Here is a 41038-nt window from a genome sequence, read left to right as displayed (position 1 = left end):
CCTCGAAGGAACCGGTGCAAAAGTAATCTGCGCATTCTGTAACATCTCAAACTCACACCTCTCAAACATCCCAGAAGAAATCGACTGCGACTGTTTGATTGCAGGTGACGACAAAGAAGCAAAAGAAACCGCAGCAGAAATAATCGACAAAATACCAGGAATCAAAACAATCGACACAGGTATCCTAGAAAAAGCAAGAATCATCGAAAAAATCACTCCACTATTAATCGGATTGAACATCAAATACAAATCCCATTACGGCGGTTTAAGAATTACAGGAATTCCTGCACTCGACAAAGACTAATTTGATTAATATGGATTCATTTGAGGCTTTAATAGGAAGAAACATTAATGATGTCGCCTTAAATGAATCTGAAAACTTTTTTTTAGCTCCTTTGGAGTATTCTTATAAGAATTGCGGCAGGCGCTATCCCGCAACCAAATTCAAACTTGCTGATTTGGATTACTTTAACATGATTTCTTTCAGTGATCTGTTCAAATACGAATCGATTTTGATAATCTGGTATGATGAAGACGGCTTAATCACTGATTTGGAGCTTTATTACCTGAGCAACGATTTTGATGTGCTGTTTGAAGATTACTATTACATTAAAAAGGCCATTGATGATGGGGAAGCCCACAAATTACGCGAAGGAGATACGAAATTTCTTGGAGCTTCACTTTTGGCTGAAAAGGTAACTCAACCTAATAGTGATAAACTGGCAAATAAGCGGGAACTTGTTTTAAAAAAGAGATATCTGCAAAAAATGATTAATGAAATGGGTTTAAAATGCCATTTCTAAAATTTGTCAAATTCTTTTTGAGCGTTTTGATAGAAATATCCTAATTCCCGACCATTGACAAAGATATGGCTGATGGTAATCGCAACACTCATTTCATATTTTTCATTGACTTTTCCCCAGGTTATTAACGGTTGTATTGCCGCACCATCAACAACGCAGTTTGTAAGTGTGTCAAAGTCAACCCATGGAATACATGAAAAGTTTGCTATATTTGTAAAATCTCTTTTTTCCATTTCAAGAATAAACCCTTCATGTTCACCATTTAAAATACCTGCTGAAAGATTTTTAACATAATCATGCCATTCATTAATGTCGCTAAATTCCTCAGGGACCTTTACTCTCATTTCCTTATAAATGTCATTGTCACTGCCCATAATTGGTGAAACACCCTCAAGATAATCATATTCAATTACTTTTCCATCAATTATCCTTCTTTTAAGCTCAGGCACAGAATTTACGGCATTCATTAAACATCCCAGACTCATTATGAAAAATGATTTGTCGTTTTCATGACACCAGTTCCATAAACTCTCAACATTTACTCTTGCACTTATGGCATATCTTGCTGATAGGAAATCATTAAAAGGATTTTCATTTAGACTAAATTCAATTTCTTTCATCATAAAACCTTAATCTTTTTATAGTATTTTTTATTATATATTCTATTGTATAAATTATAAACGGTTTTGTTATAATGAAAGTAGTTATTGTAGGCGGAGGAGCTGGAGGAATTTCCACAGCTTCAAATATTCGTAAACTTGATAAAGATATAGAAATTACAGTTCTCACAAGAGACAAAAAAGTTGCATACTCTCCATGCGCTATCCCTTATGTATTGGCTGGTGTAATCGAAACTTTTGATGATATTGTAATGAGAACTCCTGAGGATTATAAGGATAAAGACATTGAAGTTATCACTGAAGTAGAAGTGACTGCAGTTGATTCAGATAAAAAAACTGTTACTTACGAAAAAGGAGGTAATGAAACTGTCTTGGATTATGATAAGTTGGTTCTTGCTACTGGAGGCAATCCATTTGTACCTCCAATGCAGGGCGTGGAGTTAGATGGTGTTTTCAAAATAAGGAATATTGATGATGGTGTTAAAGTTCAACAAGCTATGAAAGATGCAAAAAGCGCTATTGTAACTGGTGCAGGTTTAATTGGTATTGAAATAGCTTTTGCACTTAAAAATCAAGGATTGGATGTTATTCTAAGTGAAATGATGCCTCAAATAGTTCCAAGATCAATCGATAAGGACATGTCAGATATTTTGGTTAAATACCTTGAAATGGAAGGCATCAAAGTTGTTTTGGGAAAACCAATTACAAAACTAATCGGTGAGGGCAAAGTGGAGAAAGCATGTTTCGGTGATGAAGAGGTTTATGATGCTGATATGGTTATTATGGCTACAGGCGTAAGGCCTGAACTTCAATTGGCCGAAATGGCAGGATGTAATACCGGAAGATGGGCCATTATTGTCAATGATAGAATGGAAACATCAGTAGAGGATGTTTATGCAGTTGGAGATTGTGTTGAATCAAGAGATTTGATTTTAGGTTCAAATACCATTTCTCACTTAGGAACTACTGCTGTAAGGCAATCCAAAACATTGGCTCGTACAATATGTGGCAAAAAATCCAAATTCAACCCGGTCTTAAATTCCATGGTGTCAAAAGTCGGCAAATTGGAGTTTGGTGCCGTTGGATATACTACAAGTTTTGCAATGCAAAACCAAATCAGGCCTGTTGTACAAAAAGTGCAGGCACTTACAAGGGCCAGATATTATCCTAATGCAAAACCAATGGATATCAAAGTTATCTGTGATGGAAACGGAACCATTATTGGCTGTCAAATCATAGCAGAAGAGAGGGTAGCTGAAAGAATAGATACAATGACATTGGCCATTACCGAAGGATTGACATGCTTTGATTTAAGCAACATGGAATTTGCTTATGCGCCTCCGGTATCAATGGTAACAGATCCGTTAATTCTTGCCGTTGAAGAGGTAAGCAAAAAATTTAATTAAATAATTGAGGGGAGATGAATAAATGGCACAACATGGACACGGTCATCACGGTCATGGGGGTCAAATGACTCCTGAACAACAAAGGCAGATGATTGAACAGGAATTAAGATTAGCAAAGAATTTAGGTCAAATCAAGCATAAGATAATTGTTATGAGCGGAAAAGGTGGAGTTGGAAAATCTACCGTAGCGGCCAATATTGCCGAAACATTACAGAAGCTAGGATATAAAACAGGTATCTTGGATGCGGACATTCATGGCCCTAACATTCCAAAAATGTTGGGAGTGGAAATGCTTGAGGAACAATTCAACCAATACCAGTTCGAAACCTTTAAGGAACTCACTGAAGGCGCAATGGCCAACGAAACATTCAACAGTCAGGAAGAAGAGGCGGAATTCATCAAAGCAAAGCAGGAAGAATACAGACACTCAATGTTTCCTGTAGTCTTGCCAAGCGGCTTAAAAGTAATGTCAATGGCATTTTTGATTGACAGCATCGACAGGCCTATAATCTGGAGAGGGCCTCAAAAGACAGGAGCTATCAAACAGTTAATCTCTGATGCTCATTGGGGAAGTCTTGATTATTTAATCATCGATAATCCTCCGGGAACCGGAGATGAACCGTTGACAGTCTTGCAGACCATTCCTGATGCGGATGCAGTCATTATGGTTACTACACCTAATGTCGTTTCTCAAGAGGATGTTTTAAAGTGTGTTAAGATGGTTGAATTGATGAATATTCATAATATTGGTCTTATTGAAAACATGGCATACTACATTTGTCCTCATTGCGATGAAAAACTCCACATTTTCGGTAAAGGCAATGGTGAGCTGTTTGCTGAAGAAATGGAAATCGAATATTTGGGCGATTTGCCTATTGAAGAAAAGGTCTCTGATGCACCAAATCAGGATGCGGTTATTTCCACACTTGATCCTGATGATGCGGTTTCAAAAAGGTTTGTTGAAATCGTAAGGGATATTCAGGACAAATTCATAAAAGACTGATATTGATTATATAGCTCACGCGAGCAATATTTACGATGTATCCTAAGAAATTAGGATCTTCTTTTAATTTTTTAAAGTTATCCAATTTTTCAATTACATACTCTTTATTTTCATCCATCACATTCAGTGAAAAGTATTGCATTCCGTTAATGTATTCGGCTTCGTCTGTAAAGATTGGAACCAAATATTCTCCATCATTTGCATATGGAATCTTTACGGGTTTTGAATCCTCAACAGATATTATGAATTCCTTATCTTTGATATACTCTCTGATTTCATTTTCGGTTTTATCGATTGCATCTTGGTTTTGGTTTTCACTGTGCATATAAATCATATTGATATGATTCTTTAATTCAGGATGTTTAATCTCTTCAATCTTCATCGTATCTACTTTTGTTTTTCATTGTTATTTAATTTTTTCAGATAGTCATCAACTTCATCTTTTGGAATGAATTTCAAGGCTGCCGAGTTGATGCAGTATCTTTTAGATTCTCCAGGACCGTCATGAAATAGATGGCCTAAATGAGAATTGGCTTTGGCACTTCTGACCTCAATTCTAGTTGTTCCGTGTGAAAAATCCCTGTTGTGAGTTATCGCATCATCGCTTATTGCCTTTGAAAATGCCGGCCAGCCGCACCCGGAGTCAAACTTGTCCTGCGAAGAGAATAGAATTTCACCATCTACAACATCTACATACACACCATCTTCATAAAAGTCATCATATTTGCCGCTATATGGTGCTTCTGTCATAGCAAGCTGTGTTATTTCGAACTCTTCCTTTGTCAAGTGGTCGAATTCTTCATCGTTTATTAAATCTAAATCAACATGACAATATCCTTGCGGATTTCTTTCAAGGTACTTTTGATGATGTACCTCAGCAGTATAGAATGAACTTATCGAATAGGCTTCAACGACTATCCTTTCGGCTGATTCCTTCTGCCTTTCCTTTATAAAATTCAGTACAATCTCCTTTTGAGATTCTTCCTGCCAGTAGATGCCTGTCCTGTATTGTGTTCCAATATCTGCACCCTGACGGTTTTTGGCATAAGGGTCAATTATTCTAAAGAAATTTTCCAGTATTTCTTCTAGTGTGATGATTTTAGGGTTATATGTAACTTTGACAGTTTCCGCATGCCCTGTCTTTCCGCTGCATACCTTTTCATAGGTAGGGGCCAAATCCCGTCCGTTAGCATATCCCACTTCAGTTTGGTTCACTCCCTTAAGTCTTGAGATGAATGCTTCAACACCCCAAAAGCACCCTCCCGCCAAATATATTACTTTTTGACTTGTAAACATAATATTTAATATCATTTTAAACTATTTAAATTAAATCGGCAATTATTTTTCCTACAAAAAATATTTTTATTAGGTAAATTATACCTTATACTATATACGGAGGAAATCTCATGTTTTACAGTACAATAATGAAAATTGATTCAATTGACAGATTAAGAGATATTAGGGACGCATTGCTTGTAGAACAAGGTATCAACCCTACTCGTCAAGGTGAACAAGCCATTAAAGTTGTAGTTGAAAGAATTGATGAAATTCAAGCTACATTGGATAAATCTGCTACAAAAAATAAAAACAGAAGATAAGTGATTTTTGTGATAAGACGCGTAACAAGCAGTAGACGTTTGCTTAGAAAGAGAATGTATAAAGCGCCTCATAATCGTCATAGGAATTCTACATACTATCGTGAAAATAAAAACTTGATAAAAGCCCACCAGGATCAGTTCAAAGACATGAATGGGCCAAATATAAGGCGTAAAAGAAGACCTAAACGTGAAGCTATAACCGGTTTTAAAATGTCTTATAGATATAAATATTATCAGAATGATATTGTAGAAGAAGACGAAACAGAAGAAGAATTAGATGAATAATTCTTCTTGTAACTCTTTTTTTGATATGACCTTATTTTTGGAATGGATATCTAAAACAATGCCTGAAAATTCATCATCATTTTTTGCAAGTTCTTTGAATAAGTCGATAGAAACTTCACAGGGCTCATAATCCCTTAATTTTAAATATTCAAAGCCTTTCTCATATTCTTCAAGGCTGGAAAAGACAATTATCCTAAAGTCTTCAGGGCTTCCTGTAACAAGAAAGTCCTTTTCATGGCCTTCACCGATTGCAGGACAAATGAACTTCATCTAAAAGCTCCCGTTTCTGTCCATATTGAAGTTCTGTGAGTGAGGATTAATCACAAAACCCTGGAAATATTCATCCTCATCGGCCATTTTTGCAATGTCTTCAGGTGTGACTACCTTCATTTCAAGCTTATCCAAAAACAGTTTTGAGATTTTAGCGCTCCCAACTGCATATTCCCTGATGTCTGTAAAAATGGGGATGATATACTCTTTGCTTGACTCGGTCAGGGTTAATTTGACAGGCCTTTCCAGCTCATCGACTAATGTAAAGTATATCTCATGGGGATATGTTTTTTTGATATTGACTTTTACGGCTTCAAGCTCAACTGCGCTTTCGCTTTTGAGTTTTTTAGCCATATCAGCATATATCTGAATATATTCCTTAAGCAGGCTTTTTGAAGCTTTGACATTATTTTTTTGATAATCTTCGTAGTCTTTAGGATCCATATCTATTCACTGCAGTCGTGCACATCTTCGCTGGCGATTACAAAGTCCCATTGAGGTGCGTTAATTGCAAGACCGATGAAATCTTCGTCTTCAGAGTGGTCAGCAATAATTTCTTCACCGGTTTTTTTGTCTAAAACGAATTCGTTATCTTCGAACTGCTCTTTGAACTCTTCGATGGCTATTTCTGCTTCTTCTTCATCAGTGAAAACAGGAATGACAAATTCTTCAACATCATCTTCTTCATCGCTGATGATTAATGCAACAACCTCTTTTTCTTCGCTGTTTGCATTGGATACAATAATCAGTTCTTCGTTGAATATCGCATGTTCGATTTCATGATAAATTTCATTCATCTCATTGATCTGCTCTTCGTTTTCCTTGTCGAATTCCTCATCAATGTCGTCTTTGGTTTCAAGGTATTTCTCGATTTTTTTGTCTAAGTCATCATCGAGTTCAATGAATCTTTCAATTAATTCTTTAAGTTCGCTCATAATATCACCATAATAATCATAAAAAAAGTTTTTAAAAACAAATGAACATTCTCTTCCTAAACACCACTAAAGGAATACAAACGAATGCTCATTTCAACCATCACCATTGTTCATATTATAAAAAAATAGTATATAACAATATGAACAATACTATTTATGACTTTTACATATATAAATGTTAAGGTTTTAATCAAATTCACTTTCAATAGCTTTTATCAAGTTGTAGATTATCTTATTAGTACTTACATCAATATTGTTTTTCTCACCTAGGTCAATAACTTTGCCGGTTAATGAATCGATTTCCGTTTTTATTTTTCTTTGTATATCCTGATGTGTTGAGGAATAATGGTTATAGGTATCAGGAACAAGCTTGGAGTAGAAAATTTTCCTGTATTCGTCCGGATTGTCCCATAGGGTTGAATATCCTGATGCATTTATGACGTTGAATATCTCGTCGATGATTCTGTTCATAAGCTCTATGGTATATTCATTTTCGGTGAGCTTTCCGTAGTTGACGTCCAATATTGCACCTAGAGGATTTAATGAGCAGTTGTATAGCATCTTTGCCCATAGGTACTTGTCGACTTCATCGGTCAGCTCACATTTTATTCCTGATGATGTTATGATGTCTGCAATTTCCTGCAGGTCTTTTGGATCTTCTCCCTGAAGAGACCCAAGCAAAATAGGTTCCGTATAGACTGTAACTTCACTGACATGCCTCTCGGGGCGTGTAAATCCGGTAATGACACGTGCAGAGAAGACTTCTTTTTTTGTAAAGTATCTTAGGTAGTAATCATCATTTCCAAATCCGTTCTGGAAGATTATTATTTTGGCATTTTCCTTTAGGATTCGTCTGTTTTCATTAAGCCTTTTGGATATGTCCTCGTTTGCAGTTGTCTTTGAGGCAATGAAAACATAATCGTATGTTTTCGAAGGTAGTTTTTCATATTCGTCATATACATCGAATTCATCAGGCGAAAATGAGTAATGTGTGAATAATCCTGTTCTTTTAATCCCGTTTTCGCGAATTGCCTTTGCAGTCTCTCCCCTTGCATAAATGCTGAGATTTGCATTCTGTGATAATGCTGATGCTGCAAGTCCGATTCCAACTGATCCGGCTCCGATAACTAAAATGTTCATACTATTAGATATATGTTCTTTCTTATAAATTTTTTTAGGTATTTCAAAAAAATGATTTGTAATTGCTTTTTTTAGGCAATACAAAAAGTATTACTCTTAGTTTTTCCTAAAAACCATTTAATTTAAATATAAGTTTAGCTTAATATTTACTTAATTGCATTTGGTGAATTAAATGAATGAAATCAATTTTGTAGTGCGTGATGATAACACCCAGAAGGTATATCTTAGTGAAGAGAACTTCGATGTCGTCGATGTCCTAAATGAGGATTATCCATATATCTGCGAATCGATTCAAAATGAGGGGTTTATTTTAAAGTATAGGCAATGCAACCTGTTTAAGGAATTGGTATGCGACAGGAAGGTCGTCGGCTTCTGCTCATATGACTTCTCAAGGGATTTTCTGACGGTCGCATTGAACAACATATATATCCTTCCTCAGTTCAGGGGAAACCGCATTTTTCTAAAGGAACTTGAAAATACGATGAGGGAGCACAATAAGCCGAGCATAATGGAGCCAACCCGTTTTGTCGTTGAATTATTGGTCAAGTATGGATTTGCCTGCAAAGTCAGCGAAAATATTGTTGCAAGCGCAATTGAGTTTGTTGTACCGGGCTATCATGTCCTGTCTAATGGGGACTATGAAAATGATGAATTGTCAACCCATTTTTATGATTTGGAAAAGTGCAGCTGCATCCACATCCTCAACATTGACGATGCCCATGTCGCCTATAGCGCTCCATTGAACTATGACATTATTCACTATGACTGCATTGAGAATCGCGAGAATATGAATGAGGACTATTTCATTGAAATTACAGCTTTATTTAAGGAAAGTGATGAAGATTTCATGGAGATATTGTCAGAACTTGAAAAAGAGCTTCCGGTTAAGAACTACACTCTTGAAGAGGTCATCGGTGATGAGGATACCTTTTCATCATATATCGAATCCTTAATTGATGATGCCCATATAACATATCAAAAGGCATTGGAAATCAAGCAGCAGATAAGGGATGAATATGAATCAGGCATGATTTTGAATGAATCTCTGCTGATCAGGCTGGCCTATCTGTTCGAAGACAATGGTGACGCCAAAATCAAGTCCCATGATGAGACATGTCCTGATTGCGGTATGCCGATTGACAGTCATGATAGGTTCTGCCATTTTTGCGGTATAAACTTAATTTATCTTAAAGAGTAATACTTTTTTTAAAATTGTAATTTATTTTTTACAAAATCTTCTGTTTTTGTTAAAATTCTTATTTTTCAATTATAACCTTTTTATATTAGTAAAAACAAAATATAATTATACATAATAAGTTAATCTTATCTATTTAGAATATCTTATTAGTATAGATTAATTAAATCAATTAATTTTAATAAATGTAAGGAAAATGGTGTGATAATAAATGGAAAGAAATATGAAAATAGGAGTAATTGCTGCTGTTTCAATTATAGCCCTTTTTGTCTTATCCCTATTGATTACTTCATCACCAGCCGATGCGGATAATTCCATCAGATTCGGAATATTAACATTATTACCGCCTCTTGTTGCTATTGCTTTGGCATTCATTACAAAAGAGACAGTATTATCATTGTTCATCGGTGTATTTGTTGGAGAATTCATGTTGGCTGTAAACGACTTGAACATTATTACCACCGCAATCAACGCATTCCTTCAATTAGGTTCAGACATCATCGGATGTATGGCGGACCCATGGAATGCAGGTATTGTACTTCAATGTTTGCTTATTGGAGGTATTATCCAATTAGTAACCAAAATGGGTGGTGCAAAAGCGCTTGCTGACGCATTCGCAAAAAGAGCAAACACTCCAAGAAAAGCTCAATTATTCACTTGGTTATTAGGATTATGTGTATTCTTCGACGACTACGCAAACTCCTTGATTGTCGGTCCTATCATGAGGCCGGTTATGGACAAATTACATGTATCTAGAGAAAAATTAGCATTTGTAGTAGACGCAACTGCAGCTCCTGTAGCTGGTATTGCAATCATCTCCACTTGGATTGGATTGGAAATAAGTCTGATTGCCGCTGGTTTCGAGTCTGTAGGCGTAACCAATGTAACAGGATTTGGAATATTCCTGCAAACCATTCCATACAGGTTCTATAACATATTTATTTTAATATTCATTGTGATTTCTGCTTTGACCCTTTACGAATTCGGTCCAATGAAAAAGGCAGAACAGGCTGCTCGTGCTAGAAAAGAAGATGAAGAAATTATTGTTCCTGAAGCTCCTGGATTTGATGAAATCAAACCTGTGGAAGGCGTAAAATTATCCGTTTGGAACGCTATTATTCCAATCGGTACCCTGATTATCGGTGCGCTCATTGCATTCTACTGGAGCGGATACACCACCATTTTAGGTGGAGAAGATCAGGCTCTCATTGCAATCATGCAAAGCTCACCTTTATCCTTCGAAGGTATCTACACCGCATTATCCCAGTCCGATGCTTCAGTAGCTCTGTTCCAGGCAGCACTTTTAGCTTCAATCGTAGCTATCGTAATGGCTGTCGGTGAGAGAATACTCACTATGGAAGAGGCTATCGGCGAATGGGTTGGCGGTATGAAAACAATCGTCATTACAGGTGTTATCCTGCTTCTCGCATGGTCATTAGGTACCGTTATCGGAAATGTCGGAACCGCAGATTACCTCGTAGGTGTATTAAGCGATACAATCCCTGCATTCATCGTTCCTACATTGATTTTCATTTTAGGTGCTTTGATTTCATTTGCGACAGGTACCTCATACGGTACAATGAGTATCCTCATGCCTTTGGCAATTCCTCTCGCATGGGCTATCAGTTCAGGTGACATGGGCTTTACAATCGTCTGTACAAGTGGTGTATTGACCGGAGCTATTTTCGGGGATCACTGTTCACCGATTTCAGATACAACAATCCTATCATCCATGGGAACAAGCTGTAACCACATAGACCACGTAAGGACACAGATCTACTATGCAATATTCGTTGCATGTGTGGCAATCTTCATCGGTTACATCCCAGCAGGTTTAGGAATCCCATGGTACGTTTCATTGCCAATCGGTATTGTCGTATTGTATGTCGGACTTAAAGTACTAGGTGAAAAAGTAGACTTTGAAGAAGTTGAGGCATAGCCCTCACTTCAACTATTTTTTTTTCAATGTATTTTTTATTTTACAACTTTAATCTGCTTTTTTTTAATCAATTTCCATAAATTTCTTCTTTTATTGAGAATATTTCTAATATCAAAACTAAATTTAAATATTGTTCTGAAGATAAATAATAATGATTAAATTAAATTGATTTAAATTACTTATTTTGTGTATTGACTGATTGTAGGGAGGTGAAAAAAACGAAAAGCAGAAGCTTAATTATTATATTATCAATTTTTATTCTAATACTAAATGTAAGTGTTATAAGCGCTGCCGATAATGGAACTCTTGAAATTGCTGTAGAAGAGTTTGAAGACAATACAATATTGGCAAACACTGAAAAGAATATTTTGGAAGCATCTCCACAATCTTTCGATGATTTGAATGATACAATTCAGATTCCTTCAATTCCTGTAGGAGGAACATTTGAATTAGAATCTTATTATTCAAATGAATCAGGGGATATGGCTTTTGGGAGTGATATTGATAAGGATTTGGATGTTGTTGATGCTCATTCTTTTTTGACAATTAATAATATTGCTAATGCCACTCATGTTGGAAACAATACATTGGTGGAATTCACCATAATCGTCAATAATACAGGTGCTGTTAATGCGACCGGTGTTTGGATTAGAGATGGATTGCCGGATGGATTTGACTTAGTGAATGCGACAGAAGGCTATGATAACTTATGGAATTGTTGGGTTGTTGACGATTTACCTGCCGGAAAATCCGCTGCATTTACTTTGATTGGAAGGTCAGTAGAAATAGGCAATTGGACAAATTATGCATATACGCTATGTGACGAGGACGATAATTTAATATCGGATTCATTTGATGTTGAAGTTGTCCCTGTTGTTTTGACTATCAATAAGACAGCTAATGTTACCCGTGTTGGAAATAATACCTTGGTGGAATTTACAATAATCGTGAATAATGCCTGCATTGTAAATGCGACTGATGTGCGTATTAAGGACGGACTGCCTTCCGTTTTTGACTTTGTCAATGCGACAGAAGGTTATGATTATTTATGGTCTGAGTGGAATATTGATGTTATACCTGCTGGAAAATCTGTTGCACTGACAATTGTTGGAAGGGCAAATGAAATTTTTAATTATACTAATTATGCATATGCGCTTTGTAACGAAAACGATACTTTAATCAGCGATACATTTAAAGGTGAAATTGTTCCGGCTAATCTGACCATTGTTAAATGTGCCAGTCAATCCAATGTAACTATCGGAGGGGATGTTACATTTGAAATAACAATAACCAATAACGGCCCAATAGATGTTACTGATGTCCACATTACTGACGAATTGGACAATGCATTCAAATTTGACAGTGCGGGTACTAGTATTCCATGCATAGTTTCTGGTCAAAAATTATTGTGGAATATCGGCAATTTAGCAAGTAAAGAAAGTAAAACAATTTCATTTAATGTCACTGCTCCAATAATCGGAAACTTCACTAATGTGGCTACAGTAACCTGCAGTCAAAACACTACAATTAAATCCAGCAAATCCAATATAACTGTTAATCCTGCTTCTTCCCTCGTTGAAGCGGATAATGTGGATGTTGATTATGGTGATTCCATTGTTGTACTTGTCACTTGCCAAAATGCTACGTCAATAGATTATGTTATTGCTGATAAGGACGGCAAGGCTGTAGATGAGGGTAATATTCATCCCGGTGAGGATATTGCTCCTCCAAGTTTGCCTGTGGGTAACTATACTGTTGAATTAACAACTGTTGTTGATGATAGTCACACTTCCTCAACATACACTTCAACAATTGAGGTTAAAAAGACTCTACCTCCAGTAAATGTCAACGCTCCAACAATTACTGTTGGTAATGATTGTATAATCATAGTCACTGTGCCGGAAAATGCAACTGGTAGCATAATTATTGAAGTTGAAGGTAAAACTTACACTGCACCTGTTAAAAAGGGTAAATCAGTATTCATTGTTCAAGGCTTAAAAGTTGGTTTGCATGATATCAAAGCTTACTATTCAGGTGATGATAATTATTTGCTTAACAATGCAACCGGTACTATCGAAGTCTTGGCTGTTGAGGACAATAATTTAACTCCCCAAAAAGATTTTAAACATCCGCTAAAAACTAGTTTGGCAGGTTATGAAACAGCAAATCCTATAGTAGCATTACTTGTTGTTTTAGCACTCTTAGGTATAATCACTAAAAGAAGAAAATAAAATTCAAACACTTTTTGGAGTTTTTTATAAACTCCTCTTTTTTTATTAAAACTATAAAAATTTAGGTATACCTAAAAATTTATATATTCTGATTTTATAAATTAATATATGAAAGAAAATAATCATCTGCCGGTTTTTGGAATTGGTCCCTACTTGATAGGATTGATAGCATTGATTTCAGTTATAGCAATAGCATTGTCTTTAAAGAAGATAATTCCGAGTTATTCAACAAACCAGATTTTAATGACTATAGTTGGAGCTATTTTAATTGTTTGTGGAGCTATATTTTGGATATCTGCAGTTTTAAAATCTAGAATTGATGATAACATCAAGAATAATCAGCTGGTAACGACTGGAATATATGGCATTGTAAGGCACCCGATTTATGCAGCCTTTTTATATGCGATTACAGGTTTTATTTTTATTGCAAACAATGTGCTTTTATTAATTTTGCCGGTAGCCTACTGGTTAATATTAACATTGGCTATGATAAAAACTGAAGAGAAATGGCTTGTTGATTTGCATGGTGATGATTATTTGGATTATTCAAAAAATGTAAACAGATTCATTCCGAAGGTGATATGATGGGATTTTTCGACAATATGAGAAAACCGAAAGGAAAACTAGGAAATATTCAATTAAAGTCAATGAACAAGGAGCACACTCCAGTTTCGCTATGGGGCCTGAAGCATTTGGATATTCAGGCTGACGATGTGATATTGGATGTCGGCTGTGGCGGTGGAATAAACCTGAACCGCATGGCCCAAAAGGCCAAGAAGGTCTATGGTGTTGATTATAGTGAGGAAAGCGTTAAGCTTTCACGTGAAGTAAATGATGATTTAATTAAAGAGGGCAGGGTTGAGGTTCTTGAGGGTAATGTCCAAAGCCTGCCTTTTGAAGATGATACATTTGACATTGTAACCGCTTTCGAAACCGTCTATTTCTGGCCGGACATTGAAAAGTGCTTCGGCGAAGTGAAAAGGGTTCTTAAACCTGGCGGAACATTCCTGATTGGAATGGAATCTAACGGATCTGATAATTTAATCATGAAATTCTGGCAGCACTTCATTGACATGAACCTTTATGATGATGCGGAGATAACACAATTTTTACAGAATAATGACTATTCGCAAATTACTGCCTATATTAAGGACGGTAGAAAGAAACAGGAAATAATTAAGGAAATCGGTGGGGAAACCCGAAGAATAAATGACGATTATGATCATATTTCGTTTTCGGATAAATTCGTAGAGTGGTTGACTGTCGTTGCAAGAAAGTGATTATATGAGCGATTATGAAGGGGTAGAGGATACATTATTTATTCCTCTAACGGCAAGGGTAAATGTTTCTAAAAAGTTTCCGGAATATTTTTATGATGAAAAAGCTTTGGAAATGGAAAATTTAATTAAAGGCAAAAGGATTGAGAAAAAATCTTCCGAATATACGATGGTGGCCAATGTCGCAAGAAGCTACAATCTGGATGAAATGGCACAAAAGTTCATAGATGGGCACGGCAAATGCAATATAGTTAATTTGGGCGTTGGTCTTGAAACGTCATATTACAGGATGGATAGAAAAGATTCGCTGTTTTATGAAGTTGACCTACCGGAAGTGATTGAGCTTAGGGAAAGATATTTTGAAGTCGGAGAAAATGAGAAGTTCATTAAAGGAGATTTGTTTAAGCTTGAATGGTGTGATGAATTAGACGCTGCTCTTCCAACATTAATGATAGTTTCAGGTGTGTTCCAATACTTCCATGAAGAGGATATTCTTGAATTTATTGGAAATGTGAAAAACATTTTTGAAGACTGCGAGCTGATATTTGATGCAACAAACAAATTCGGAATAAAATATTGCAATTTCTATGTAAAGAGAACTGGAAACAAATCAGCATTGATGCATTTCTATATTGAAGATGCAAATGAATTTGCTAGAAAAGCCGATTGCCAATTGATAGAATGCAGGGGTTTCTATAAGGATGCATTAAGAATATTAGATAAAAAAATCGGATTATATGCAAAGATTTCAATGAAAGTGGCTGATAAAAGGAATAATGCAATGATTCTGCATCTAAAGATATAACTTATTTTTTTGCTATCAAGCAGATCCATTCCTCCATTTTATCGGAAAAATCTGCTCTGATGGAAAAGGTGTCAGCGCTTTCTTTTTCTATTATGTTATTCACTTTTTTAATTTCTCTTTTGACTTTTGTATTCCTGATATATGAGGTTACTTCCCTAAATCCTGCATCTAATAGAATATATGTTGTTTCAATATCGTTTTTAGGATCCATTTCCAGCAGCCTTTCTGCAAATTCCATCATCTTTTTGCCGTTAGCGCCGTTGTAGTCCACAATGATTGCAAATATGCCATCCGGTTTCAAGACCCTTTTTACCTCTTTGAAGTCATTGACCAAATCAGGCCAGAAGAACACGGTTTTTATTGCAGTTATGACATCAAAGGTGTTATCTTCAAAGGGAAGATTGCTGACGCTGGATTCGATGATTTCAACATTTTTTATATCTTTGTTAAGTTCTTTTGCTCTTTCAACAGCTTTCGGACTATAATCGACGCCATAAACTTTAGCTGATTTTGAAGCCATTCTTTTAACGTTTGTCCCTCCGCCGCAGCCGATGTCTAAAATGATATCGGATTCATTAATGACAATGTGATTGATTCCCCATATGGCAACCTGGGCATTCTACTCGTTCATCTGGTCAATAATTTTATCCCCAAGTTTTCCTTGGGGATTTTTAAAATTATTTAAAAATTTCATTTTGTCACCTATTTTTCTAAAACGGCTATGTAATCCATTCGTTTCCTTAAGATTGGTAGCCAGGTAACAATTCTATAATGGGGTTTGTAAACGTTCACGCCGTCAAACAGGTTAACGTCCTTAATCCATTTTAGGTTATGGTTAAACTTAGTTAATTCATAACCTTTTTCAACGCCCCAAGTGAATTTAGCATCTGTATCCTCTATTGATACCTCTTTGGTGTTTTTAACTGAAATCGGCGGCATTATTTCCATAAATATGGTGCATCTGTCAAAATTTCTTTCTATTACATTGATGATGTCCACTACGTCCTTCTGATTCAGATACATTGTCAGGCCTTCAACAATGAAAAGGACATCATTTCTTATTTTAATCTCCTGAGCCCAAGCAGGATCCATTGCGGAATAAGCTAGGGTTTTTACTCTGTCGGTATCTTCAATATATTTCAATCTGTAATTGGCAGAGTTTTCCAAATCCACATTGTACCAGGTAATTCTGCCGTTGTCAAGCCTGTTAAAACGAGTATCCATTCCTGAGGCAATATTGACGATTGTGCAGTCCGGATGGTCATGTATATAATCGCTCACCATATCGTCCAATACGATTGTTCTTGCTATTGTTCCGAGCTGCATTTGTTTGTCTTTTTCAGCTTTGCTGAAATCATAATTGACCTTAGATATTACTTCTATCGCTTTTGAATCATAAAATTTATGATTCTTCTGTTGTGAATGCTTTGCTTTTGCAAACAATGTTAAAAGCATTGTTTTTTCTACGCCTTCTAAATTCATAAGTATGCCTCCATTTTTTAATGGTTTTTGATTAAAGATTGTTCAATGTCATATATAAATTTTTAGGCATGCCTAAATTTTTAGAAATAGTCATCGCAAATTTCTTTGTAAGTACAATATCTGCATAAAAACTGTTCTTTTGCAGGAAAATTACCTTTATTAATTTCATTTCTTACATGATGAAGGGTATCGACAGCATCTTCGATTTCACTTTTGCATAAATATTTGCGCTTATTGTCCTCATCGCAAACTTCAAGAAGTCTCAAACGGCCGTTTTTAGTAAAGAATATGCCGACGCTTGAAACGTTTTTGCCGAATACGTTCTCAACAAGCAGCTTATAATAGCATAGCTCCCGGCGATATTTTGAAAAGGAACTGGATTTGGAAGTTTTGTAGTCGATGACAACCAGGTCTCCGTTATCATCTTCCAATATTATATCGCAGATTCCTGAAAACCGGTTCTCCTCATCCAAGAGATATTCTTCCTGGCAGAATAGCTTATAGTCATTTTCAACAAAGACTTCCCTAAAAAAAGAGCTTAAATTATCAATGTGTTCGGCCACATCATATCCTATTTCTTCCTCATGAGCAATTTTCAAAAGTTCATTTTCGATATTTACATCATCCAGGTCATCTCCGAACTTTTCCGAGAACTTCTCGGCAATCAGATGAACATCACTTCCCAATGCCATATACTTGTTTTGAGGCACTTCAATTTCATCGATATATTGGAATTTGAACTCAAGAGGACATCTGAGATATGTGTTGACTTTCGATTTTGACAATTTCATGGTTATAGTTTTATTAGAACTTTTAAAAATAAATTATTATTATTTTAAATAGTTTAATTTTAATATTATATATTAGGTGAATCTATAATGAAAAAATTATATGCACTTCTTATTGTTCTAATTGTCATCTTTGTTGGAATAAACATAGGCAGTTTTGATTTCAATATGGATGACAGTTCTAATGATACGGTTGAAGATAATGTCACTGATGAAGTTAATGAAAGCATTGTCGCTTTTGGATCAAGCAGTTTTTCAAAAATCGATAACTTTACCGACATGGCAATTAACGATACTGCTGTAAGTTTATTTGATAAGAATAGGAATATGACAATCAATGTATCTGAAATCGATAATTCCCAAAGCATTGATGATATTGCAAATAATTATTATGCCAATAATGTCTATACGTCAAGTCAATTAATTGACCAAAATGGAGTTAGCACATACTTCCTGTATAATGAAGTAACCGGCCATTACAGCTCCGATATATTCTTTAACAAAAACGGCCAGAATTATTGCATTTCCGGGGAAAACATTCCATATTCAGACAGTGATTATTTCATAAATCATTGTAAAGGCATTATTGATACAATTAATATAAATTAAATTTATAATTTTTTGGAGAGTAGTTAAAATGAAAATTGTAGCACTTCAAGCAAGCCCGCGCAAAGGCGGAAACTGTGACGTATTGATGGATGAAATGATAAAAGGAATCGAAGAAAACGGCGGGGAAGTAGTCAAATACTACTTGGAAAAATGTGAAATCGCTCCATGCAAAGCATGCATGCACTGTGCAGAAAACCCTGAATGCGTACGTGCAGATGACGGAAACAAGATTCTGGATGAACTGGTTGCTGCCGATGGCGTGATATTTGCAACACCAATCTACTATGGACAAATGTCTGCTCAAGGTAAATTAATCATTGACCGTTTCTACAGCATCGGACAAAACCCTGATAAAAGCTTATCTGGAAAAGCCGCATTGATATTCACTGAAAACCAGCCGGAAGGAACCTATGCCAATTATATTGAAATGACCAAATTCTCACCGTTTACATTCATGGGATATGAGGTAATTGGCCATGTTGATGCTGGCAGTGCAGGTCCTGCAGGAATTGTGGCTGAAGAACAAGAAGATAAGTTAAAAGAAGCATATGAATTAGGTTTAAAATTCTAAACCTACTTTTTTTCTATTTTTTGGGGACTTGCGAATGGGTCTTGGTTCATTATTTAGAAGGAATAAAAACAAGAAAGAAGAGGAAACTGTGGACTGTCATATTGACATCAACGCACAAGATTGTGACGGATGTGAAAAATGCAGCATTGCATGTCCGAATAATGTTTTGATGATTGTTGATGATGTATCGACAGTAAGGGATCCTCAAGTTTGCAAAAGCTGTAAGGTGTGCATGGCAATCTGTCCAAATGACTGCATTACAGTCAACTAATTGATATTTTCTCGAATAGTGTCAATGAAACTCCTATCCTCAAGCTTTATTATTTTTGTATGGGTTTTTGACTTTTTAATTTTGATTATATCGCCATTGAACACTTCAATTGGATGACCGTCATATAATGCAAATGATGTGGTGTTGTCTCTAAGCTCTGTTATTTTTATCTCAACAGTCGAATCATCAGATAGTACAATGCTTCTATTGATTACTGTATGGGGAGCTATTGGTGTCAATGTTAAGATATGGGCTGTTGGATCTACAATCGGACCACCGCAGGATAGGTTATATGCTGTCGAACCTGTTGGTGTACAAAGTAGGATTCCATCAGCAGTATATGAGTTGATGAGCTTTCCGTTAATTATCGCATCAAATCTCACTACACCGAAGATATTTTTTGAAATTCCAATTTCGTTTAATGCGGGAGGTATTTCGATTGTTTCTCCGTTCTCTTTAATGATTTCGCCTTCAAGCATCATCCTTTCTTCTATATGGTAGTTGCCCTCTATAATGTCGGTTAGTGCATGTTTGATATTTTTGGGGTCTATTTCAGTTAAAAAGCCTAATGTTCCGGTATGTATTCCAATTATTGGTTTTCCACAGGATAATCTGGTGGATTCAAGGAATGTGCCGTCTCCGCCGATTGAGATTACTAAATCGCATTCTGCTATTTCATCACTGATTTCAATTTTTAGCTCTTGTGAAATCCTGATTAATTCCTCTTTTGTCTTTAAGGAATTGGAATTTCCGTTGTCGGCATTGATGAATATTTTCATAGATGTAATTATCTAACTCCTATTAAATAATTTTTTCCAAGATTTTTTCTTCACATTATATTGATAAGATGGCCTAATATTTTAATAGGTTTTGTAAAAATAGTTGATTTAATTAATTGAATTTTTAAAATAATTAAAAGAAATAAAAAAAGTAGAGTTTTTAATGCAGGTAATCTACATCAATTACTAAAATTTGATTTCAGTAGCATCAATAACTTGGATATCCATATTTTCAACGAATTCATCGCTTTCTTCTCCAAAGTTTATGAAGTGCGGTGAACCCATATGTCTTTTAAGTGCTTCAAGACTTTCCCATTTTTCAACAAAAGTCAATGTATCATCTTCATCTGATTTTAACAATCGATACTCGATGTTGCCTTCTTCCAGCAAGGTTTCATAAACCAGTTCGTTAGCAAGTTCCAGGATACTGTCTTGACAACCGCCTTTAGGTTGAATTTTCGCTAATACTAAAATGAAATCCATAACTACCACCTGTTTGATAATATAATTCTTATATTACTTAAATGATTTTAATTGATTTTTCCAAAAATACATTAATTAAAAAGCAGATATATAAATGTAGCAAAAAATTTTGGAGAAAAATGATGATATATTCAACAGAAATTGAAAATATGTGTCTTGTTCGCAAAGGTGCTAATCATGATCCCGCTCCAATTCCTGAAGAGGGCAAATGGGTTAAGGCAAAACATATCAGTGACATTTCTGGTTTTACCCATGGTATCGGATGGTGTGCACCGCAACAGGGATGCTGCAAATTGACATTAAACGTTAAAGAAGGAATCATTGAGGAGGCATTGGTTGAAACTTTAGGTTGTTCCGGCATGACTCACTCAGCAGCAATCGCTGGTGAAATACTGGTTGGAAAAACAATCCTTGAAGCATTGAACACAGATTTGGTCTGTGATGCAATCAATACTGCAATGCGCGAATTATTCTTACAGATTGTTTATGGAAGAACCCAATCCGCATTTTCAGAAGGGGGCCTTCAGATTGGTGCAGGCCTTGAAGATCTGGGAAAGGGCCACAGAAGCCAGATTGGAACAATCTATTCAACAAAGGAAAAGGGACCAAGGTATCTGGAGCTCACTGAAGGTTATATTACAGAAATCGGGCTTGATGAAGACAATGAAATAATTGGTTATAAGTACATTAACCTCGGCGTCATGTTAGACCAAATAAAAGATGGTGTTGACCCTCTGGAAGCAATTGAAAAGGCAACAGGTCAATATGGAAGGTTTGATGATGCCGTTAAAAAAATTGACCCAAGGAAGGAGTGATATTATGAGCTTATTTGAAAGTTATGAGAGAAGAATAGATCAAATCATTCCTGTTTTAGAGAAATATGGCATTAAAGACCTTGAAGAGGCAAAGCAAATTTGTCTTGATAAGGGTTTCGACCCATTTGATATTGTAAAAGGAGTTCAGCCAATCTGTTTTGAGAATGCATGCTGGGCATACACTCTTGGTGCTGCAATAGCCATAAAGCAAGGCTGCGTGAAAGCATCAGATGCCGCAAAGGCAATCGGTGAAGGCCTTCAGGCATTCTGCATTCCGGGAAGTGTTGCAGATGACAGACAGGTTGGATTAGGTCATGGTAATTTAGCATCAATGCTTTTAAGCGATGAAAGCGAATGCTTTGCATTTTTAGCAGGCCACGAAAGCTTTGCGGCAGCTGAAGGGGCAATCGGTATTGCAAACTCTGCAAATGAAGTTCGTGAAAAACCATTGAGAGTAATATTGAACGGTCTTGGAAAGGATGCAGCGTTAATCATTTCAAGAATCAACGGATTCACCCATGTTGAAACAGAATTCGATTACTTTACAGGAGAAGTGAAAGTAGTCAAGGAAAAAGCATATTCAGATGGAGAAAGGGCGAAGGTAAGATGCTACGGTGCAGATGATGTGCGTGAAGGTGTGGCAATCATGCATTTGGAAGGTGTTGACGTATCAATTACAGGCAACTCAACAAACCCTACACGTTTCCAGCATCCTGTGGCCGGAACATACAAAAAGGAATGCATATTGCAAGGCAAAAAGTACTTCTCAGTCGCTTCAGGCGGGGGAACAGGAAGAACCCTGCACCCTGACAACATGGCGGCAGGTCCTGCTTCATATGGTATGACAGACACATTGGGCAGAATGCACTCCGATGCACAATTTGCCGGTTCCTCATCAGTTCCTGCCCATGTGGAAATGATGGGACTAATTGGTATGGGTAACAACCCGATGGTCGGAGCATCCGTTGCAGTTGCAGTGGCTGTTGAAAAGGCAATGAAACAATAGGGGAATCTTTCCCTTTAACTTATTTTTTTTAGGTGTTTGACATGGCTACATTATGGGGATTGACAGCAAGAGGGATTTGTGAATTTGATGGCAAATTTTTACTTTTGAAAATTAGATCAAAATCTGCTCATGATGCGGGCAGATGGGAAATTCCAGGTGGTAAGGTTAAGAAATGCGAATTTTTCGATGAAGGTCTGAAAAGGGAATTTCTTGAAGAGACAGGTCTTGAGGTGGATGTTGATTCACTTTATAATGTTGTCAGAAAAGACTTTACTGCTTGCAAAACTTCTGAAGAGGTAAAATCAATTCAATTGATTATGAAAGTTACTTGCAAGAATGATGATGTCACTATTAGTGAAGAGCATGATGATTACGGTTGGTTTAGTCTTGATGAAATAGATGAAATGATTTCTGAAGGTTTATTAACGCCGCCTGCTGCTGATGCGTTTAATAAAAAAGAATTCAGATAATTTTTTTTTGAAAGCGTGACAAAATGTCACACTTTGGTTCTATTCTAGTTTTAGTAGTTTGGCAGCATTCTCATAAAGTATTTTGGAGCGCTCCTCTTCTGTCAAATTGATTTTATTGAAGTATTCCATTTCGCTGACAGATTCCCACATCGGATAGTCGGTGCCCCACAGTACCTTATCGGCACTGTATGCATGAATCAGTTCTAGTGCGGTTTCAGGTGTCAGGGCATATAGGCTTGAGCTCAAGTCAACATATAGGTTTTCAAAATGGGACAGTTGGCGGGTTGCCTCTTCCCACATGCTCCATCCTGCAAAGTGGGCTCCAATGAATGTAATGTCTGGGAATCTTTCCAGAAATGCTTTAATATGCTTTGGATTTGAATAGTTGTATCTGAAGTCGCCGCAGTGAACAAGCATCGGGACATTGCCTTTGCTTACGACTTCACCTATTTTAAATGCACGCTCTTCATCCATTGCAAACTGCTGGAAGTCCGGGTGCAGCTTAACACCCTTAAGGCCAAGTTCAATCAGGTAATCGAAGTCTCCCTGTATATCCTCGCTGTCGGGGTGCAAGGTTCCGAATCCTGTAAATAAGTCGGGATTGGAATTTACGGCATCAGCTATGAATTCATTTATTGATTTAACCTGCTTAGGTGTTGTTGCAACTGAATGAATCAGGTAATGTGTTACTCCAACTTTATCACCGTCCCTTATCAAATCATCTAATTTGCCGTTCAAGGACATGTCCAAATCGTAGAAATCCCTAATTCCAAGTACTGCTTTTTCTGCTATTTTTTCTGGATAAATATGACAATGTGCATTTATAATTTTTTGCATATAATTAAACCACCTGTTATCTAAATAATAAATTTGATTTTTATATTATAAAACATTTAATTTAATGGACAACATAATATTAGACATGCCAGTCCAAAGATGCCCCAAATGTAACAAGATATTAAGTCCGCAGGAATCAGTTTGCGCAAATTGTGGAACAAAATTAAATAATCATGATATTGGAAGAATTAATTCCATATATCACTCCAGTAATGTTGCAACATTAATCTATATAGCAATATTATTCATTGGAGCCCTGTTATATGGATTTGTTAATTGGATTGTCGCCATAGCTGTTGTTGTTTTATTATTTTCAGCTGTTTTATATTTGAAATTTAAAAGGTGATCAATATGAAATTCTGTCGTGAATGCGGTTGTGAAAATCTGGATGAGGCGCAGTTTTGCAAAAATTGCGGTTTGGAGTTTAAGTCATTGCCTGTAAATGAAAATAAACCGGATAATGAAGTTAAAGTTAGGGTAAATAAAAATCAGGATTCTATTATATCCAAGCTATTCTATAAAACCGATAAATACACCGGAGAGCTCAGATTTGCCAAATCAAAATCCATTAGTATTTTGGTCTTTGTTGCAATGTTTCTTCTCGCAATGTTTGTAAACCTTGGCCAGTTTCCATTGATATCAGTATTCTTGGCCGCAATAATTGTCGGATTGGTGTTTGCGATTCCAACATTTCTCATCGGATATGCTTTAGGATGGGCAATCGACAGGTTAAATAATTAAAAAAAGAGGGTGAAATTAATATAGCTTTTCACCGGTATACAAGTTCTCTTCGCTGTAGATTCTAATCAGTCTGTCAATCAAATCGTCATACATTAGCCTATGGCCTACAGCTCCACCCTGCTTTGTTTTGACATTGTTCAGTGATTTGTCTGAAAACTCTCCTGAGTTGTTGATGATATACCACATGCCGTGTGGAGTGTAGATAAACAGTTCCCCTTCACCTTTGTCTGCACCCTTTTTGAAGCCGTCCTGTGGATCATAGATTTTTGTAGAGTGCACTGCAAGTCTTGACAGGTCCTGTTCCGGCCGGGTTCCTCCCTTTTCAAATAGCATTTTCAGCCATTCATAGGATTTGTCAATGAGATTGGCCTTTTTAATCGGGTCTGCAAACGCTTCCTTTACCTTGTTCTGCCTCTTTTCTAAAGTGTTTGTGATTCCTAAAATCTCTTCGACTTTTGCAACATCCTTTTCAAGGCACCTATATCCTTCAGGCCTTCCTGTTACCTGAACGTTCCCCTCTACGAAATCCATTCTTTTGAAATTTCTGAAATATGGCTTGACCTTTTCGAATTCTTCATCAGGAATCCTTTTGTTCAAGCCGTACAGGTATCCATATTCGTTAGCGTCATAGCATTTTGTTTCCAATTTCAGTTCTTCATCTGCCATGGTATCACCGATATTTAATATAAGTTAGAATATTCAATCCATATAAAACTATTGTTAACATTTACAGAATGTACAATTTTGATTATTTTTATATATTCTGTTTAGATTTATTAAATTTTCTTATAAATCATACAGCATTTTTTTTGTTTAGTAAAATACTTTTATATTAAAATCCAAATATAACATCATGGTAAAGGTAAGTATTTTCGGATCAACTGGAACAATAGGCAAGAATGTAGCGTTTACCCTGGCAAGGGAAGATACAGTTGATGAAATCGTTATGGTTGCAAGGCCCGAAAGCCTTGAAAAGGTTAAAGGAGAAACTTACGATATGTATGATGCTCTGGCTGCAAGGGATATTGATTGCAGGTTGACTCCGACTTGTGATTTTCATGATATCGAGGGCTCTGCCATTGTATTGATTGCCGCCGGAATTCATCGCCAAAAAGGTATGAAAAGATTGGATTTGGCAGTTCCCAATGCGAAAATTGTTGCCTACTATTCAAAACAGGTAGCGAAATACGCTCCTGATGCAATAATATTGGTGGCTACAAATCCTGTGGATGTAATGACAACCATCGCTCTTGATGCTTCCAAATTTGATAAGATGAAGGTTATCGGTGTCGGAAACCACCTGGATTCATTAAGACTGAAAAATTATTTCTCAAGGCAAATCAACATTAACAGTTCTGAAGTTCACACAAGGGTTGTAGGCGAGCATGGGGATAACATGGTTCCTCTTTTAAGTTCTACAACAATTGGGGGTATTCCTTTAAAATATTTCGTGGAATATGTGGATTTGGACATTACAGGATTGGTCGAACGGCTTAAAAATGCGGGAAATACAATAATTACCAAAAAGGGAGCAACTGAATATGGTCCTGCTTTTGCTATATCAAACCTGATTTCTACAATAATAACGGACACCCACAAAGTCTTGACCGTAAGCTGCTATCTTGATGGTGAAGTTGAAAACGTTGAGGATGTATCGTTAGGTGTGCCGGCAGTTATATCCAAAAGGGGCATTGCAATGATTGTTCCTATTCATATGAACGATATTGAGAAGAGAAGCTTTATTAAAGCAGCTAATACGGTTCGTGATGCAACTTATGAGGTTAAGGAAAATCTTGATTTATAAGTAAAACTTTTTTTTATAGAAAATCCAAAATAGGATATATTACTGAGGATTTTCAGATGAAGATATGTGAAAAATCGATGGAATCAAGTATTATTCTAAAAATCATAATGGTGTTAATCATTGGTGAAATATTGGGAGTTGCTGTTCTGAGGCGCAATTATCTGTTCGGAAGAATTAATTTTAATTTCTTTTTTGGCAATTGCTCTTATTTTAATGGCTTCAGCTATTTTAGGAGAATTCGCAAATGAAACTAGTAGTTCAAAGAGTATCTAATGCAAGTGTTGAAGTGGATGAAAAAATCGTTGGTCAGATTGATGAAGGATTGATGGTCTTGGTAGGCTTTGGGCAAGAGGATTCGCAAAAAGAAGCTGATTATCTGGCAAAGAAGCTTGTAAAGCTCAGAATCTTTCAGGATGAAAACGGCAGGATGAACAAATCCGTTAAGGACATTGGAGGAAAGCTATTGCTGGTACCTCAATTCACGTTATATGCCCACACCAAAAAGAATAGGCCGTCTTTTCACAGGGCTTTAGCCCCAGATAAGGCAACAGAATTATTTGACTATTTCACAGCAAAATGTCGTGAAGATGTTGATGTTGAAACCGGTGAGTTCGGGGCGTTTATGAAGGTCAGTTTGCTCAACAACGGACCCGTAACAATTCTGCTTGAAAAGGAATTTGATTAGGTAGTAACAAATTAAATACAAATCTTTATAAATATATACTATATAATATATTCATTGGAGATTCAAAATGTCTAATGAAAGCTCAAAAGCTCATGAAATTAAGAGATTAACAACCCCTATTGCCTTTAAAAACTCTAAGGCCTATGATATCGATGGAACAAGGGTTAACTGCATAGAATCATTATCCGAAATCAAATATGTCGTCGAACCTAAAGCGGGCATATTGACAGATGATGAAGTATTGCAATATGCACCCGACTCCAGCTATGCTTCCAAAATCAAACTGCAAAGGGGAATAGGGGGCATATCCGATTTATTGTTTATAAATAATTCTCTCATGGGAATATTGGGCGTTTATTACATTACTTTAATCTGCATACTGGTTCCTTTTTACTACTGGGGAAATAAGGCAGTAATGTTTATTATCTTAATATTATCAATACTTCCTTTAGCATATCTTTACAGGTTAACGACTTCAAAAGGATATGCGAAAACCCAAACTAAAAAGCAAGAAAGAGTAGTGTCCAAACCAGTTTCAGCGCCAATACATGAAAATTCAGGTCTTGAATCACTTAAAAAATATGAAAAAGAGGTAAATGACCTGAAGGTGCTGTTTGACGTAAAAGAGGAAGTTGTAAAGGATCTCATTGAAAAATCTTTCGCTCCTCCTCAACTAACTTACGACAGGTTTATGAATGTCGTTGGCAATTCCCGTAAGATGTTTTATGCCCAGCGGGATTCAGCCTTGAATATCATTAACCTTGCAGCTGAAGACACTCCTAGAATAGAAGGCGAACTTGAAAGCAAAATAGGCAATATGAAAGCCATCATTGATCAGATTGAAGACTTGACAAATGAACTCGTCATAAATTTAAATTCAAATGAAGAATCAAGTGATGACGTTAAGAATCTGTTGGAAGAAATGGAAAACCTAACAAGTTCGGTTAAGGAATATTAGGGTGATTTTATGAGCAAGACTTGTCCAAAATGTGGAAAAGAACAGGCTAACAATGCAAAATTCTGCATGGATTGCGGTTACAGTTTCTCTAAAGATGCATCAACAAGGAGTTCCAATATGCTTTCGAATGGAAAGATATTCCTGGCAATCATTGCCATTATTCTGGTCTTTGGGGCGATGTTTATACTCTCCCTTGGAAATGACCATGATGTTGCAACGGATGACGGAGACCATGTGGATCATGTTGATTTGACTATAACCGAAGTAAACGGCTACGATAGCACCTACGACAATAGGACAAGCTATACCTTCTATACTGATGCCCTGTTTTTGGATGTGCCTTCGAATATGAAGGGATATGTAATAAAAACAAGCTATTGCGATGAAAACGGCACAGTTTTAGGTCAGGAAACCGAAACCCTTTCCAATGTTTACTATGATACGGATTACGAAATAAGCTTTGGCGATTACACTTCATACAAAAAACTCGACTTGGATCATGTTAATGTAGAAATAATTAAAGGCGGTGAAACCATAGATAATTTCACTGCTAAGGTTGATAAAAATAAAATAGACTTTCTTAATTAGGTGATAAAAATGGCAGAATTTTCTCTAGATGTAGATGAAATTAAAAAAGATGTCGAAACATCCATTAAGGATGAAGAAGAAAAACTGGAAAACTCAAATCTCAAAAACCAAGCACAAGACAATGCAACTGCAATTTTCGATGCCGATTTGAATAATCCACAAGAAAGGGAAAAAATCCTACAGCCTCTAGACAATTTCGGTTTATCCGACATGTCCAAATCCGCTTCACACAATGAAATGTTATCAACAAGATTAAGTGATTTGACCAAAGGCGGAAAGGAAGCCGACAATATCGGAGAAAAATTATTGGAGCTGGACCAGCAAATGAAAGATTTAGACCCAAGCAAGGTTGATTTTGCCAAAAAGGGCATGCTTGGAAATCTGGTCAATCCCGTTAAAAAATACTTTGCAAAATATGAAAAGGCGGAAGTATCAATCTCACACATTATAGAGTCTCTTGAAAAAAGCGGAAAGGTCTTGCAAAACGACAACACAACTCTCTTAAGTGAAGAGAACTATTTAAGGGAAGTTACAAACAAGCTTCTTGCAGACATTGAGCTCGGTAAGAAGATGGATGAATCCATTGAAGCCCAAATTCAAAACGCAGAACTTCAGGGAGTATCCGAAGAGAAAATCGCTTTTGTACGTGAAGAGATACTGTTCCCTCTAAGACAAAGAATCATGGATATGCAGCAGATGATTGTTGTAAACCAGCAAGGAATTGTTTCCCTTAATGTGATCAGAAGAAACAATAAGGAATTGATTAGAGGAGTAAAACGCGCTCAAAACGTTACAGTTTCAGCACTTAGAACTGGTGTAATGGTTGCAAGTGCTCTTTATAACCAAAAAATAGTAATGGATAAGATCAATATCCTAAATAAGACTACTGAAAACATAATTGAATCCACTTCACACATGCTTAAGGAGCAAGGAAGTGAAATTCAAAAGCACAGTGCTGAGACAATGATTTCTCCAGATGTTCTTAAGGCTTCATTTGCAGAAGCTCTTCAAGCTATTGAGGATGTAAGCACTTATAAACAGCAAGCTCTTCCTAAGATGAAGGAAACAATTGAGGTCTTCTCAGACCTTGCGGATGAAGGGCAAAAGGTTGTTGACAAAATAGAAACCAGCAATAAAGATTTGTTAGAATAGTGAGTTTTACCCTCACTATAATTTTTTAGGTTAAAAAATGAATGCATTAGAAAAAATTAAAAGATCATGGTGGGTAATCTTTTCGGTGATTATCGTCTTCAACGGATTGGGATTTATTTATATCGGAGCTATTCATGACAATCGAAATTGGATTCTGGAAGGCGTAATCTATGAGATTCCATGGGTTTTCGGAATAATATTATCCGATTTTGACCCTATCCTTGATGTATATGTTGCAATAGCTATGATACTGATGCTTGTCTCAATTGTCAGGTCAGTTTGGGTTGCAATCAAACTTGCAGATGTATATGACAATGAAGAGAAATATGCTATTCAATCAACTGCATTAAACAATCCAAATGTCAATCAGGATAACAGTGAATTTCCAACCACAGTTGCTTGCGTTTCATGCCTTGTTTTAATATTCATAGCATATGCCATACTTGCATTCATGTAATCATTTTTTTATATTACTTTTTTTAAAATATAATCATGAACAAAAAAATCAAGATTGCTATAGCAATTGTTTTGCTTTTAATTGTAGGATTTGCCATATTCTACATCAGCGATTATTATCATGCAGAAAAAGTTGCTATTGACAGTTTGAACAATACCGATGACGTATCTGCAATAAAAACATCAAACGGAATGCTGTTGGACGGTCCTGGAAACGATACAGCATTGATATTCTATCCCGGAGCTAAAGTTGAATATACTTCATATGCTCCATTATTCATGAATCTGTCAAGCGAAGGCATCGACTGTTATCTGGTTGAAATGCCGTTCAATCTGGCGTTTTTAGGCCAGGACAGTGCAGATGAGATAATAGATGATGGAAACTACTCCCATTATTTCATATCCGGACACTCTTTAGGCGGTGCAATGGCCGCTTCCTATGTCAACAGCACCAACAAGACCGATGGATTGATATTGTTTGCATCATATTCAACTTCAGAAATTGAAAAGCCGGTGCTGTCAATCTATGGATCTGAAGATAAGGTGCTAGACATGGAAAAATACAATGAATCCATTGGGTTTATTGATGATAACCTTACCGAATTTGAAATTGATGGGGCAAATCATGCGCAATTCGGATATTATGGAAACCAGTCAGGTGATGGAATAGCTAAAATTTCTGCCGAATCGCAACAAAAACAGAGTGTCAATGAAATCATGGACTTCATTGATGGTGTTTTAGCTTAAGTAAATTAGTCATTGGCTAATTTCTCCAGTTCTTCACCGGTTAGGTGGAAAACATTCCAATCCTTCTGTTCGGCGCCTAAGGACAGATAGAAGTCAATGCTTGGCTTGTTCCAAGATAGGCATGTCCATTCAAATCTTCCGTAGCCTCTCTCATCCACAATTTTTGCCAACTGCTTGAGCAATGCCTTTCCATATCCCTTTCCACGATATTCGGGGTCCACAAACAGGTCTTCAAGGTGAAGGTTGACATTTGATATGTATGTTGAAAAGCTTAGGAAAAACAGTGCAAAGCCCACTTCCTTTCCATCTTCAAGAGCGAATATTACCTCCGCTTGCTTTTTGTCAAAAATCCATTTTTTTAACTCTTCCTCGGTAGCGATGACCTCATCCAACCTGTGTTCATAATCAGCTAATTTTCGAATGAATTCTAAAATTAAGCCGACATCTTCCTCTTTTGCATTCCTGAAAGTTAACTGTGACATAAGATTATTTTTAGTAGTTTTGCTAAATATAGTAATATGTTTCGAAAAATGCGAAGAAGAAATAGGCAGCTTTCAGATGAAGAATGTGTCGATATATTGATTAACGAACCTCGCGGCGTTTTGGCACTGTTGGGTGATGACGACTATCCGTATACGGTTCCGATGAGCCATGTTTATGTGGACGGCAAGATATACTTTCACGGAGCAATGAAGGGTCATAAGGTTGATGCGGTCAAAAAATATTCAAAATGTTCCTATTGTGTTGTTGATAAGGGAATTAAGGCCGAAGACAGCTGGTGGTATACATTTAAAAGCGTAGTGGTCTTCGGTAGAATTAAAACTTTAACGGATAGGCAGGATAAAATCGACAAGCTGACCCATCTTGGAGACAAGTTCTTCCCGACACACCAGGAAACCATTGATGAGATAGATAGGCTATTGGATAAGACAGAGGTATTTGAAATTACCATTGACCATATGACCGGAAAGAGAGTTGAGGAAAAATAGTCGGGGGTAATGCTTATGATTGGAAACGATTGGGATTTGGCGTTAAAGGATGAATTTGAAATGGAATACTTTAAAAGGATAATTGAATTCATTAACAGGGAATATGAAAACAAAACAATCTATCCTCCATATGATGATATTTTCAATGCATTCAAGTTAACTCCATTGGACAATGTTAAAGTGGTTATTTTAGGTCAGGACCCCTATCATGAGGCCGGCCAGGCTCATGGCCTTGCATTTTCCACTCCCGATAGCAGGCCGATTCCAAGATCTCTAAAGAACATTTTTAAAGAGATTAATGACGAGTATGATTATCCGATACCTGAATCAGGCTGTCTGGAAAAATGGGCAAAGCAGGGCGTATTTTTGCTGAATACTGTTCTTACGGTCGTTGAAGGAGAAGCCAATTCCCATAGCGGCTGCGGTTGGCAGACATTCACAGATAATGTAATTGGAATACTGAATAATCAGACTCAACCGATCGTATTTCTGCTTTGGGGAAAACAGGCAGAAAAGAAAAGGGAATTGATTACAAATCCGAATCATCTGGTATTGATTACATCCCATCCATCACCGTTTTCGGCTCGCCGTGGATTTTTAGGCTCAAATCATTTTAAACTGGCAAATGAATTCTTAAAAGAAAATGATATTGGGGAAATAGACTGGAAGCTGGACTAGATGACAACTTCATAATAGGTTTTCCTGTTGTCTCTCATTCTGGAGTCCATGTCAACCAAATCATATACCAAGGGATTGGTCATCAGCATCGACCATATTTCAAACGTAGTCTTTACAAAATCGTCATTCAGTTTGATGTGGTCATGGACAATAGGACATTTGTATGGAAATTCGCTTTCATCAAAAATCAGGTGGAATTCTCCTTTCTTGTTTAGATGAGGTATTAATGGAAATGTTCTGCATTGGATAGGTCGGATTGACCTGTCGCATTTCGGCGGATTAACGCATTTTACAAGATAGATTTGGCCTTTCCAGGAGTGAGGATATTTTATCTCAGACGAATCGATAAAGTAAAGTTCAAATTCATCACTATCTTCATACATCAGCTCTTCTCCTGGAAGCAGATATAGAGCTAACTCTTCGTTGCGGTAGTCCTCCGCATCGTATACGCAGCAGACTTCACCGCATAATTTTCCACAGTCAAAATCTACAGGTGTGACTTCATCAAGTCGCTTGTAAATCTTTTCGATTGTTCTTTTCATTTCTTCAGCACTGATTTCCATTCCAGTCAACTCTAAATAACTATCTGTTTTTTATCATATTTGAAAATAAGTTTCTATAATCCCTATATTCAAAGTAGTTATAAAATTAAAAAAGCTATATAAGTTTGAAATCTCACATTTGATAAAGTATTTATAATAAATGTAATAAATATCTTTAATATTAAAATACTTAAAAATTAAGGCGTTCATGTTTTATGCATGGCTATAATACAAATTGTATAATTTGCTAAGGATATAAAAACTTATTGAGAATATTTAGGGAGAAAAATATGTATTATATTAATGAAAACATTAAAAATTTATTCAGAATATTTGATCAGAATTCACGTGATGGCTATATAAGGATGGATTTGAATGAAAATCCTGTTGGATTGCCTCAGGAGTTTATTGATGAAGTTCTCTCTAAAGTCACTCCAGAATTTGTTGCTAAATATCCTGAGCAATTGGAATTTACAACTAAGCTGGCAAAATTTATTGGAGTTGAAGTGGAAAATATTTGCCTTGTTAATGGTTCTGCAGAAGGAATAAGATACGTTATTCAGGCATATAGCCGACCGGGAGGTAAAGTATTGTCCGTTATTCCATCTTATGCGATGTATGATGTATATTGTGAGATGTATGGTCGGGAAAGCGTCCATGTCCATTATGATGAAAATCTTGAAATGGATGTTCAAAATATTATCGATTCAATTAATGATGATATTGATTTGGTAATCATCTTAAATCCAAATAATCCTGTCGGTGATGTATACACATATGAAGAGATGGATGAAATTTTGAAGGCTTGTAAGGAACATGAATGTACATTATTAATTGATGAAGCTTATTTCTATTTTTACCCAAATTCATTTATTAAGTATGCAATAGAAAACGAGCATGTTTTATTAACTAGAACATTTTCTAAAGTATTTTCACTTGCTGGTGCAAGATTAGGTTATGTTGTTGGCCAAAAAGATGATGTTGCAATTGTTCAAAAATTAGCCACTCCACATAATGTTAATGCTTTTGGAATGGCATTTGCAGAAGCGATTATAGAAAAAGAGGGCATGCTTGATGAACTTGTTGAAAAACAATTAACCGGCAAACAGCATTTGATTGATTCCCTGCAAGAAAAAGGATATGAGGTTAGTGCTAAGGAAGGCAATTTTATTTTCATCAAACCGAAACACATTGATGCGGCAACTATTGTAAAAAGAATGAAAGAGGAAAAGAAAATTTTGATTAAGGTTTATAATAATGTTCCGAATCTAGGCGATTGCTTGCGTGTTTCCATTGGTGAAAGTGGAGTAATGGATACTTTCATTGAAGCTTTAGAAGATATAGATCAATAATTAGTTGGATTAGATGAAAGTAGTGATTAATTTTTAATATAAATAATTATAACTCATAGATGAAGGGAAAGCATGTTTAAAAGAGTCGAAAAGCAAGACATACAATCAATTAAAGAATACATTGGAAAGGAATATGATAAATGCCTATACCTATATTTGGATTTTCTAAAATATGGATTGGACAATGAAAACCTAAAATTTTGGTTTGATTTGGAAGATAATGAAATAAAATGCGTTATATTAAAATATTATTCTGGAATGCATGTTTTTTCAAAAAATAAGGATTGTGACTTCGATAAAATAAAGAAATTGGTATTAACGGAGAATCCTTCAGTCATTTGTGCCGAAAAATATTTAATCGAAAACCTTGATGACATTCTTAAAGAAAAGGACTATACTGCTGAATATGGTTGGGTTAGAGTTTTATCAAAACATTATGACTGCGAAAATTCAGCTGTTGAACTGGCTGATGAAGAGGAAGATTTCATTGCAATTTCAAAATTAATTAAAAATGACCCTATGGGTGAATTTTACGAGTTGGATGAATTGATTTCTCAGATTAAAGAAAGAGATGAGGATAACTTTGGCAGAAATTATATAATTAAAGATGGGGATAAAATCATTTCTAATGCCTCTACAAACGCTGAGATTGAAAACATTGCAGTATTGTCTAATGTAATTACTGATGATGCATATAGGGGAAAAGGTCTTGCCACAAAAGTTTGCAGCAAACTATGCAATGACTTGATTGATGAAGGTAAAAAGGTTTATCTGATTAATTATACTGAAGAATCAACAGGATTATATGACAAACTGGGATTTGAAGTTTCATGTGAAATTGGAAAATTATTCTAGTAATATATTTATTCCTTTAAGGCTTTAGATAATTCTTTTGAAAGGTTAATGTTTTTATTTCAGTAATAGGGAATATTCCGATGTTAAGTAGAGGAATTGTAAGTTCCGTTCGTGATTGTCAATGTCAAATGTATCTGATTAGGGTATAATTCTTAAAGAGGGATATTATCAGCTTAGGAACTAAATTTAATAAAAGGATTGAAGATTGGAAGTATGCTTCAATAAACAGCCTTATTTACTATAATTATTATCACAAAAAGATTGATGAAAAACTGGTTTATGTTGAATCTGGAAACGGAAAGGATTTCACGGGCAATATTTTAAGAATTGTAGAAGAACTATCTACAGGTAAATATGGCGATTATAGAATTGTTGTTTATGCTAAAAAGAATGTTCATACTAAAATCAAAGAATTGGAAAAGAATTATTCATTGAATATTGATAAAATTGTTTCCACTAGAACTATTGGAACAATGATAATGGAAAAGGCAAAATATATCATTACAGATTCAGTCCTGTTCCATAAGTTTGTTAAACGCCCCGGTCAAATTGTATTCAATGCCTGGCAGGGAACACCTTTCAAAGCGTTTGGCTTTAATAATAAGAATCAGGAACATAAAATTGCAAGTGTTCAAGAAACATTATTATCGTCTGATTATATCTTATTTTCAAATGACTACTCAAAAAATAACTTTTTATCCTCATATATGTTGGATAAGATTTTCCCTGGAAAGGTTTTAATGGGTGGATCTCCGAGAAATTCCGTTTTTTTCAAAAACTCAAATTTGAAAGAAGAGATGGGTTTTAAAGATAAAGAAATAATTGCATATGTTCCATCGTTTAAAAGCGTAAAATCTTTTGAGAATAATGACCGTAAAAATACGATGGAGAAATACTTTAAAAGAATTGATGAAGGCCTAAATGATAACCAAATATTATTGGTTAAATTCCATCCTTTAAATAAAGAAGAGTTTAATTTAGATAAATACGATAAAATTCAAGAATTTCCAGATAATTTTGAGCAATATGATGTGCTAAATTCTACAGATATCCTTATCAGCGATTATTCAGATGTTATCTTTGATTTTGCAAATACTAAAAAGAAGATAATTCTATTTGTTTTTGATGAGGAGAGATATTTTAAGAATAATGACACATTCATGGACCTTTCACAGTTCCCGTTTGCCAAGGCACATGATGTTGATGAGTTGATCTTTGAGTTGAACTCAGGGAAAGATTATGATGATGATTCTTTTTTAAGGGAATATTGTCTATATGACGATGGTGATGCCTGTGAAAAATTATGTCAACATATTTTTAGTGATGAAAAGCCGTTAAATGAGGAAATAATAAAAAATTCCAATAAGAACTCTTTGGTTTTTGCTGGAGGGTTATTAAAGAATGGCGTTACCTTTTCATTGGTAAATCTATTGCATGAAGTTGACTCTGAAAAACATGACTATTTCATTTCTTATCGTAGTTGGAGTAAGAATATAGAAAAGAACCATGATTCCATTTTTAAGCTGTTTCCAAATGAGATAAGCTATGCTCCATTAAGAACACCAATCAATCCAACGTTACTTGAAAAATTCAAATTGAATAGATATCTCAAGAGTAAAAATCATAAAGCGACTCCAGACATTGTTAAAAACTTATTTAAACGTGAATTGAAAAGGTATTATGGAGATTTTGAATTTGATAATGTAATTCATTTTATTGGTTATAGTGAAGTTGAAAGCTTGCTTTTCTCACAATGCAATGCAAATAAAATTATATGGTCCCACACTGATAAAGCTGAAAGAATTGAAAAAGGATTTGAAAATCCACATATTCTGGCTGAGAATTATAGTTGCTATGATAAAATTGCAACGGTTTCCCCTAAAGCATTAAAATCAATTTTGGATTTTTATCCAGAAACTGAAGAAAAAATTCATTTGGTGCATAATATTAATTTTTATAAAAAAATCTTACTCGATAGTGAAAAAGAGATTGAATTTGATAGAAATACTGTAATGAGCACTTATAATCCTGGGGGAATCATCGGTGTTTTGGAAAGTCCAGGCAGGAAATTTATTTCGGTTGGAAGGTTCTCATATGAAAAAAATCATAAGATGTTAATCAGAGCATTTAATAAATTTTGTAAGGATTATCCTGACACTCAACTTATAATTGTTGGAGGATTTGGTGAGGAATATATTTCAACTAAAAGATTAATCAGCAAATTAAAATATAGAAATAATATCACCCTAATCAAATCAATTTTCAATCCAATGCCGATTTTAAAAGAATGTGATTTATTTATTTTGCCATCTCTTAGTGAAGGATGGCCCATGACAATTATGGAAGCGGATACTCTCAAAATCCCAGTAATCGTTAGCGATATTGAAGGTTTGCAGTGGATAAGGGATTATGATGGGTATCTATTTGATAATTCCGTTGAGGGCATCTTAAAGGCTATGCAGGATTTTATGGATGGAAAAGTAAAAAGTCAGCTTGACATAGATTATGACGAGTATAATAATAATGCTGTTGAAGAGTTTTATGAGATATTAGATAATTAAAATTCTCTCAAAAATTTGATTAAGCAGTTAAAGACAACACTAAATTTATAAATTCATAATCAAATACTAATATTATAATATTTTTAGGGATAAAATGGTTTTAAGAAAAGAGAGGATTTTTTATTTAGATGAATTGCGTGCAATTGCAATTCTTTTGGTGTTGTTAGCACATACTATCAAATATTTTCCAGTAAATATTGACTACTTGGCATCCCCTACTTTACTTTCTTATCTTGCAATTTCTAGGATGGGTGTTCCTTTATTTTTCATGCTTAGTGGAGCATTACTCTTGAACAAGGAATATTCAATTTCACAATTCCTTAAAAAACGTTTTTCAAGAGTCCTGATTCCCGCTGCATTCTGGTATATAATCTTATTCTTGTCTGTTGCATATGTGAATGCATTTAACTTTGATTTGGTCAGCATATGGATTTATGATGCTCCATTTCCTTGGTTTGTTTGTGCAATTATTGGAATATATTTATTAATGCCCGTTTTTAATTCATTTGTCAAGGAACACGGTACAAAAGGAGCCGAATACTTTTTATTTGTCTGGTTCATATTCATAATTTTAATCAATCTCCATCTCACCGAGGAATATTATGTGACTTTAATCTTTCAGAACTTTGGTGTTTACATGGGTTATGTAGTTTTGGGATATTATCTGACAAATAAGGAATTCAACATATATTCCCTTCCGATGGCAATATTTTCCAGTTTAATATTCATAATATGCCTTGCAATAAACGTGTATAATGCATGGAATTTCACAACAATCGTTTATATTGAATCAATTTCAATTATAATCCAATGTTGTGCATTATTTTTAATCTTAAGATATTTGGCAAAATTCGCATCGTTCAATCCTAAAAGTGCATTATCAAAACTACATACTTTCATTGAAAAATCCTTTATTGGAACAGTAATCTATTTGTTCAGCATCTGCAGTTATACAATCTATCTGATGCATGAGCATATTATAAATCTGCTTTCGCAGTATTATCCCATTACTTCATTTGATCTAGTCCCAGTCGTATTTGTATTATTGGCTGCATCATCGTTAATTGGGGCTGTGTTATTGTCAAAGATACCTATCTTGAATAAATTAGTTGGTGTTCATTAATGTTAGAGCTACCTCTAAATATCTTAATAGGAAATTGCATTTCATTTATTGCAGGGATATTTCTTTTAATAAGTTGCTGTGTCAATGATACCAAAAAGGCTTATAAATATCAGTTTCTAGAAGCTTTTACACTTACAATATCTTCTGTTTTTTTCATGTCATGGACAGGTGTTACTACAATGGCGATTGCAGCTATTAGGAATGCAATGGTTTATAAAGACAAACTAACTTTAAACTGGACAGTATTCTTTGTCATTCTCTCTGTGATATTGGGAATTTTAGTAAATACAATGGGAATCATTGGCTTTTTGCCGATAATTGCAATAGTGCAAATTACAATATGTAATTATTACCTAAAAAAGATCAAATCTATTAAAATCAGTTTTATAGTTAATTTATTATTTTATATAGTGTATTTCATTGCAATCTATGATTTCACCTCTGCAGTTATCCAAATTATTACTGCTACAATAGGTCTTATTTCTTTAATCAAATTAATTAGAACTGATGGATTTTAGTTGCTTTCTTTAATTTCAATGAGTTTTTATGTTATTTAGTAACTTTTAAATGTATTGATTTTCATACATACTTATAGTTATCATGTTTATTTTTTATTTGAAAATTTTTTATGAGGGTTAATAATGAAAAAAGTTATCACATATGGAACTTTTGACTTGTTTCATAAAGGGCACTACAACATATTAAAAAGAGCAAAAGAGTATGGGGATTATTTAATTGTTGGAGTAACTGGAGAAACTTATGATATCGGTCGTGGAAAATTGAATGTCCATGACTCTCTCGCCACTAGAATTGAAAATGTACAGAATACCGGTTTTGTCGATGAGATTATTGTCGAAGAGTATTTGGGTCAGAAAATAGGGGATATCATCAAATATGACATTGATACATTTGTAATCGGTGATGATTGGAGAGGAAAATTCGATCATTTATCCAGATATTGTAATATGGTCTATTTAGAAAGAACAAAAGGTATTTCAAGCACACAGATTAGGGAAGAGACATTTGACCAATATGATATTGGTATTGTTTTCGATTATCCTGATGACAATCAAATTATAAAGGAATCAAAGTTAGTGAATGGTTTTGAAGTTAAAAATATTTACTGTGAAGATAAAAAGGTTCTGGATAAATTCCTTGAAAAGTACGATGTGGAAAATGTCTGTGAAAGCTACTCTGAAATGGTTGAAAATTCTGATATTGTTTATGTTCGCGGCGAAATAGAAAAGAGATACAGTTACATCCGCAAAGCATTAGTTGCTGGAAAACATGTAATCTACGATCCTCCTGCCACATTTAAGGAACATGAATTGGAAGAATTATTCGATTTAGCCAAGAAAAAGAATGTTATTCTAATGAAAAACATTAAAATGGTTCATATCTATGTATTTAATCAGTTATTATGGATGACTCAAGGCGGTTTAATAGGAGACATACTTAGTTTCAATTGCGCAATTTCCAAATATGATATAAATCGTTCAAATCTGTTCTATGATTTAAGCGTTTACACATTAATACCTATGCTGAAGATAATGGGACAGGATTATGAAAAATTTGATTATATAGTTAAAAAAGATGGTGAAAACGTAGAATTTGCTTCAATGAACTTTGTTTATCCAAAGGCTAGAGCCATAATAACCGTTGGAAATAAAATGCGTGTAGATAATCAATTGGAAATTATAGGAACTGAAGGAACAATCCGTATGAAGAACGACTGGTGGAAAAGTAGAAACTTTGAGATTCACACACCTGATTCCACGGATGTGCAAGTCTACAACACTAATTACGAAGGAAACGGTTTTAAATATCTGATTAGAGAAATGTCAAATCTATTGGCTAATAATCGTATTGATTCAAGACGCATTTTTGAAGATGAGTCATTGACTATTATTAGAATATTGGACAAAATTAAAAAAGTGAAAAATTAAAAACCTATGGATTGAACAATGATAATATTCAGATAATGGAGAAATATTATGGGTCATTTATTTACTATTGGACCAGTGGAAATGTTTCCTGAAACATTGGAAATTGGTGGAAAGCAGGTACCTTATTTCAGAAACGTCGAATTTTCTCAAATAGTATTCTCAGCTAGTGAAGGATTAAAAAGATTATTATTCAATGAAAATGGTGAAATAATTCTGTTAACATGTTCTGGAACAGGTGCTATG

The 41038-nt window shown here is 35.3% G+C and carries 50 protein-coding genes and 2 pseudogenes; 36 read left to right on the top strand and 16 right to left on the bottom strand.

The window, feature by feature from the left end; all coding sequences use genetic code 11:
• Window positions 1-304, top strand: a pseudogene (locus ACJMLD_RS09020) (NADPH-dependent F420 reductase); the annotation flags it as partial.
• A 10-nt stretch (window positions 305-314) separates the two neighbouring features.
• Window positions 315-803, top strand: a complete 489-nt coding sequence (locus tag ACJMLD_RS09015; RefSeq protein ID WP_405270690.1) for a hypothetical protein — start codon at window positions 315-317, stop codon at window positions 801-803.
• Here the strand turns inward: ACJMLD_RS09015 and ACJMLD_RS09010 are convergent.
• Window positions 800-1423, bottom strand: coding sequence for a CatA-like O-acetyltransferase (locus ACJMLD_RS09010; RefSeq protein WP_405270688.1), 624 nt, complete (start codon window positions 1421-1423; stop codon window positions 800-802). The two genes, ACJMLD_RS09015 and ACJMLD_RS09010, sit on opposite strands and share 4 nt — an antisense overlap.
• Window positions 1424-1497: 74 nt before the next feature.
• On the opposite strand from ACJMLD_RS09010, the gene ACJMLD_RS09005 reads away from it, so the two are divergent.
• A complete protein-coding gene (locus ACJMLD_RS09005) occupies window positions 1498-2829 on the top strand; it encodes an FAD-dependent oxidoreductase (protein WP_405270686.1) in 1332 nt (443 codons plus the stop codon).
• A gap of 22 nt (window positions 2830-2851) precedes the next feature.
• On the top strand, window positions 2852-3832 hold the full coding sequence (locus ACJMLD_RS09000) for an Mrp/NBP35 family ATP-binding protein (RefSeq protein ID WP_405270684.1): 981 nt from the start codon (window positions 2852-2854) through the stop codon (window positions 3830-3832).
• Here the strand turns inward: ACJMLD_RS09000 and ACJMLD_RS08995 are convergent.
• Window positions 3819-4214, bottom strand: coding sequence for a hypothetical protein (locus ACJMLD_RS08995; protein WP_405270682.1), 396 nt, complete (start codon window positions 4212-4214; stop codon window positions 3819-3821). The genes ACJMLD_RS09000 and ACJMLD_RS08995 overlap by 14 nt on opposite strands.
• A gap of 5 nt (window positions 4215-4219) precedes the next feature.
• The gene (gene msrA / locus ACJMLD_RS08990; protein WP_405270680.1) at window positions 4220-5128 is read right to left on the bottom strand and encodes a peptide-methionine (S)-S-oxide reductase MsrA; all 909 of its coding nucleotides are present in this window, start codon (window positions 5126-5128) and stop codon (window positions 4220-4222) included.
• A 110-nt stretch (window positions 5129-5238) separates the two neighbouring features.
• Between msrA and ACJMLD_RS08985 the strand changes: the two genes are divergently transcribed.
• Entirely contained in the window at window positions 5239-5430 is a 192-nt protein-coding gene (locus tag ACJMLD_RS08985; RefSeq protein ID WP_405270678.1) for a hypothetical protein, read from the top strand.
• A gap of 9 nt (window positions 5431-5439) precedes the next feature.
• Entirely contained in the window at window positions 5440-5715 is a 276-nt protein-coding gene (locus ACJMLD_RS08980; RefSeq protein WP_405270676.1) for a hypothetical protein, read from the top strand.
• Here ACJMLD_RS08980 and ACJMLD_RS08975 read toward each other — a convergent pair.
• From ACJMLD_RS08975 to ACJMLD_RS08960, 4 genes are all read right to left on the bottom strand, one after another.
• Window positions 5704-5985 carry a hypothetical protein gene (locus ACJMLD_RS08975; protein ID WP_405270674.1) on the bottom strand — a complete coding sequence of 94 codons (282 nt, stop codon included), beginning with the start codon at window positions 5983-5985 and terminating at the stop codon, window positions 5704-5706. The genes ACJMLD_RS08980 and ACJMLD_RS08975 overlap by 12 nt on opposite strands.
• Window positions 5986-6429 (bottom strand): hypothetical protein, encoded by a 444-nt coding sequence (locus ACJMLD_RS08970; RefSeq protein WP_405270672.1) that lies wholly within the window; start codon window positions 6427-6429, stop codon window positions 5986-5988.
• A 2-nt stretch (window positions 6430-6431) separates the two neighbouring features.
• Window positions 6432-6920 carry a hypothetical protein gene (locus ACJMLD_RS08965; protein WP_405270671.1) on the bottom strand — a complete coding sequence of 163 codons (489 nt, stop codon included), beginning with the start codon at window positions 6918-6920 and terminating at the stop codon, window positions 6432-6434.
• A 186-nt stretch (window positions 6921-7106) separates the two neighbouring features.
• On the bottom strand, window positions 7107-8060 hold the full coding sequence (locus ACJMLD_RS08960; protein WP_405270669.1) for a ketopantoate reductase family protein: 954 nt from the start codon (window positions 8058-8060) through the stop codon (window positions 7107-7109).
• Window positions 8061-8232: 172 nt separating this feature from the next.
• Between ACJMLD_RS08960 and ACJMLD_RS08955 the strand changes: the two genes are divergently transcribed.
• From ACJMLD_RS08955 to ACJMLD_RS08930, 6 genes are all read left to right on the top strand, one after another.
• On the top strand, window positions 8233-9258 hold the full coding sequence (locus ACJMLD_RS08955; RefSeq protein WP_405270667.1) for a GNAT family N-acetyltransferase: 1026 nt from the start codon (window positions 8233-8235) through the stop codon (window positions 9256-9258).
• Window positions 9259-9466: 208 nt separating this feature from the next.
• Window positions 9467-11194 carry a Na+/H+ antiporter NhaC family protein gene (locus ACJMLD_RS08950; RefSeq protein ID WP_405270665.1) on the top strand — a complete coding sequence of 576 codons (1728 nt, stop codon included), beginning with the start codon at window positions 9467-9469 and terminating at the stop codon, window positions 11192-11194.
• A 209-nt stretch (window positions 11195-11403) separates the two neighbouring features.
• Complete coding sequence (locus ACJMLD_RS08945; RefSeq protein WP_405270663.1) at window positions 11404-13425, top strand: Ig-like domain repeat protein; 2022 nt, start codon at window positions 11404-11406, stop codon at window positions 13423-13425.
• Between the two features lie 108 nt (window positions 13426-13533).
• Window positions 13534-14010, top strand: coding sequence for a methyltransferase family protein (locus ACJMLD_RS08940; protein ID WP_405270661.1), 477 nt, complete (start codon window positions 13534-13536; stop codon window positions 14008-14010).
• Entirely contained in the window at window positions 14010-14705 is a 696-nt protein-coding gene (locus ACJMLD_RS08935) for a class I SAM-dependent methyltransferase (RefSeq protein ID WP_405270659.1), read from the top strand. Before ACJMLD_RS08940 ends, ACJMLD_RS08935 begins: the two co-directional genes overlap by 1 nt.
• A gap of 4 nt (window positions 14706-14709) precedes the next feature.
• Window positions 14710-15507 (top strand): class I SAM-dependent methyltransferase, encoded by a 798-nt coding sequence (locus ACJMLD_RS08930; protein ID WP_405270657.1) that lies wholly within the window; start codon window positions 14710-14712, stop codon window positions 15505-15507.
• Window position 15508: 1 nt separating this feature from the next.
• Here ACJMLD_RS08930 and ACJMLD_RS08925 read toward each other — a convergent pair whose 3' ends face one another.
• The 3 genes from ACJMLD_RS08925 to ACJMLD_RS08915 all read right to left on the bottom strand — a co-directional run bounded on the left by ACJMLD_RS08925 (window position 15509) and on the right by ACJMLD_RS08915 (window position 17780).
• Window positions 15509-16087, bottom strand: coding sequence for a class I SAM-dependent methyltransferase (locus ACJMLD_RS08925; protein ID WP_405270694.1), 579 nt, complete (start codon window positions 16085-16087; stop codon window positions 15509-15511).
• 122 nt (window positions 16088-16209) lie between these two features.
• Window positions 16210-16989 carry a class I SAM-dependent methyltransferase gene (locus tag ACJMLD_RS08920; protein ID WP_405270655.1) on the bottom strand — a complete coding sequence of 260 codons (780 nt, stop codon included), beginning with the start codon at window positions 16987-16989 and terminating at the stop codon, window positions 16210-16212.
• An 80-nt stretch (window positions 16990-17069) separates the two neighbouring features.
• Window positions 17070-17780 carry a RecB family exonuclease gene (locus ACJMLD_RS08915; RefSeq protein WP_405270653.1) on the bottom strand — a complete coding sequence of 237 codons (711 nt, stop codon included), beginning with the start codon at window positions 17778-17780 and terminating at the stop codon, window positions 17070-17072.
• 87 nt (window positions 17781-17867) lie between these two features.
• Here ACJMLD_RS08915 and ACJMLD_RS08910 point away from each other — a divergent pair, with 87 nt between their 5' ends.
• From ACJMLD_RS08910 to ACJMLD_RS08900, 3 genes are read left to right on the top strand one after another with little or no spacing between them, the layout of a single operon-like run.
• Entirely contained in the window at window positions 17868-18386 is a 519-nt protein-coding gene (locus ACJMLD_RS08910) for a hypothetical protein (RefSeq protein WP_405270651.1), read from the top strand.
• Window positions 18387-18414: 28 nt separating this feature from the next.
• Window positions 18415-18957: a flavodoxin family protein gene (locus ACJMLD_RS08905; RefSeq protein WP_405270648.1), complete on the top strand. Its 543-nt coding sequence runs from the start codon at window positions 18415-18417 to the stop codon at window positions 18955-18957.
• Between the two features lie 34 nt (window positions 18958-18991).
• On the top strand, window positions 18992-19228 hold the full coding sequence (locus ACJMLD_RS08900; protein WP_405270646.1) for a 4Fe-4S binding protein: 237 nt from the start codon (window positions 18992-18994) through the stop codon (window positions 19226-19228).
• Here the strand turns inward: ACJMLD_RS08900 and ACJMLD_RS08895 are convergent.
• Complete coding sequence (locus ACJMLD_RS08895) at window positions 19225-20007, bottom strand: NAD(+)/NADH kinase (protein WP_405270644.1); 783 nt, start codon at window positions 20005-20007, stop codon at window positions 19225-19227. The two genes, ACJMLD_RS08900 and ACJMLD_RS08895, sit on opposite strands and share 4 nt — an antisense overlap.
• 186 nt (window positions 20008-20193) lie before the next feature.
• Complete coding sequence (locus ACJMLD_RS08890; protein WP_405270642.1) at window positions 20194-20490, bottom strand: putative quinol monooxygenase; 297 nt, start codon at window positions 20488-20490, stop codon at window positions 20194-20196.
• Between the two features lie 122 nt (window positions 20491-20612).
• On the opposite strand from ACJMLD_RS08890, the gene ACJMLD_RS08885 reads away from it, so the two are divergent.
• From ACJMLD_RS08885 to ACJMLD_RS08875, 3 genes are read left to right on the top strand one after another with little or no spacing between them, the layout of a single operon-like run.
• Complete coding sequence (locus tag ACJMLD_RS08885; protein WP_405270640.1) at window positions 20613-21305, top strand: iron-sulfur cluster assembly scaffold protein; 693 nt, start codon at window positions 20613-20615, stop codon at window positions 21303-21305.
• Between the two features lie 4 nt (window positions 21306-21309).
• Complete coding sequence (locus ACJMLD_RS08880; protein ID WP_405270638.1) at window positions 21310-22311, top strand: GGGtGRT protein; 1002 nt, start codon at window positions 21310-21312, stop codon at window positions 22309-22311.
• A gap of 41 nt (window positions 22312-22352) precedes the next feature.
• Entirely contained in the window at window positions 22353-22781 is a 429-nt protein-coding gene (locus tag ACJMLD_RS08875) for an NUDIX domain-containing protein (protein ID WP_405270635.1), read from the top strand.
• 39 nt (window positions 22782-22820) lie between these two features.
• On the opposite strand, the gene ACJMLD_RS08870 is transcribed toward ACJMLD_RS08875, so the two are convergent.
• A complete protein-coding gene (locus ACJMLD_RS08870; RefSeq protein ID WP_405270632.1) occupies window positions 22821-23618 on the bottom strand; it encodes an amidohydrolase family protein in 798 nt (265 codons plus the stop codon).
• Between the two features lie 64 nt (window positions 23619-23682).
• Between ACJMLD_RS08870 and ACJMLD_RS08865 the strand changes: the two genes are divergently transcribed.
• Together ACJMLD_RS08865 and ACJMLD_RS08860 are read left to right on the top strand one after the other, a co-directional pair.
• Window positions 23683-23964 carry a zinc ribbon domain-containing protein gene (locus ACJMLD_RS08865; protein WP_405270630.1) on the top strand — a complete coding sequence of 94 codons (282 nt, stop codon included), beginning with the start codon at window positions 23683-23685 and terminating at the stop codon, window positions 23962-23964.
• A gap of 5 nt (window positions 23965-23969) precedes the next feature.
• Window positions 23970-24359: a zinc-ribbon domain-containing protein gene (locus ACJMLD_RS08860; protein WP_405270628.1), complete on the top strand. Its 390-nt coding sequence runs from the start codon at window positions 23970-23972 to the stop codon at window positions 24357-24359.
• A gap of 15 nt (window positions 24360-24374) precedes the next feature.
• Here ACJMLD_RS08860 and ACJMLD_RS08855 read toward each other — a convergent pair whose 3' ends face one another.
• Window positions 24375-25025, bottom strand: coding sequence for a hypothetical protein (locus ACJMLD_RS08855; RefSeq protein WP_405270626.1), 651 nt, complete (start codon window positions 25023-25025; stop codon window positions 24375-24377).
• Window positions 25026-25212: 187 nt separating this feature from the next.
• Here ACJMLD_RS08855 and ACJMLD_RS08850 point away from each other — a divergent pair, with 187 nt between their 5' ends.
• The 7 genes from ACJMLD_RS08850 (at window position 25213) to ACJMLD_RS08820 (ending at window position 30749) form a co-directional block, all read left to right on the top strand.
• A complete protein-coding gene (locus ACJMLD_RS08850; RefSeq protein ID WP_405270624.1) occupies window positions 25213-26163 on the top strand; it encodes a malate dehydrogenase in 951 nt (316 codons plus the stop codon).
• Between the two features lie 244 nt (window positions 26164-26407).
• Entirely contained in the window at window positions 26408-26848 is a 441-nt protein-coding gene (gene dtd, locus ACJMLD_RS08845; protein WP_405270622.1) for a D-aminoacyl-tRNA deacylase, read from the top strand.
• A 67-nt stretch (window positions 26849-26915) separates the two neighbouring features.
• Window positions 26916-27806, top strand: coding sequence for a hypothetical protein (locus ACJMLD_RS08840; RefSeq protein ID WP_405270620.1), 891 nt, complete (start codon window positions 26916-26918; stop codon window positions 27804-27806).
• A gap of 9 nt (window positions 27807-27815) precedes the next feature.
• A complete protein-coding gene (locus ACJMLD_RS08835; RefSeq protein ID WP_405270618.1) occupies window positions 27816-28394 on the top strand; it encodes a zinc-ribbon domain-containing protein in 579 nt (192 codons plus the stop codon).
• Window positions 28395-28403: 9 nt separating this feature from the next.
• Window positions 28404-29546, top strand: coding sequence for a toxic anion resistance protein (locus ACJMLD_RS08830; RefSeq protein WP_405270616.1), 1143 nt, complete (start codon window positions 28404-28406; stop codon window positions 29544-29546).
• Between the two features lie 37 nt (window positions 29547-29583).
• Complete coding sequence (locus ACJMLD_RS08825; protein ID WP_405270614.1) at window positions 29584-30003, top strand: hypothetical protein; 420 nt, start codon at window positions 29584-29586, stop codon at window positions 30001-30003.
• 35 nt (window positions 30004-30038) lie between these two features.
• Window positions 30039-30749 carry an alpha/beta hydrolase gene (locus tag ACJMLD_RS08820; protein WP_405270612.1) on the top strand — a complete coding sequence of 237 codons (711 nt, stop codon included), beginning with the start codon at window positions 30039-30041 and terminating at the stop codon, window positions 30747-30749.
• Between the two features lie 5 nt (window positions 30750-30754).
• On the opposite strand, the gene ACJMLD_RS08815 is transcribed toward ACJMLD_RS08820, so the two are convergent.
• Entirely contained in the window at window positions 30755-31231 is a 477-nt protein-coding gene (locus ACJMLD_RS08815) for a GNAT family N-acetyltransferase (protein WP_405270610.1), read from the bottom strand.
• Window positions 31232-31279: 48 nt separating this feature from the next.
• Between ACJMLD_RS08815 and ACJMLD_RS08810 the strand changes: the two genes are divergently transcribed.
• Together ACJMLD_RS08810 and ACJMLD_RS08805 are read left to right on the top strand one after the other, a co-directional pair.
• On the top strand, window positions 31280-31738 hold the full coding sequence (locus ACJMLD_RS08810; RefSeq protein ID WP_405270608.1) for a pyridoxamine 5'-phosphate oxidase family protein: 459 nt from the start codon (window positions 31280-31282) through the stop codon (window positions 31736-31738).
• A gap of 9 nt (window positions 31739-31747) precedes the next feature.
• Window positions 31748-32416, top strand: coding sequence for a uracil-DNA glycosylase (locus ACJMLD_RS08805; RefSeq protein WP_405270606.1), 669 nt, complete (start codon window positions 31748-31750; stop codon window positions 32414-32416).
• Here ACJMLD_RS08805 and ACJMLD_RS08800 read toward each other — a convergent pair.
• Window positions 32413-32979 (bottom strand): hypothetical protein, encoded by a 567-nt coding sequence (locus ACJMLD_RS08800; RefSeq protein WP_405270604.1) that lies wholly within the window; start codon window positions 32977-32979, stop codon window positions 32413-32415. The two genes, ACJMLD_RS08805 and ACJMLD_RS08800, sit on opposite strands and share 4 nt — an antisense overlap.
• Before the next feature lie 269 nt (window positions 32980-33248).
• Here ACJMLD_RS08800 and ACJMLD_RS08795 point away from each other — a divergent pair, with 269 nt between their 5' ends.
• The 7 genes and pseudogenes from ACJMLD_RS08795 to ACJMLD_RS08765 all read left to right on the top strand — a co-directional run.
• Window positions 33249-34310 carry a pyridoxal phosphate-dependent aminotransferase gene (locus ACJMLD_RS08795; RefSeq protein ID WP_405270602.1) on the top strand — a complete coding sequence of 354 codons (1062 nt, stop codon included), beginning with the start codon at window positions 33249-33251 and terminating at the stop codon, window positions 34308-34310.
• A 72-nt stretch (window positions 34311-34382) separates the two neighbouring features.
• Window positions 34383-35165 carry a GNAT family N-acetyltransferase gene (locus tag ACJMLD_RS08790; RefSeq protein ID WP_405270600.1) on the top strand — a complete coding sequence of 261 codons (783 nt, stop codon included), beginning with the start codon at window positions 34383-34385 and terminating at the stop codon, window positions 35163-35165.
• 164 nt (window positions 35166-35329) lie between these two features.
• The gene (locus ACJMLD_RS08785; RefSeq protein ID WP_405270692.1) at window positions 35330-37726 is read left to right on the top strand and encodes a CDP-glycerol glycerophosphotransferase family protein; all 2397 of its coding nucleotides are present in this window, start codon (window positions 35330-35332) and stop codon (window positions 37724-37726) included.
• Window positions 37727-37820: 94 nt separating this feature from the next.
• A complete protein-coding gene (locus ACJMLD_RS08780) occupies window positions 37821-38849 on the top strand; it encodes an acyltransferase (RefSeq protein WP_405270598.1) in 1029 nt (342 codons plus the stop codon).
• Window positions 38849-39367: a YgjV family protein gene (locus ACJMLD_RS08775; RefSeq protein ID WP_405270596.1), complete on the top strand. Its 519-nt coding sequence runs from the start codon at window positions 38849-38851 to the stop codon at window positions 39365-39367. Before ACJMLD_RS08780 ends, ACJMLD_RS08775 begins: the two co-directional genes overlap by 1 nt.
• A 123-nt stretch (window positions 39368-39490) precedes the next feature.
• Window positions 39491-40795, top strand: coding sequence for an adenylyltransferase/cytidyltransferase family protein (locus ACJMLD_RS08770; RefSeq protein WP_405270594.1), 1305 nt, complete (start codon window positions 39491-39493; stop codon window positions 40793-40795).
• Window positions 40796-40843: 48 nt separating this feature from the next.
• Window positions 40844-41038: pseudogene (locus tag ACJMLD_RS08765) on the top strand (alanine--glyoxylate aminotransferase family protein); the annotation flags it as partial.

The sequence above is a fragment of the Methanobrevibacter sp. genome, assembly GCF_045112895.1.
GTDB lineage: Archaea > Methanobacteriota > Methanobacteria > Methanobacteriales > Methanobacteriaceae > Methanocatella.
The sequence above is the reverse complement of the archived record's forward strand: the minus strand, read 5'-3'. Positions and strand labels throughout refer to the sequence as shown.

What these genes read in the sequence shown, in the direction of transcription:
- ACJMLD_RS09015 (WP_405270690.1), top strand. Translation starts at nt 315, where the DNA reads ATGGATTCATTTGAGGCTTTAATAGGAAGAAACATTAATGATGTCGCC.
- ACJMLD_RS09010 (WP_405270688.1), bottom strand. Translation starts at nt 1,423, where the DNA reads ATGAAAGAAATTGAATTTAGTCTAAATGAAAATCCTTTTAATGATTTC.
- ACJMLD_RS09005 (WP_405270686.1), top strand. Translation starts at nt 1,498, where the DNA reads ATGAAAGTAGTTATTGTAGGCGGAGGAGCTGGAGGAATTTCCACAGCT.
- ACJMLD_RS09000 (WP_405270684.1), top strand. Translation starts at nt 2,852, where the DNA reads ATGGCACAACATGGACACGGTCATCACGGTCATGGGGGTCAAATGACT.
- ACJMLD_RS08995 (WP_405270682.1), bottom strand. Translation starts at nt 4,214, where the DNA reads ATGAAGATTGAAGAGATTAAACATCCTGAATTAAAGAATCATATCAAT.
- msrA (WP_405270680.1), bottom strand. Translation starts at nt 5,128, where the DNA reads ATGTTTACAAGTCAAAAAGTAATATATTTGGCGGGAGGGTGCTTTTGG.
- ACJMLD_RS08985 (WP_405270678.1), top strand. Translation starts at nt 5,239, where the DNA reads ATGTTTTACAGTACAATAATGAAAATTGATTCAATTGACAGATTAAGA.
- ACJMLD_RS08975 (WP_405270674.1), bottom strand. Translation starts at nt 5,985, where the DNA reads ATGAAGTTCATTTGTCCTGCAATCGGTGAAGGCCATGAAAAGGACTTT.
- ACJMLD_RS08970 (WP_405270672.1), bottom strand. Translation starts at nt 6,429, where the DNA reads ATGGATCCTAAAGACTACGAAGATTATCAAAAAAATAATGTCAAAGCT.
- ACJMLD_RS08965 (WP_405270671.1), bottom strand. Translation starts at nt 6,920, where the DNA reads ATGAGCGAACTTAAAGAATTAATTGAAAGATTCATTGAACTCGATGAT.
- ACJMLD_RS08960 (WP_405270669.1), bottom strand. Translation starts at nt 8,060, where the DNA reads ATGAACATTTTAGTTATCGGAGCCGGATCAGTTGGAATCGGACTTGCA.
- ACJMLD_RS08955 (WP_405270667.1), top strand. Translation starts at nt 8,233, where the DNA reads ATGAATGAAATCAATTTTGTAGTGCGTGATGATAACACCCAGAAGGTA.
- ACJMLD_RS08950 (WP_405270665.1), top strand. Translation starts at nt 9,467, where the DNA reads ATGGAAAGAAATATGAAAATAGGAGTAATTGCTGCTGTTTCAATTATA.
- ACJMLD_RS08940 (WP_405270661.1), top strand. Translation starts at nt 13,534, where the DNA reads ATGAAAGAAAATAATCATCTGCCGGTTTTTGGAATTGGTCCCTACTTG.
- ACJMLD_RS08935 (WP_405270659.1), top strand. Translation starts at nt 14,010, where the DNA reads ATGGGATTTTTCGACAATATGAGAAAACCGAAAGGAAAACTAGGAAAT.
- ACJMLD_RS08930 (WP_405270657.1), top strand. Translation starts at nt 14,710, where the DNA reads ATGAGCGATTATGAAGGGGTAGAGGATACATTATTTATTCCTCTAACG.
- ACJMLD_RS08920 (WP_405270655.1), bottom strand. Translation starts at nt 16,989, where the DNA reads ATGAATTTAGAAGGCGTAGAAAAAACAATGCTTTTAACATTGTTTGCA.
- ACJMLD_RS08915 (WP_405270653.1), bottom strand. Translation starts at nt 17,780, where the DNA reads ATGAAATTGTCAAAATCGAAAGTCAACACATATCTCAGATGTCCTCTT.
- ACJMLD_RS08910 (WP_405270651.1), top strand. Translation starts at nt 17,868, where the DNA reads ATGAAAAAATTATATGCACTTCTTATTGTTCTAATTGTCATCTTTGTT.
- ACJMLD_RS08905 (WP_405270648.1), top strand. Translation starts at nt 18,415, where the DNA reads ATGAAAATTGTAGCACTTCAAGCAAGCCCGCGCAAAGGCGGAAACTGT.
- ACJMLD_RS08900 (WP_405270646.1), top strand. Translation starts at nt 18,992, where the DNA reads ATGGGTCTTGGTTCATTATTTAGAAGGAATAAAAACAAGAAAGAAGAG.
- ACJMLD_RS08895 (WP_405270644.1), bottom strand. Translation starts at nt 20,007, where the DNA reads ATGAAAATATTCATCAATGCCGACAACGGAAATTCCAATTCCTTAAAG.
- ACJMLD_RS08890 (WP_405270642.1), bottom strand. Translation starts at nt 20,490, where the DNA reads ATGGATTTCATTTTAGTATTAGCGAAAATTCAACCTAAAGGCGGTTGT.
- ACJMLD_RS08885 (WP_405270640.1), top strand. Translation starts at nt 20,613, where the DNA reads ATGATATATTCAACAGAAATTGAAAATATGTGTCTTGTTCGCAAAGGT.
- ACJMLD_RS08880 (WP_405270638.1), top strand. Translation starts at nt 21,310, where the DNA reads ATGAGCTTATTTGAAAGTTATGAGAGAAGAATAGATCAAATCATTCCT.
- ACJMLD_RS08875 (WP_405270635.1), top strand. Translation starts at nt 22,353, where the DNA reads ATGGCTACATTATGGGGATTGACAGCAAGAGGGATTTGTGAATTTGAT.
- ACJMLD_RS08870 (WP_405270632.1), bottom strand. Translation starts at nt 23,618, where the DNA reads ATGCAAAAAATTATAAATGCACATTGTCATATTTATCCAGAAAAAATA.
- ACJMLD_RS08865 (WP_405270630.1), top strand. Translation starts at nt 23,683, where the DNA reads ATGGACAACATAATATTAGACATGCCAGTCCAAAGATGCCCCAAATGT.
- ACJMLD_RS08860 (WP_405270628.1), top strand. Translation starts at nt 23,970, where the DNA reads ATGAAATTCTGTCGTGAATGCGGTTGTGAAAATCTGGATGAGGCGCAG.
- ACJMLD_RS08855 (WP_405270626.1), bottom strand. Translation starts at nt 25,025, where the DNA reads ATGGCAGATGAAGAACTGAAATTGGAAACAAAATGCTATGACGCTAAC.
- ACJMLD_RS08850 (WP_405270624.1), top strand. Translation starts at nt 25,213, where the DNA reads ATGGTAAAGGTAAGTATTTTCGGATCAACTGGAACAATAGGCAAGAAT.
- dtd (WP_405270622.1), top strand. Translation starts at nt 26,408, where the DNA reads ATGAAACTAGTAGTTCAAAGAGTATCTAATGCAAGTGTTGAAGTGGAT.
- ACJMLD_RS08840 (WP_405270620.1), top strand. Translation starts at nt 26,916, where the DNA reads ATGTCTAATGAAAGCTCAAAAGCTCATGAAATTAAGAGATTAACAACC.
- ACJMLD_RS08835 (WP_405270618.1), top strand. Translation starts at nt 27,816, where the DNA reads ATGAGCAAGACTTGTCCAAAATGTGGAAAAGAACAGGCTAACAATGCA.
- ACJMLD_RS08830 (WP_405270616.1), top strand. Translation starts at nt 28,404, where the DNA reads ATGGCAGAATTTTCTCTAGATGTAGATGAAATTAAAAAAGATGTCGAA.
- ACJMLD_RS08825 (WP_405270614.1), top strand. Translation starts at nt 29,584, where the DNA reads ATGAATGCATTAGAAAAAATTAAAAGATCATGGTGGGTAATCTTTTCG.
- ACJMLD_RS08820 (WP_405270612.1), top strand. Translation starts at nt 30,039, where the DNA reads ATGAACAAAAAAATCAAGATTGCTATAGCAATTGTTTTGCTTTTAATT.
- ACJMLD_RS08815 (WP_405270610.1), bottom strand. Translation starts at nt 31,231, where the DNA reads ATGTCACAGTTAACTTTCAGGAATGCAAAAGAGGAAGATGTCGGCTTA.
- ACJMLD_RS08810 (WP_405270608.1), top strand. Translation starts at nt 31,280, where the DNA reads ATGCGAAGAAGAAATAGGCAGCTTTCAGATGAAGAATGTGTCGATATA.
- ACJMLD_RS08805 (WP_405270606.1), top strand. Translation starts at nt 31,748, where the DNA reads ATGCTTATGATTGGAAACGATTGGGATTTGGCGTTAAAGGATGAATTT.
- ACJMLD_RS08800 (WP_405270604.1), bottom strand. Translation starts at nt 32,979, where the DNA reads ATGGAAATCAGTGCTGAAGAAATGAAAAGAACAATCGAAAAGATTTAC.
- ACJMLD_RS08795 (WP_405270602.1), top strand. Translation starts at nt 33,249, where the DNA reads ATGTATTATATTAATGAAAACATTAAAAATTTATTCAGAATATTTGAT.
- ACJMLD_RS08790 (WP_405270600.1), top strand. Translation starts at nt 34,383, where the DNA reads ATGTTTAAAAGAGTCGAAAAGCAAGACATACAATCAATTAAAGAATAC.
- ACJMLD_RS08780 (WP_405270598.1), top strand. Translation starts at nt 37,821, where the DNA reads ATGGTTTTAAGAAAAGAGAGGATTTTTTATTTAGATGAATTGCGTGCA.
- ACJMLD_RS08775 (WP_405270596.1), top strand. Translation starts at nt 38,849, where the DNA reads ATGTTAGAGCTACCTCTAAATATCTTAATAGGAAATTGCATTTCATTT.
- ACJMLD_RS08770 (WP_405270594.1), top strand. Translation starts at nt 39,491, where the DNA reads ATGAAAAAAGTTATCACATATGGAACTTTTGACTTGTTTCATAAAGGG.